General features: G+C 73.4%; 48 protein-coding genes, 8 tRNA genes and 2 pseudogenes (1 of these 58 only partly in view). 30 read left to right on the top strand and 28 right to left on the bottom strand.

Features of this window, described 5'->3' with window-relative positions; genetic code table 11:
* The 4 genes from H300_RS27295 to H300_RS0116325 all read left to right on the top strand — a co-directional run.
* Positions 1-175 carry the 3' portion of a DUF2000 family protein gene (locus tag H300_RS27295; RefSeq protein WP_051270106.1) on the top strand. Its footprint begins 140 nt before the window's first position, so only the last 175 of its 315 coding nucleotides appear in the window; the start codon falls outside the window, past its left edge; its stop codon occupies positions 173-175.
* 253 nt (positions 176-428) lie between these two features.
* Entirely contained in the window at positions 429-1,319 is an 891-nt protein-coding gene (locus tag H300_RS0116335) for a tryptophan 2,3-dioxygenase family protein (protein ID WP_028428284.1), read from the top strand.
* Entirely contained in the window at positions 1,312-2,538 is a 1,227-nt protein-coding gene (gene kynU, locus H300_RS0116330) for a kynureninase (RefSeq protein WP_028428283.1), read from the top strand. The genes H300_RS0116335 and kynU overlap by 8 nt, the downstream gene beginning before the upstream one ends.
* Positions 2,535-3,251, top strand: coding sequence for an alpha/beta hydrolase (locus H300_RS0116325; RefSeq protein ID WP_028428282.1), 717 nt, complete (start codon positions 2,535-2,537; stop codon positions 3,249-3,251). Before kynU ends, H300_RS0116325 begins: the two co-directional genes overlap by 4 nt.
* An 86-nt stretch (positions 3,252-3,337) precedes the next feature.
* Here H300_RS0116325 and H300_RS0116320 read toward each other — a convergent pair whose 3' ends face one another.
* A complete protein-coding gene (locus tag H300_RS0116320; RefSeq protein ID WP_028428281.1) occupies positions 3,338-3,901 on the bottom strand; it encodes a YbaK/EbsC family protein in 564 nt (187 codons plus the stop codon).
* A gap of 279 nt (positions 3,902-4,180) precedes the next feature.
* Between H300_RS0116320 and H300_RS27290 the strand changes: the two genes are divergently transcribed.
* The 5 genes and pseudogenes from H300_RS27290 to H300_RS32500 all read left to right on the top strand — a co-directional run.
* A complete protein-coding gene (locus H300_RS27290) occupies positions 4,181-4,417 on the top strand; it encodes a twin-arginine translocation signal domain-containing protein (RefSeq protein WP_037980684.1) in 237 nt (78 codons plus the stop codon).
* Entirely contained in the window at positions 4,417-5,163 is a 747-nt protein-coding gene (locus tag H300_RS0116310; protein ID WP_028428280.1) for a peptidoglycan-binding domain-containing protein, read from the top strand. Before H300_RS27290 ends, H300_RS0116310 begins: the two co-directional genes overlap by 1 nt.
* Before the next feature lie 164 nt (positions 5,164-5,327).
* A complete protein-coding gene (locus H300_RS0116305; protein WP_028428279.1) occupies positions 5,328-6,809 on the top strand; it encodes an ABC transporter permease in 1,482 nt (493 codons plus the stop codon).
* A gap of 115 nt (positions 6,810-6,924) precedes the next feature.
* Entirely contained in the window at positions 6,925-7,611 is a 687-nt protein-coding gene (locus H300_RS0116300) for an ABC transporter ATP-binding protein (RefSeq protein WP_028428278.1), read from the top strand.
* A gap of 239 nt (positions 7,612-7,850) precedes the next feature.
* Positions 7,851-8,009, top strand: a pseudogene (locus H300_RS32500) (DNA-binding response regulator); the annotation flags it as partial.
* Between the two features lie 148 nt (positions 8,010-8,157).
* Here the strand turns inward: H300_RS32500 and H300_RS0116295 are convergent.
* Positions 8,158-9,444 (bottom strand): adenylosuccinate synthase, encoded by a 1,287-nt coding sequence (locus tag H300_RS0116295; RefSeq protein WP_028428277.1) that lies wholly within the window; start codon positions 9,442-9,444, stop codon positions 8,158-8,160.
* A gap of 177 nt (positions 9,445-9,621) precedes the next feature.
* Here H300_RS0116295 and H300_RS0116290 point away from each other — a divergent pair, with 177 nt between their 5' ends.
* Positions 9,622-10,650: a hypothetical protein gene (locus H300_RS0116290; protein ID WP_051270105.1), complete on the top strand. Its 1,029-nt coding sequence runs from the start codon at positions 9,622-9,624 to the stop codon at positions 10,648-10,650.
* A 54-nt stretch (positions 10,651-10,704) separates the two neighbouring features.
* Here the strand turns inward: H300_RS0116290 and H300_RS27285 are convergent, their stop codons facing one another.
* A complete protein-coding gene (locus H300_RS27285) occupies positions 10,705-11,364 on the bottom strand; it encodes a GbsR/MarR family transcriptional regulator (protein ID WP_486583910.1) in 660 nt (219 codons plus the stop codon).
* 90 nt (positions 11,365-11,454) lie between these two features.
* Between H300_RS27285 and H300_RS0116280 the strand changes: the two genes are divergently transcribed.
* The 6 genes from H300_RS0116280 to H300_RS0116255 all read left to right on the top strand — a co-directional run bounded on the left by H300_RS0116280 (position 11,455) and on the right by H300_RS0116255 (position 18,214).
* Entirely contained in the window at positions 11,455-12,426 is a 972-nt protein-coding gene (locus tag H300_RS0116280) for an ABC transporter ATP-binding protein (protein ID WP_028428275.1), read from the top strand.
* Positions 12,423-14,120 carry an ABC-2 transporter permease gene (locus H300_RS0116275; protein ID WP_028428274.1) on the top strand — a complete coding sequence of 566 codons (1,698 nt, stop codon included), beginning with the start codon at positions 12,423-12,425 and terminating at the stop codon, positions 14,118-14,120. The genes H300_RS0116280 and H300_RS0116275 overlap by 4 nt, the downstream gene beginning before the upstream one ends.
* Before the next feature lie 298 nt (positions 14,121-14,418).
* Positions 14,419-14,979 (top strand): hypothetical protein, encoded by a 561-nt coding sequence (locus H300_RS0116270; protein WP_028428273.1) that lies wholly within the window; start codon positions 14,419-14,421, stop codon positions 14,977-14,979.
* A 17-nt stretch (positions 14,980-14,996) separates the two neighbouring features.
* A complete protein-coding gene (locus tag H300_RS27280) occupies positions 14,997-15,671 on the top strand; it encodes a class F sortase (protein ID WP_078516056.1) in 675 nt (224 codons plus the stop codon).
* A 200-nt stretch (positions 15,672-15,871) separates the two neighbouring features.
* The gene (locus tag H300_RS0116260; RefSeq protein WP_028428272.1) at positions 15,872-17,242 is read left to right on the top strand and encodes an aspartate aminotransferase family protein; all 1,371 of its coding nucleotides are present in this window, start codon (positions 15,872-15,874) and stop codon (positions 17,240-17,242) included.
* A gap of 186 nt (positions 17,243-17,428) precedes the next feature.
* The gene (locus H300_RS0116255; RefSeq protein ID WP_037980681.1) at positions 17,429-18,214 is read left to right on the top strand and encodes a GntR family transcriptional regulator; all 786 of its coding nucleotides are present in this window, start codon (positions 17,429-17,431) and stop codon (positions 18,212-18,214) included.
* Here the strand turns inward: H300_RS0116255 and H300_RS0116250 are convergent.
* From H300_RS0116250 to purD, 4 genes are all read right to left on the bottom strand, one after another.
* Entirely contained in the window at positions 18,181-19,107 is a 927-nt protein-coding gene (locus H300_RS0116250) for a phosphoribosylaminoimidazolesuccinocarboxamide synthase (RefSeq protein WP_028428270.1), read from the bottom strand. The two genes, H300_RS0116255 and H300_RS0116250, sit on opposite strands and share 34 nt — an antisense overlap.
* Before the next feature lie 69 nt (positions 19,108-19,176).
* Positions 19,177-20,682, bottom strand: a complete 1,506-nt coding sequence (locus tag H300_RS0116245; protein WP_028428269.1) for a N,N-dimethylformamidase beta subunit family domain-containing protein — start codon at positions 20,680-20,682, stop codon at positions 19,177-19,179.
* Positions 20,683-21,105: 423 nt separating this feature from the next.
* The gene (locus tag H300_RS0116240; RefSeq protein WP_037980711.1) at positions 21,106-22,656 is read right to left on the bottom strand and encodes a M48 family metalloprotease; all 1,551 of its coding nucleotides are present in this window, start codon (positions 22,654-22,656) and stop codon (positions 21,106-21,108) included.
* Positions 22,657-23,020: 364 nt separating this feature from the next.
* Positions 23,021-24,322 carry a phosphoribosylamine--glycine ligase gene (gene purD / locus H300_RS0116235; RefSeq protein ID WP_028428267.1) on the bottom strand — a complete coding sequence of 434 codons (1,302 nt, stop codon included), beginning with the start codon at positions 24,320-24,322 and terminating at the stop codon, positions 23,021-23,023.
* Positions 24,323-24,736: 414 nt separating this feature from the next.
* Here purD and H300_RS0116230 point away from each other — a divergent pair, with 414 nt between their 5' ends.
* Positions 24,737-25,465, top strand: a complete 729-nt coding sequence (locus H300_RS0116230; protein ID WP_028428266.1) for an SLATT domain-containing protein — start codon at positions 24,737-24,739, stop codon at positions 25,463-25,465.
* A 36-nt stretch (positions 25,466-25,501) separates the two neighbouring features.
* Here H300_RS0116230 and H300_RS0116225 read toward each other — a convergent pair whose 3' ends face one another.
* The 9 genes from H300_RS0116225 to H300_RS0116185 form a co-directional block, all read right to left on the bottom strand.
* A complete protein-coding gene (locus H300_RS0116225) occupies positions 25,502-26,152 on the bottom strand; it encodes a hypothetical protein (protein ID WP_028428265.1) in 651 nt (216 codons plus the stop codon).
* Positions 26,153-26,431: 279 nt separating this feature from the next.
* A tRNA-Gly gene (locus H300_RS0116220) sits at positions 26,432-26,504 on the bottom strand.
* A gap of 103 nt (positions 26,505-26,607) precedes the next feature.
* Entirely contained in the window at positions 26,608-27,237 is a 630-nt protein-coding gene (locus H300_RS0116215; protein WP_199779200.1) for a response regulator transcription factor, read from the bottom strand.
* Positions 27,230-28,480, bottom strand: a complete 1,251-nt coding sequence (locus H300_RS0116210; protein WP_486583909.1) for a sensor histidine kinase — start codon at positions 28,478-28,480, stop codon at positions 27,230-27,232. The genes H300_RS0116215 and H300_RS0116210 overlap by 8 nt, the downstream gene beginning before the upstream one ends.
* A 130-nt stretch (positions 28,481-28,610) precedes the next feature.
* The gene (locus H300_RS0116205; protein WP_028428262.1) at positions 28,611-29,426 is read right to left on the bottom strand and encodes an ABC transporter permease; all 816 of its coding nucleotides are present in this window, start codon (positions 29,424-29,426) and stop codon (positions 28,611-28,613) included.
* Positions 29,423-30,454, bottom strand: a complete 1,032-nt coding sequence (locus H300_RS27275; protein ID WP_078516055.1) for an ABC transporter ATP-binding protein — start codon at positions 30,452-30,454, stop codon at positions 29,423-29,425. The genes H300_RS0116205 and H300_RS27275 overlap by 4 nt, the downstream gene beginning before the upstream one ends.
* Before the next feature lie 144 nt (positions 30,455-30,598).
* A tRNA-Gly gene (locus tag H300_RS0116195) sits at positions 30,599-30,674 on the bottom strand.
* Between the two features lie 75 nt (positions 30,675-30,749).
* Positions 30,750-30,821 (bottom strand) — tRNA-Gly (locus H300_RS0116190).
* Between the two features lie 100 nt (positions 30,822-30,921).
* Positions 30,922-31,239: a histone-like nucleoid-structuring protein Lsr2 gene (locus H300_RS0116185; RefSeq protein ID WP_028428261.1), complete on the bottom strand. Its 318-nt coding sequence runs from the start codon at positions 31,237-31,239 to the stop codon at positions 30,922-30,924.
* Positions 31,240-31,649: 410 nt separating this feature from the next.
* Here H300_RS0116185 and purS point away from each other — a divergent pair, with 410 nt between their 5' ends.
* From purS to purL, 3 genes are all read left to right on the top strand, one after another.
* Entirely contained in the window at positions 31,650-31,907 is a 258-nt protein-coding gene (gene purS, locus H300_RS0116180; protein WP_028428260.1) for a phosphoribosylformylglycinamidine synthase subunit PurS, read from the top strand.
* Between the two features lie 130 nt (positions 31,908-32,037).
* The gene (purQ, locus tag H300_RS0116175; protein ID WP_028428259.1) at positions 32,038-32,715 is read left to right on the top strand and encodes a phosphoribosylformylglycinamidine synthase subunit PurQ; all 678 of its coding nucleotides are present in this window, start codon (positions 32,038-32,040) and stop codon (positions 32,713-32,715) included.
* Entirely contained in the window at positions 32,715-34,964 is a 2,250-nt protein-coding gene (gene purL, locus H300_RS27270) for a phosphoribosylformylglycinamidine synthase subunit PurL (protein ID WP_037980677.1), read from the top strand. The genes purQ and purL overlap by 1 nt, the downstream gene beginning before the upstream one ends.
* 132 nt (positions 34,965-35,096) lie before the next feature.
* Here purL and H300_RS27265 read toward each other — a convergent pair whose 3' ends face one another.
* A complete protein-coding gene (locus tag H300_RS27265; protein ID WP_078516054.1) occupies positions 35,097-35,681 on the bottom strand; it encodes a PH domain-containing protein in 585 nt (194 codons plus the stop codon).
* An 88-nt stretch (positions 35,682-35,769) separates the two neighbouring features.
* Between H300_RS27265 and H300_RS0116160 the strand changes: the two genes are divergently transcribed.
* The 3 genes from H300_RS0116160 to purM all read left to right on the top strand — a co-directional run bounded on the left by H300_RS0116160 (position 35,770) and on the right by purM (position 39,415).
* Positions 35,770-36,573 carry a maleylpyruvate isomerase family mycothiol-dependent enzyme gene (locus tag H300_RS0116160; protein WP_028428258.1) on the top strand — a complete coding sequence of 268 codons (804 nt, stop codon included), beginning with the start codon at positions 35,770-35,772 and terminating at the stop codon, positions 36,571-36,573.
* Between the two features lie 168 nt (positions 36,574-36,741).
* The gene (gene purF, locus H300_RS0116155; RefSeq protein WP_028428257.1) at positions 36,742-38,298 is read left to right on the top strand and encodes an amidophosphoribosyltransferase; all 1,557 of its coding nucleotides are present in this window, start codon (positions 36,742-36,744) and stop codon (positions 38,296-38,298) included.
* A gap of 22 nt (positions 38,299-38,320) precedes the next feature.
* Entirely contained in the window at positions 38,321-39,415 is a 1,095-nt protein-coding gene (gene purM / locus H300_RS0116150) for a phosphoribosylformylglycinamidine cyclo-ligase (RefSeq protein ID WP_051270103.1), read from the top strand.
* 232 nt (positions 39,416-39,647) lie between these two features.
* On the opposite strand, the gene H300_RS0116145 is transcribed toward purM, so the two are convergent.
* A complete protein-coding gene (locus tag H300_RS0116145) occupies positions 39,648-39,905 on the bottom strand; it encodes a DUF3073 domain-containing protein (RefSeq protein WP_028428255.1) in 258 nt (85 codons plus the stop codon).
* Positions 39,906-40,318: 413 nt separating this feature from the next.
* Positions 40,319-41,446, bottom strand: coding sequence for a Glu/Leu/Phe/Val dehydrogenase dimerization domain-containing protein (locus tag H300_RS0116140; protein ID WP_028428254.1), 1,128 nt, complete (start codon positions 41,444-41,446; stop codon positions 40,319-40,321).
* Positions 41,447-41,715: 269 nt separating this feature from the next.
* Between H300_RS0116140 and H300_RS0116135 the strand changes: the two genes are divergently transcribed.
* Entirely contained in the window at positions 41,716-42,561 is an 846-nt protein-coding gene (locus H300_RS0116135) for a DUF8083 family protein (protein WP_486583908.1), read from the top strand.
* Positions 42,562-43,281: 720 nt separating this feature from the next.
* The gene (bldC, locus tag H300_RS0116130; protein WP_003949541.1) at positions 43,282-43,488 is read left to right on the top strand and encodes a developmental transcriptional regulator BldC; all 207 of its coding nucleotides are present in this window, start codon (positions 43,282-43,284) and stop codon (positions 43,486-43,488) included.
* A gap of 578 nt (positions 43,489-44,066) precedes the next feature.
* Here the strand turns inward: bldC and H300_RS30340 are convergent.
* From H300_RS30340 to H300_RS0116090, 8 genes are all read right to left on the bottom strand, one after another.
* Entirely contained in the window at positions 44,067-44,402 is a 336-nt protein-coding gene (locus H300_RS30340) for a DUF6274 family protein (protein ID WP_106966855.1), read from the bottom strand.
* Positions 44,403-44,558: 156 nt separating this feature from the next.
* A tRNA-Asp gene (locus H300_RS0116120) sits at positions 44,559-44,633 on the bottom strand.
* 163 nt (positions 44,634-44,796) lie between these two features.
* The gene (gene hrpA / locus H300_RS0116115) at positions 44,797-49,245 is read right to left on the bottom strand and encodes an ATP-dependent RNA helicase HrpA (RefSeq protein ID WP_037980673.1); all 4,449 of its coding nucleotides are present in this window, start codon (positions 49,243-49,245) and stop codon (positions 44,797-44,799) included.
* A gap of 201 nt (positions 49,246-49,446) precedes the next feature.
* Positions 49,447-49,520 (bottom strand) — tRNA-Phe (locus tag H300_RS0116110).
* 20 nt (positions 49,521-49,540) lie between these two features.
* A tRNA-Asp gene (locus H300_RS0116105) sits at positions 49,541-49,615 on the bottom strand.
* Positions 49,616-49,650: 35 nt separating this feature from the next.
* Positions 49,651-49,723 (bottom strand) — tRNA-Glu (locus H300_RS0116100).
* A gap of 135 nt (positions 49,724-49,858) precedes the next feature.
* Positions 49,859-51,574, bottom strand: coding sequence for a metallophosphoesterase (locus tag H300_RS27255; protein ID WP_028428251.1), 1,716 nt, complete (start codon positions 51,572-51,574; stop codon positions 49,859-49,861).
* A 181-nt stretch (positions 51,575-51,755) separates the two neighbouring features.
* The gene (locus H300_RS0116090) at positions 51,756-52,106 is read right to left on the bottom strand and encodes a metallopeptidase family protein (protein WP_028428250.1); all 351 of its coding nucleotides are present in this window, start codon (positions 52,104-52,106) and stop codon (positions 51,756-51,758) included.
* 432 nt (positions 52,107-52,538) lie between these two features.
* On the opposite strand from H300_RS0116090, the gene H300_RS27250 reads away from it, so the two are divergent.
* The 5 genes from H300_RS27250 to H300_RS0116065 all read left to right on the top strand — a co-directional run bounded on the left by H300_RS27250 (position 52,539) and on the right by H300_RS0116065 (position 56,953).
* A complete protein-coding gene (locus H300_RS27250) occupies positions 52,539-53,036 on the top strand; it encodes a FluC/FEX family fluoride channel (protein ID WP_037980697.1) in 498 nt (165 codons plus the stop codon).
* Positions 53,033-53,407, top strand: coding sequence for a fluoride efflux transporter CrcB (gene crcB, locus H300_RS0116080; RefSeq protein WP_028428249.1), 375 nt, complete (start codon positions 53,033-53,035; stop codon positions 53,405-53,407). Before H300_RS27250 ends, crcB begins: the two co-directional genes overlap by 4 nt.
* Positions 53,408-53,603: 196 nt before the next feature.
* Positions 53,604-54,197, top strand: coding sequence for a hypothetical protein (locus tag H300_RS0116075; RefSeq protein WP_028428248.1), 594 nt, complete (start codon positions 53,604-53,606; stop codon positions 54,195-54,197).
* 449 nt (positions 54,198-54,646) lie between these two features.
* Positions 54,647-56,668: a DEAD/DEAH box helicase gene (locus H300_RS0116070; RefSeq protein ID WP_028428247.1), complete on the top strand. Its 2,022-nt coding sequence runs from the start codon at positions 54,647-54,649 to the stop codon at positions 56,666-56,668.
* A gap of 212 nt (positions 56,669-56,880) precedes the next feature.
* A tRNA-Lys gene (locus H300_RS0116065) sits at positions 56,881-56,953 on the top strand.
* A 35-nt stretch (positions 56,954-56,988) separates the two neighbouring features.
* Here H300_RS0116065 and H300_RS0116060 read toward each other — a convergent pair.
* Positions 56,989-57,423, bottom strand: a pseudogene (locus H300_RS0116060) (site-specific integrase); the annotation flags it as partial.
* Positions 57,424-57,516: the final 93 nt, after the last annotated feature.

Raw genomic sequence — 57,516 nt, 5'->3', positions numbered from 1 at the left:
CGGCCCGGTCGTGCCCGAGATGATCGGCAAGCCCTACCCGGCTGCCGACGGCACCGGGTACCTCGTGAGGTTCCGGCAACCGGCGCTGGTCTCCGAGGGCGGGAAGGAGGCGCTGACCCGCTCGTGCGGGCGCGCGGTGGACACGATCCTCAAGGGCGCCCGCATGCACCTCTGACCGGGAGGCAGCGCGGCATGGGAGCGCTCCGGGGCCCGCGGACGAAAGGGGCAGCGCGGGAGGGCCACCGGATCGGGAGGACGGTTCCGCCGATCCGCGGGTACCCGCGAGGAACGGCCGGGGCACCGGCCGTCCGGTCCTTGCCCGCCGCGATTCCGGCAGAGATGATCCGGGCGGGGCCGGACCCGCCCGGCGACGGGCGGTAGCGGTCCGAAGGCCCGGCGATCCCGGGCGAGCGCTCAAGGAGAACCGAATGTCGGAGACCCCGAACCTGGACTTCGCAGGTACCACGCCCTACGAGGACTACGTCCAGGCGGACGTCCTCACCCACCTCCAGCATCCGCTGTCGGACGATCCCGGCGAGATGGTGTTCCTGGTGACCACCCAGGTCATGGAGCTGTGGTTCACCGTCATCGTGCACGAGTGGCAGACCGCCGCGACCGCGCTGCGGCAGGACAACCTGCCGACCGTGTTCGCCGCCCTGAAACGGTCCACCTACGAACTCCAGTCGCTGAACGCCTCCTGGGAGCCGCTGGCGCATCTGACCCCCGCCCAGTTCAACTCCTACCGCTCGGCACTCGGTGAGGGCTCCGGATTCCAGTCCGCGATGTACCGGCGGATGGAGTTCCTCCTCGGCGACAAGTCGGCGTCCATGCTGGTCCCGCACCGCGGCGCCCCCCGGGTGCACGACGAGCTGGAGAAGGCGCTGCACGAGCCCAGCCTGTACGACGAGGTGCTGCGCCACCTGCACCGCAGGGGTGCCGCGATCCCCGAGGCCGTACTGGCCCGTGACGTCACCCGGCGGCACGAGCCCGACCCGGAGGTGGAGGCCGTCTGGGCCCGCATCTACGCCCAGGAGGTCCCCGCCGGCGCCCGGACGGCGGAGGGGAGCCCGGCGGCGGACAGCAGCGACAACGCTGACGCAGGGGACTACAGCCGCGACCCGCAACTGCTCCGCCTCGGCGAGGCCCTCACCGAGGTCGCCGAGCAGGTCTGGCGCTGGCGCAACGACCACCTGGTCGCCACCCGGCGAGCGATGGGCTCCAAGACCGGCACCGGGGGCTCACCCGGGGTGAGCTGGCTGGAGAAGCGGGCCGCCAAGAACGTCTTCCCCGAGCTGTGGACGGCGCGCAGCCATGTCTGAGCCGGTACGCGCCCCCGGTCCGTCGTCACGGCAGGCCCGCGCGCGGGATGCGGCCGACCCGCTGGCACCGCTCCGGGACGCCTTCGTGCTGGACGACGCGCCCGGGGGCGTCTACCTGGACGGCAACTCGCTCGGCGCGCTGCCGCGCGCCGTCCCCGACCGCCTGGCCGAGGTCGTGGGCCGCGAGTGGGGGCAGCTCCGCATCCGCTCCTGGACGGAGTCCGGCTGGTGGGAGGCGCCGGAGCGGATCGGCGACCTGATCGCCCCGCTGATCGGAGCTGCCCCCGGGCAGCTCGTCGTCGGCGATTCGACCTCCGTCAACGTGTTCAAGGCGCTCACCGGTGCCGTCCGGCTGGCCGACGTCGAGGGAGGGCCGGAGAAGGACGAGATCCTGGTCGACGCGGCCACCTTCCCCACCGACGGCTATATCGCGGAGTCCGTCGCCCGGATGACCGGCCGGACGCTCCGTCCGGTGGCGCCGGAGGGGATGGCGGAGTCGCTCGGCCCGCGGACGGCGGCCCTCCTCGTCAACCAGGTCGACTACCGCACCGGCACGCTGCACGACCTCCCCGCCCTCACCCGCGCGGCGCACGCCGTCGGCGCGTACGTGGTCGCGGACCTCTGCCACAGCGCCGGAGCGCTGCCGGTCGGGGTCGACCGGCACGGTGTGGACTTCGCCGTCGGCTGCGGCTACAAGTACCTGAACGGCGGCCCGGGAGCGCCCGCGTTCCTGTACCTGCGCCGCGCCCACCAGGCCGCGTTCGACTCCCCGCTGCCCGGTTGGAACGCCCACCGCGACCCCTTCGGGATGCGGGCCGGCTTCGAGTCCGCGGGCGACGTCCGCAGCGGCCGGGTCGGCACCCCCGACCTGCTGTCCATGCTGGCACTGGAGGCGGCTCTCGGCGTCTGGGAGGGCGTGGGCATTGAGCAGGTGCGGGCGAAGTCGCTGGCCCTGACCGACTTCTTCCTGGAGTGCGTCGCGGCCCGGGTCCCCGCGGGTCGGCTCGCCTGCCTCACGCCGACCGAGCACCACCGGCGGGGCAGCCAGATCTCGCTCTACTGCGAGGACGCCGAACCGGTGATGGCCGAGCTGATCGCGCGGGGCGTCGTCGGCGACCACCGCCGGCCGGGCGTCTTGCGCTTCGGGTTCACTCCGCTGTACACCTCGTTCACCGATGTCGAGCGCGCCGCGGAGGTGCTGGGGGAGGTCGTCGGGTGAGCGATGCCGAGTGGGCGCAGCTGAGCGCGCTGGAACCGGTGGAGCCGGTGAGCAGCGAGAGCTACGGCGACGACGCCGCACAGGTCGTCGACCGGTACGGCAAGGAGAACGGTCCTCGGGTCACGGTGCTGCACGGCGGGTTCTGGCGGCAGGCCTACGACCGCGGCCACCTGACGCCGTTCGCGGCGGCCTTGGGGCAGCAGGGCTTCTCCGTCGAGCTGGTGGAGTACCGGCGGGTCGGTGGCGGGGGCGGCTGGCCGCAGACGGCCGAGGACGTGGACGCGGCCCTGACCCGTCTCGGCGGGCCGCCCAAGGTGCTGCTGGGCCACTCGGCGGGCGGCCAGCTCGCCCTCTGGGCGGCGGCGCACCGAGAGCGGGCGGCGGACCGGGTGATCGCGGTCGCCCCGGTCGCCGACATGGTGCGCGCGCACGAGTCCGGTCTCGGCGATGGCGCGGTCTCCGACTTCCTGGGCGGTCCGGAGGGCCTGGCGGCGCATCTGCCGGAGGCCGATCCGATGCGGCTGCTGCCCCGGGTGGCCGTGGAGGTGGTGCACGGCACCGCCGACACCGACGTGCCGATCGAGCTCTCCCGCCGGTACGTGAACAACTGGGGCGCCCGCCTCCAGTTGATGTCGGGGACCGGGCACTACACGCCCTTCATCCCGACCAGGCCGGCTTTCAGCGTCCTGCTCAGCATGATCCGCCGTCCCTGACCGCCGGGCGCCAGCTGTCCGGGGCGGACACGCCGGCCGCGTGGCGGTGATGGGGCCCCCGCCCAGGAAGGGTGCCGGGACGGGGGTCAGGCGGCGAGGCCGCGGATCACCCGGGCGCCCGGGAGCGCGGCGAGTGCGCGGCCGGGCAGCAGGATCTTGCCGCGGCGCAGACCGCTGCCGACCACCAGCCACGGCGACTCGGCCGCGGCCTCGTCGACCAGGAGCGGCCAGCCGGCCGGCAGGCCGATCGGGGTGATGCCGCCGTACTCCATGCCGCTCTCCGCGACGACGGCGTCCATCGGAGCGAAGGAGGCCTTCCGGGCGCCCAGTTGCGTACGCACGGTGCGGTTGACGTCGAGCCGGGTGTGGGCAAGCGCCATGCACGCGGCGTATCCGGTCTCCTGACCGCGCTTGCCCGCCACCACGACGCAGTTGGCGGAGGCCTCCAGCGGCACGCCGTACGCGGCGCAGAAGGCGGCGGTGTCGGCCTTCTCCGGGTCGGTGTCGACCACGAGCACCGACTCCACCGGGTGCGCCGACGCCCAGGCGCCCAGGGCCGCGGCCACCGGTTCCGCCACCAGGTCGGGACGCTCCGCGGCCGGCCAGGCGTCCGTGAAGTCGCCGAACGGAATGCTTGCCGATGCGCTCATGGAATCAGGATAGGCACCGCCCGCGCGCTGCGGGGCTCCCTCCGGTCGTCCGCCTCAGGGTCCCGGCGGGCACGCGCATACCATATCAAGCGTGCACATGACAACAAACGGGCGATGAACCCCGGTGGTGAGTTCTGGTGCGCCATCTTCACACTTCCGTGGCCAACTCCCCTTTCCCGGTGGGCAGCCTGGCAGTGACCCGAGGGGGCGGGTCGGACCGGGCGCGTGCGTGGCCCTGTCCTCGGCTGCGCCTCCCCACAGCGTTGTCCTGGAGGAGAGTTGACCGACCGACCGTCACGCCGGCGCTTTCTCGGAACCGCCGCGGCCCTCGTCGGGGGCGCGGCGAGCATACCCGTCCTCTGCTCCGGCCCGGCCTTCGCCGGTCCGAAGGAACTCCCGGTGGTCACCCGACCCGACCATCCGGACGCCGAACACGCCTCCGCCGCCGGCCGTGCCTCCGGGGGCGAGCCGCTCAACGCCAGTGTGAGCTGCGGACTCGACGGGAGGACCGCCTGATGGTCGTCTTCGTCCCCCGCGCCCAGTGGGGCGCCCGGGCACCCGGCGCGACCAGCACCAACATCACCCCGCAGCACGGCGGGGTGGCCGTCCACCATGTCGGTGGAACGCGGGTCGCGGCATCGAGCCACAGCTCCTGCGCCGGGCAGGTGCGCGGCCACCAGAACCACCACATGGACACCAACGGCTGGGACGACATCGCCTACAGCCACCTCGTCTGCGTGCACGGCCACGTCTTCGAGGGACGCGGGGAGGGGCTGCGCACCGCCGCCAACGGGAGCACCTCCGGCAACCAGAACTGGTACGCCGTGTGCGGGCTGGTGGGGGGCAGCAGTAGCAACTACGACACCGTCACCAGCGGGCTCGTCGACGCCTTCCATCACGCCATCACCCGGCTCAGGCAGCAGGGCGGCGCCGCGAACGGCGTCAACGGCCACCGCAACCTGACCTCCACGGCCTGCCCCGGCAACCTCTACCCGCTCGTGCAGGACGGCACCCTGAACCCGGACGGCGGGAGCGGGCCGCCGCCGTGGCCCGGCGTCCACTTCTCCTACCCGCCGGTCTTCCACCACTCCGCCGTCGGCACCTGGCAGTCTCGGATGAACAGCGCGCACGGCGCCGGACTCACCGTCGACTCCGCCTACGGCCCCTCGTCGAAGGCGGCCTGCCAGGACCTCCAGGCGGCCGGGAGACTGACGGTCGACGGCATCGTCGGCCCGGACACCTGGAATGCCACCTTCTCCTGACGCCGCGTCCGATGCCGGAGGAGCGGTCCGCGCCGCGTGCGCGGACCGCTCCTCCGGCATCGGACGCGGGCTCGCGCGGGGCGGTCGGACGCGGGGTGTGCGTTCTCAGACGTCTCTCATCGATGCCTTATCCGTTCCTCACCCCCCACTCCTAGCGTGCGGGAATGTTCCTCATCTACCTCGGGCGCGAGTTGCGCCGCCGTCGGAAGGCGGCCCTCGTCGTCGCCTCCGGCCTCGCCCTGGGCATCGCCCTCGTCATCCTCGTCAGCTCGGTCTCCTCCGGTATGGAGCAGGCCCAGAGCAAGGTGCTCCGGTCGCTGTACGGACTCGGCACCGACATCACCGTCACCAAGGCGGCCGACCCGCGGGGCGAGGGGGGCGGCGGAGACCGGCCGCGTTTCGAGTTCGACGCCGGGGACGACGAGGGGGACTCCGCGCAGAGCCAGGACATCATCATGGTCCAGGGCTTCCAGACCCTCGACGCCGGGACCGTGGCGCAGGTCGGCGAGCAGGACGGTGTGGCCGACGCGGTCGGCGGCCTCAACCTCACGGTGATGAAGGTGGACGGGGAGTTCCGCCGCGGGGAGGTCGCTCCCGCCGAACCCGGCACCGGCGACGGCGCCGCCCGCGACGGGGCGGGCGGCGGGCAGGTGCGCGGCGGCGGTGCCGCCTTCGACGTGGACTCCTTCACCGTCTACGGCACCGACGTGTCGAGCACCGAACTCGGACCGCTGACCTCCTCCGTGCTCACCGACGGACGGGCGCTCACCGACGAGGACGCCGGGGCGGACAACGCCGTCCTCGACAGCGCGTACGCGCAGGAGGAGGAGCTGGAGGTCGGGTCGGACGTCACCGTCTCCGGCACCGACTTCGAGGTCGTCGGCATCGCCACCCCGGACAGCGGCGACGCGGCCGCCGACGTCTACGTGCCGCTGGGCCGGGCGCAGACGCTGGCCGACGTGGAGGAGGAGATCACCACCGTCTACGTCAAGGCGACCGACTCGCAGCAGATCGACGCCGTCAAGGCCGGCATCGAGGAGGAGGTGCCCGACGCCACCGTGACCACCTCCGCCGACCTCGCCGACACCGTCTCCGGCTCCCTGAGCACCGCGTCCGACCTGGCCTCGAACGTCGGCAAGTGGCTCTCCTACCTGGTGCTCGCCGCCGCCTTCCTGGTCGCAGGGCTCCTCACCTCGGCGGCCGTCAGCCGACGGGTCCGGGAGTTCGGCACGCTGAAGGCCCTGGGATGGCGGAGCAGCCGGGTGACCCGGCAGGTGGTCGGCGAGGCCCTGGTCAACGGTCTCATCGGGGGCGCCCTCGGGATCGCGCTCGGCCTCGCGGGCGCCTGGGCCGTCACCGCGTTCAGCCCCACCCTCACCGCCGAGCTGGGGGCGTCGGCCGGAGCCGCGGACGGCGGGCCCTTCGGCGGCCCGGGCGGCGGACGCGGAGGCGCTCCGGGCGGAGGCGGTCCGGGCGGTGGTGCGGACACCACCGTCCTGGACATCGCCCTCAGCGCGCCCGTCTCACCGACCACCATCGGCATGGCGGTCACCCTCGCCGTGGCGGGCGGGCTCGTCGCGGGCGGCTTCGGCGGCTGGCGCGCCTCCCGGCTGCGCCCGGCCGACGCCCTGCGCCGCGTCGAGTGACCCCCGCCCGGAGCAGTGGTCCGTCCCGGCTCGAACCCTGGCCTCCCCGGCCCGGCCCGAAACCGTAGCGCCGCCGCAACCGCCGTTCGCCACCACCCACTGGAGTTGACCCACCGTGTACCGACTGACCGGAGTGACCCGCCGCTACCGGCGCGGCAAGGAGACCGTCGACGCCCTGGCCGGCATCGACCTGACCATCGAGGACGGTGACCGGCTCGTCATCCAGGGCCCCACCGGCGGGGGCAAGTCCACTCTGCTCCAGATGCTGGGCGGGCTGGACCGGCCCACCTCGGGGAGCATCGAACTGGACGGCGTGGACCTCGCCCGCCTCGGCGAGGCCCGCCTGACCGCCATCCGCGCGCAGAGCATCGGGTTCGTCTTCCAGAGCTTCAACCTCATCCCGACCCTGACCGCGCGGGAGAACGTGGAGACGGCGCTGGTGCCGCTCGGCACGAAGGCCGCGGACCGCCGCGCGCAGGCCGCCGAGGCGTTGGAGTCGGTCGGCCTCGGCGAGCGCCTGGGCCACCTGCCCGGCGAGATGTCCGGCGGCCAGCAGCAGCGGGTCGCCATCGCCCGGGCGCTGGTGAAGCGCCCGAACGTGCTGCTCGCCGACGAGCCGACCGGCAACCTGGACGAGTCGATGCGCGACGAGATCATGGAACTGCTGGAGGGGCTCTGGCAGGAGCACCGTCCCACCTTCGTGATGGTCACCCACGACAGCGCGCTCGCCCGCCGTGCGCCCCGGGTCGCGACCATCCGCCGGGGCCGCGTGACCGTCACCGATCAGGTACCCGCCCCGTAGGACGCCCCCGTTCCCGGCCTCCGCCGGAGGGTCCTCGCCGCTCGGGCCCCGCCCGGGGCGGGGCCCGCCGCCCGGGCCCGCCCGTCCCGCGCGCTGCCGTCCGGGGGCGGACGGGGTCCCTCCTGCGGGGGAGGCCTCAGCATGCGACTCGGGGCGGACGCTCCCGGGGACGGCGCTCCGTACTGTTCCGGACATGCCGCAGACCCACCGGCAGCCGGACCCGCGGACCGAGATGCGCGTACGTCCACCAGGCGCTCCGCTCCGGAGCCTCCGGCTTCCTGCTCAAGGACGCCTCCGCCGGGCAACTGGCCACCGGGGTGAGGACGGTGGCCGAGGGGGAGTCGCTGCTGGCCCCAGCCGTGACCCGGAGCCTGATCGACGAGTTCACCCGGACAGCGGCGGACAGCGGCGGACAGCGGCGGACAGCGGCGGACAGCGGCGGACAGCGGCGGACAGCGGCGGACAGCGGCGGACAGCGGCGGACAGCGGCCGCCGCTGCGGGGCCCTCCCCCCCCCGGGGCGCCGGCCGGGACCTCGGGCGGCGCGTCAGTCGAGGAAGGAGTTGATCTGGATCGTCTCGTCCCGGCCGGGACCGACCCCGATGGCGGAGATCGGCGCTCCCGACATCTCCTCCAGTGCCTTCACGTACCGCTGGGCGTTCTTCGGCAGCTCGGCGAAGGTCTTCGCCTTCGTGATGTCCTCCGACCAGCCCGGAAGGTACTCGTACACCGGCTTGGCGTGGTGGAAGTCGCTCTGGCTGTAGGGAAGTTCGGTGACCCGCTTGCCTTCGACCTCGTAGGCGACGCAGACCGGGATCCGCTCCCAGCCGGTGAGCACGTCGAGCTTGGTGAGGAAGAAGTCGGTCAGGCCGTTGACGCGGGTGGCGTTCCGGGCGATCACCGCGTCGAACCAGCCGCAGCGTCGGTCGCGCCCGGTGGTGACGCCCCGCTCGCCGCCGATGCTGCGCAGCGCCTCGCCGTCCGCGTCGAACAGCTCGGTGGGGAACGGTCCTGCGCCGACCCTGGTGGTGTACGCCTTGAGGATGCCGATGACCCGGCTGATCTTCGTCGGGCCGACGCCCGCACCCGTGCAGGCGCCGCCCGCGGTCGGGTTGGAGGAGGTGACGAACGGATAGGTGCCGTGGTCGACGTCCAGCAGGGTGCCCTGGCCGCCCTCGAAGAGCACCACCCGGCCCTCGTCGATCGCGTCGTTGAGCACCAGCGTCGTGTCGCAGACGAAGCCGCGCAGCGGGTCCGCGAAGCCGAGCAGTTCCTCGACGACCTGGTCGGCGCTGACCGCCCTGCGGTTGTAGAGCTTGGCCAGCACCTGGTTCTTGAAGTCGAGCGCGGCCTCCACCTTCTGCCGCAGGATCGACTCGTCGAACAGGTCCTGCACCCGGATGCCGACCCGGTTGATCTTGTCGGCGTAGGTCGGCCCGATCCCGCGGCCGGTGGTCCCGATCTTCCGGCCGCCCAGGAACCGCTCCGTCACCTTGTCGATCTCGGTGTGGTACGGCGTGATCAGGTGGGCGTTGCCGCTGAGCAGCAACTTGGAGGTGTCCACGCCGCGCTCCTGGAGCCCGCTCAGCTCGGAGAGCAGCACGGCCGGGTCGACGACGACCCCGTTGCCGATGACCGGTGTGCAGCTTGGCGAGAGGATGCCGGAGGGCAGCAGGTGGAGCGCGTACTTCTGGTCGCCGACGACGACCGTGTGGCCGGCGTTGTTGCCGCCCTGGTAGCGCACCACGTAGTCGACCGAGCCGCCGAGCAGGTCGGTGGCCTTCCCCTTGCCCTCGTCACCCCACTGAGCACCGAGCAGCACAAGTGCGGGCACAGGCGTACACCCCTTCCGGGCGGGGCATGTCCCACGTGCGTGAGTGGCGGATCGGCCGCTTGCCGACGTGCTCGCCACAGCGAGAGCCGTGAACCGGTGCCCCGGATAGATGAAGCCCCTGGCGCAACAGCGCAGCAGGGGCTCTTGCACCGAGAGGTTACCTGAGGAAGGACGAAGGTGTCGGCCCCAGACCTGTTGTTCGTGGTCGTCGATCCCGCTGCCCGTCACATCGACGGTGAGTCCGTGCGGATCGCCAGGGACGTGCTCCGTGCGGGCGCGCCCGGACTGAAGCTCTGCCTGCCCCACCGGCGGGAGGAGGTGGCCCGGTTGCTCGCGCGGCGCGGACGCCGCCGGCCGGTGGTGGTCGGCGACGATCAGGCGCTGCTCTGCGCGGTCCAGGCCCTGCACGCGGAACGTGCCGGGCCCGGTGCGGAGCATCCGCCGCTGTCGCTGGCGGTGGTGCCGGTCGGCCCGCCCGGCACGGTGTCACTGGCCGCCGGCCTCGGCGTCCCGACGGACGCGGTGCACGCGGCCCGTGCGGTACTCGAAGGCGCCGAGCGCCGACTCGACCTGCTCGTCGAGGACACCGGGGCGGTGCTGTTCGGGCCGCTGCGCATTCCGGGCGCCCGCGGTGCCGGACGCCCGTCCGAGCCGCCCGGGATGCGCGGTGCCCTCGGCCGGTGCGCCTCGGCCATCCGCCCCTTCCGCCGCCCGCCCCGGTCGCTGCCGCGGCTGCGGGTCGAGGCGGACGGGGTGGTGCTGGCCGAGCCCGGACGGCCGGTGGCGGAGGTCTCCGTCTCCGTCTGGCGGGAGGAGCGCCTCCCGCGCGGGCCCGGCTCCGCCGGGGCGCCCGGCTCACGGGCCCGACAGGGGCGGGCCCGTGAGCCGGGCGCGCGGGCCCCCGCCGCGGGCAGCCCGGACGGACCCGGTGTGGAGGGCTTCGGCGCGGACGGTCCCGGGGCCGACGACGCCGGTGCGGGCGGCGGCGCTGACGGCTCCGGTGCGGAACGGCTCGGCAGCGGTCTGGCCGAGGTGGTGGTGCGCTCCGCCGCGGTCCGGTCCGGTGCGCCGTCGGTGACCGTGCGGGCCCGGGCGGTCACGGTGTCCGGGCCCGAGTACCGCGCCCGGACCTGGACGGTGGCGCCGTCGGCGCTGCGTCTGACGGTGCCGGGCCGTCCCGCGGGCGGTACCCCGCCGCGAGGCTGACCCCGGGCCCGGCGGCCCTTCGGGCAGCCCCGCCGGCCACCGGCGGGACAGCCCTCAGCCGCCGTCTTCGGTGCGGGAGCCGTCCGCCGCGCCGGCCTCGTCCCGGCTGCGCTCCCGGTGCCACCGGTCCATGATCGCGCTGAGTTCGGCGCGCATGAAGACGAAGAACTCCGCAGTCTCGGCGACCCGCTGGCCGGCCGGGGTGTTGGGGCCGAGGACTTCGCTGCCGTACCGGAAGGTGCTCAGCCAGCGGCCGAGCAGGGCGTCCCGGTTCGTCAGCGCCTCGTACCAGACGCCCGCGTGGACCCGGTAGCGCTCGCGGCGCGAGCCGGGCACCCGCTCCCGGCTGATCAGGTGCACCTGCGTCAGGTAGCGGACCGCGCCGGAGACCGCCGCCGGGCTGATCTGCAACCGCCGGGCGAGCGCCGCCGCGCTCAGCGCGCCCTCGTCGGTGGCGAGCAGGCAGGCGAAGACCCGGGAGGCCATCCGCTGCATCCCCGCGTCCGTCAGATCCGCGGCGAGCCGCTCCACGAAGGCCGACACCTCGGGGGAGTATGCGGTGGCGGAGTCCTCACCGGCGCCGGGTTCGGCGGCGCCCTCCCCGGCGACGGGGACCGCGAGGTGCCCGGCCGCCGGTCCGGTTCCGGCGGGCGGCGGAGCGGACCGCCCGGCGTGCTCATCGGGCTGATCGGAATGCGCTTCGTTCTTGGACACCACCTGATCATCCTCGCAGCTTCCTCGGAGCGGCGGTTTTGACGCTTTACTAACTTCACAAAGTTGTGAAGTGACTGTAGCTTCAGAGGCATGACCACGGTAACCACGGCCCTCGACGTCTCCGGACTCGTCAAGACCTTCGGCCGGACCCGCGCACTGGACGGCCTCGACATGAGCGTCGGCACGGGAGAGGTGCACGGCTTCCTGGGTCCGAACGGCGCGGGCAAGTCCACCGCCATCCGCGTCCTGCTCGGACTGATGCGTGCCGATTCCGGCAGCGTCCGCCTGCTCGGCGGCGACCCCTGGCACGACGCCGTCGCCCTCCACCGGCGCCTGGCGTACGTGCCCGGAGACGTGGAGCTGTGGCCCAACCTCACCGGCGGCGAGTCGATCGATCTGCTGGCCCGGCTGCGCGGCGGGATCGCTCCTCGGCGCCGTAACGAACTCGTCGAGCGCTTCGGGCTCGACCCGACGAAGAAGGGGCGCAGCTACTCCAAGGGCAACCGGCAGAAGGTCGCCATCGTGGCGGCCCTGGCCTCCGACGCCGAACTGCTGCTGCTCGACGAGCCCACCGCGGGCCTGGACCCGCTGATGGAGGTGGTCTTCCAGGACGTCATCACGCAGGCGAAGGCGGCCGGCAGGACGGTGCTGCTCTCCAGCCACATCCTGGCCCAGGTGGAGAAGCTCTGCGACCGGGTCAGCATCATCCGGCTCGGCCGCGTCGTGCAGGCCGGCACGCTGGGCGAGTTGCGCCACCTCACCCGCACCACCGTCGAGGCGGAGACCGAGCGGCCGGTCGACGGCCTGGCCAGGATGCCGGGGGTGCACGACGTCCGCACCGAAGCCGGACGGCTGCACTTCGCCGTGGACAGTGACCGGCTGGACGGCGCGATCCGCCGACTGAGCGAGTGCGGGATCCGCAGCCTGACCAGTCACCCGCCCACGCTGGAGGAACTGATGCTGCGGCACTACGGCGACGAGGTCCCCGAGGCGGCGGCCGCCGGAACGCCCGCTCCCGCGACCGGTGCCCCCGCCGACGGCGGCACCGGAGCGGGACGATGAGCGCCGCCCCCGCCCCAGGAGCCCCCGCGCCCGGCTCCTCGACCTCGGTCACGTCCGCCCCCGGCCCGGCCGTCGCGGGCCGGACCGGCCGATCCGGCACCCTCGCCGGCACCGGCACCCTGCTCCGCTTCCACCTGCGCCGGGACAGGGTCCGACTCCCGGTCTGGCTCCTGGCGCTGACGCTGAGCACCGTGCTCACGGCGACCAGCTACCGCGACCTCTACGCCGACGCGGCCGACCGCAGCTCGGTGGCGGAGACCATGAACAGCCCGGCCGGACTGGCCATGTCCGGGCCCGCCCGCTACCTCGACGACTACAACTTCGGCTCGATGCTCGGGCACCAGATGCTCGGGTTCGTGGCGCTGATGACCGCGCTGATGAGCGTGCTCGTCGTCACCCGGCACACCAGGGCCGAGGAGGAGACCGGTCGGGCCGAACTCGTCCGTTCCGCCGTCGTCGGCCGCCACGCGCCGCTGACGGCGGCACTCGGCGTCGCCGTCCTCGCCAACCTGGCACTCGCGCTGCTGCTCACCGCGAGTCTGGCCGGTCTCGGCCTGGCGGGCGTGGACTGGGCGGGCTCGCTGCTCTACGGAGCGGCGCACGCCGGGGTGGGACTGGTCTTCGCCGCGGTGGCCGCCGTCACCGTGCAGCTCACCGCCTGGTCCCGCGGTGCGTCCGGGCTCGCTTTCGCCGTCCTCGGCGTGGCCTACGTGCTGCGCGCGGCGGGCGACGTGGGCAGCGGTGCGGCGGCCTGGCTCTCCCCGATCGGCTGGGCCCAACGCACCTACGTCTACGTCGACAACCGCTGGTGGCCCCTGCTGCTCGCGGTGGCCCTGGCCGCCGCGGCGACCGGTCTCGCCTACTGGCTCAGTACCCGCCGCGACGTCGGTGCCGGTCTCCGGCCGGCCCGCCAGGGACGGCCGAGCGCCTCCGGAGCGCTGACCCGCCCGCTCGGCTTCGCGGTGCGGCTGCACCGCAGCACCTTCGCCGGCTTCGCGGCCGGACTCTTCGTGATGGGCCTGGCCTACGGCTCGATCCTCGCCGACGCGGAGGAGATGCTGGAGAACGTCACCGCCGTGCAGGAGGCGCTCGCCGAGGTCGGCGGTGCCTCGGTGGCCGAGTCCTTCGCCTCGATGGTGATGGTGGTGATCTCCGTGGTCGCCGCGGCGTACGTGGTGACGGCCGCGCTGCGTCCCCGGGCCGAGGAACTCGGGGGCCGCGCCGAACCGCTGCTCGCCACGGCGCTCTCCCGGAACCGCTGGGCCGGCAGCCATCTCGCAGTCGCCCTCGCCGGCGGCACCCTGCTGCTCCTGCTGGCCGGACTCGGGTTCGGCCTGGCCGGCGCCGCAGCGACGGGGGACGCCGGTCTGCTGCCCGCGCTGGTGGGCGCGGCCCTGGCCTACGCCCCCGCCCTGTGGGTCACGGCGGGCGTGGCGCTGCTGCTCTTCGGGTGGCTGCCGCGGGCCACCGCGCTGGCCTGGACGGTGCCGGTGTACGCGTTCCTCGTCGGCTACCTGGGGCAGATCCTGCGGTTCCCCGACTGGTTGCAGAATCTCTCGCCCTTCGGCCATGTGCCGCGGTTGCCCGCCGCGGAACTGGACTGGACGCCGCTGGTGGTGCTGACCGCGCTGGCGGCCGGACTGCTCGCCCTCGGCCTGGCCGGCTTCCGCAGCCGCGACCTCGACGCCAAGTGACCTGCCCGCCGTCCCGTCGCCGTCCCGGTCTGTGCGCCGCCGGACGGCAGCGGGTCGGGCGTCGGCAGCGGGTGGGATGACGGCTCGTCGGGTGACACCGCGTCGGGCGGGCGACGGCGGACCTGCGGCGGGGTGACGGGAGCTCAAACCGCCCTCGGTTGGGTCAACGCGGCACCCGGCGGGCGGTACAGCGGATGCGACTTGCCCGGGTCGCTGCTGGCATGGGGTCGAAGGCACGCGGACAACGCGGAAGATCCGCTTCCGCACGCGGGCCTTCTGACCGGAGGTCACGCTTCACATGAAGATGCGCATTCTCGCCACCGCCGCAGCGTCCACCGTCCTCGCATTCGGCATGGCCGGCCCCGCCTTCGCCGGGGGCGACACCGGCAGCGCCGGCGGGCTGGAGGTCCGCCCGGCGTCGGGCGGCCCCGGCACCGAGGTCGAGATCAAGGCGACCTGCAAGGACGGCGGGCACGGCACCGTCGCCTCGGACGCCTTCGAGAGCAGCCAGGCCCTCACCGACCCGGAGCACCACGGCGACGACCGGGCGGACCGCCGGCACCACGGCAAGGGCCACCACAAGGCATTCGCCACCGCCAAGGTCATGCACGAGGGACTCACCAACGGCAAGACGTACCACGTCACCGGCTACTGCCAGAACCACCAGCCGATGACCGGCACCTTCACCTACACCGGGGTGCACGGCGGGGCGCACGCCGGCCTCGGCGGCCTGGCGGCGGGCGAGGACGGCCTGCCCACCGCCACCACCACGGCCGCCGCGGCGGCGGGCGGACTGGCCCTCGCCGGGGCCGCGGGCTACGTCGTCTGGCGGCGCCGGGCGGGCGCGGACCAGGCGTGACGCGCCCCCGGATATCCATGAGCACCCGACAGGAACGGCTCGCGTCGCGCAGCCGAAGGGTCGAGGCGGTGGCCGCGGTTCTCACCGTGGCCGTGGCCACCGCACTGCTGGCGGCCGTACCGGCGAACGAGCCGGACGGCGACGGCGACGCCCGGGGCGGCAGCCCCACCAGGGTGGCCGCCGGAGTGTCCAGGCCGGAAGCGGTGGACACCCTGCCGCCGCTTCCGGAACCCGACGTGATGCCGCGCTCCGCGCCGCGCTTGCTGACCATCCCGCAGCTCGACTCCACGGTGGAGCTGTTCGCCGCCGACGCAGAGGAGGACGGCACCCCGCCCGTGCCGGACGAGGAGGACGCCGACCGGGCCGCCTGGTACGAGGGCGGACCGTCCCCGGGTGAGCAGGGGCCCGCGCTGATCGTGGGGCACCTGGACACCGACCGGGGTCCGGCGGCCTTCGCCGGGGTGGGCTCGCTCCGGCCGGGTGCGGAGATCCGGATCGAACGCGAGGACCGCAGCACCGTGGTCTTCACCGTGGACTCGGTCGAGCAGTACCGGAAGGACGACTTCCCCAACCAGCGGGTCTACGGCCCGACGAGGAGCCCGCAACTGCGGCTCATCACCTGCGGGGGAAGCTGGAGCAAGGAGGAGGGCTATGACGCGAATATCGTCGCGTTCGCAAGCATCGAAGAGTGACATAACCGGCCGGGAGCGGTGTTTCCGCCGCCGCTCCCGGCACCGTTCCGCGGGGTCGCACGCCCGGCGCGGCGTCCCGGTCGGGCCACGGTCCGGCCGGGACGCAGTCGCGTGCGGCCCGGGACGGCCCCCGGGGCGCATCCGGCGAGGGGATTAGGCTGAGCGATCCGAGCAATTGAGCGACGGCGGTGAGGCGGACGATGAGCAGCAGCAACCCCGGTGGAACCCGCAGGATGAGCAAGGCCGAGGTCAAGGACGCCGACCGGGCCCACGTCTTCCACTCCTGGTCGGCCCAGGGGCAGATCGATCCGCTGCCCGTCGAGCGCGCCGCCGGTTCCTGCTTCTGGGACTACGACGGCAACCGCTACCTGGACTTCTGCTCCCAGTTGGTGAACGCCAACATCGGGCACCAGCACCCCGCGGTGGTCGCCGCCATCCAGGAGCAGGCCGGGCGGATGTGCACCGTCGCGCCCGGCTTCGCCGTCGACGTGCGCTCCGAGGCTGCGCGGCTGATCGCCGAGCGGACCCCGGGAGACCTGAACAAGATCTTCTTCACCAACGGCGGTGCCGAGGCCGTGGAGAACGCGGTGCGGATGGCCCGGCTGCACACCGGACGGCCGAAACTGCTCAGCGCCTACCGCTCGTACCACGGCTCCACCGCCGCGGCCATCAACCTCACCGGCGACCCGCGCCGCTGGGCCTCGGACACCGGCTCGGCGGGAGTCGTGCACTTCTGGGGCCCCTACGCCTATCGCTCGCACTTCCACTCCGACAGCGAGGAGCAGGAGTGCGAGCGGGCACTGGCCCACCTGGAGGAGACGGTCGTCTTCGAGGGTGCGCAGACCGTGGCGGCGGTCATCCTGGAGACGGTGGTCGGCGGAGCCGGCATCCTGGTGCCGCCGCCCGGCTACCTCCGCGGCGTGCGGGAGATCTGCGACCGGTACGGCATCGTGCTCGTCCTCGATGAGGTGATGGCCGGCTTCGGCCGCACCGGCTCCTGGTTCGCCCTCGACCACTTCGACGTGGTCCCCGACCTGATCACCTTCGCCAAGGGCGTCAACTCCGGCTACGTCCCCCTGGGCGGGGTCGCCATTTCGGAACGAATCGCCGTCGACTTCGCCGACCGCCCCTACCCGGGCGGGCTGACGTACTCGGGCCACCCGCTGGCCTGCGCCTCCGCCGTCGCCACGCTCCGTGCGATGGCCGACGAGGGAATCGTGGCGAACGCCGCCCGGATCGGTGCGGAGGTGCTCGGCCCCGGGCTGCGGGAACTCGCCGAGCGGCATCCCTCGGTCGGCGACGTCCGCGGGCTGGGGGTCTTCTGGGCGCTGGAACTGGTCCGCGACCGCGGGACCCGCGAGCCGCTGGTGCCGTACAACGCCACCGGGGCGGACAACGCGCCGATGGCCGAGTTCACCGCCGCCTGCAAGCAGCGCGGTCTGTGGCCGTTCGTCAACATGAACCGCACTCATGTCGTGCCGCCCTGCACCATCAGCGAGAGCGAGGCGAAGGAGGGCCTCGCCGTGCTGGACGAGGCGCTCACCGTCGCGGACGCCTGGGTGGGCCGCTGAGGCAGGGCGACGTCCCACCGTCTGCCCCGGACGGTCACGCCCGCCTGCCGCCGCCCCTGCCGACGGCCGGGCGGCGACCGTCCGGTATCCGGTCGGTGCGGCGGGAGTGCGGGCCGCTCGCCGGGTCTCCCGGGTGGCCGGACAGCCCCTAAAGTGGCCGCAGCCCCCACCGAGGAGAACGCTCTCATGGCCGCAGCCATCACCCGCAGCACGCTGCGCCAGCAGATCGCCGGCGCACTGCGCGACGAAGTGCTGGCCGGGCGGCTTCCGGCCGGGCGGCAGTTCACCGTCAAGGAGATCGCCGAGCAGTACGGCGTCTCGGCCACCCCGGTCCGCGAGGCGCTGGTGGACCTCTCCGCGCAGGGCCTGCTCGACTCCGACCAGCACCGCGGCTACCGGGTGCACCGCTTCACGCTCGGCGACTTCACCACGATGGTGGAGGCGCGCACGCTGGTCGTCGAGGGGGTGTTCCGGGCCTCGGCGCACCGGCCGGAGCCGGGCCCGGCCGAACGGTTCGCCTCGATCCGGCGGCGGGCGGTGGCCTGCCGCCGGGCCGCCCTCCGCGGTGACCTGGACGTCCTGATCGGCTACGACCTGAGGTTCTGGCGCGAACTCGGCGACCTCGTGGGCAACCCGTACATCACCGACTTCCTGGAGCGGGTCCGGGTGCACTGCTGGGTGTTCGCGGTGCCCCATCTGCGGGCCCGCGGCAACCTGCACGGCCTCCTGTGGACCGGGCACCTGGAGCTGGTCGAGGCCGTCGAGCACGGCGACACGGCAGCGGCCGAGCGCACCGTCGCCGCGTACAACGACCACGCGCTGGCCCTCGTCCGCACGCTCGCAGGAACGGGCCCGGCCCCCGGCGGCGGTCCCGCGGCCCCCGGCGGCTCCGCGGGCCGCCCGGAGTCGCCGGGGCCGGCCCCGGACACGGCGTCGGCTCAGGCCCAGGGGACGCCGGTCAGCCGCTCGTAGGCCTCGACGTACTTGTCCCGGGTCCGCTCCACGACCTCGGCCGGCAGCGGCGGCGGCGGGGTCTCCGAAGCCCGGTCCCACCGCGCGTCCGGCCCGGTCAGCCAGTCCCGGACGAACTGCTTGTCGAACGAGGGCTGCGGCCTCCCGGGCTCCCACTCCTCGGCGGGCCAGAACCGGGAGGAGTCCGGGGTGAGCGCCTCGTCGGCGAGCACCAGGGTGTCCGGCTCCAGGCCCGGCGAGCCGCCCGCGGCCGACAGCCCGAACTCGAACTTGGTGTCTGCCAGGATGATCCCACGCTCCGTCGCGATGTCCCGGGCCCGGCCGTAGACGGCGAGGGTGAGCTGCCGCAGCGCGGCGGCGGTCTCGGCGCCGACCTCGCGGGCCACCTCCTCGTACGGCACGTTCTGGTCGTGCTCGCCGACGGCGGCCTTGGTCGCCGGGGTGAACAGGGCGCCCGGCAGCTCCGAACCGTCCACGAGCCCCTCGGGCAGGGCCAGGCCGCAGACGGTCCGTGACCGCTCGTACTCCACCAGGCCCGAGCCGGTCAGGTAGCCGCGCGCCACGCACTCCACCGGCAGCATCCGCAGCGAGCGGCAGACCGTCACCCGGCCCTCCCAGCCGGCGGGAGCGCCCTCCGGGACGTCGGTGGACAGCACGTGGTGCGGGACCAGGTCCGCGAGCTGCTCGAACCACCACAGGGAGAGCCGGGTCAGCACCCGGCCCTTGTCGGGGATCTCGGTGGGCAGTACCCAGTCGTACGCGGAGATCCGGTCGCTGGCCACCATGACCAGGTCGCCCGCCCCGTTCCGGTACAGGTCGCGCACCTTGCCGGTGTGCAGGTGCACCAGACCGGGCACCTGCGCCGGCTGGGGCTTCTCGACGAATCCGGACACGGTTCCTCCAACAGAGACGTTTCGGATACGGAATTCTCCCGTACCTCTCGGCCGCGGGCCCGCCGGGGGTCAGTCCCGCTTGCAGATGTGGTCCAGCAGGTTGGCGGTGGCCCGCTGGATTCTGGGTTCCACGTGTCCGGGGCGGTCAAGCGCCGGAGACCAGGCGAATGTTCCCGCGGCGAACACCAGCGCCCCGCTCGGTGCCCGGTAGAGGGAGGTCTCCTGGTGGCGGCGCGCACCGGCCCGGTCCCGGTAGGGGGAGTGGGCCAGCAGCACCCGGTCGGTGTGCTCGGGGAGCGAGGTCCGCGGGAAGTAGCGGTCCGCCTCCCCGGCTACCATGCCCGGGAGCTCCTCCCCCTCCTCGGCTCCGGTGGCGTGCCACAGCCAGTGGCAGGCGTTGCGCACCACCAGCGGATGCGGTACCGGCACCTGGCCCGCGTACTGTACGCCCAGCAGTTGCTGCTCCGGGCGGCCCTGCTCGCGCCAGCGGGTCGACCGGCCGGGACCGTGCCGCTTGCGGCAGGTCAGCAGCCGATCGGGCTCACCGGAGGGCAGCGAGGACAGCTCCACCTGCCAGTACATCGAGTTCGCAGACAGGAAGACGAGCGAGGTGCCCGCGTTCCTGGCGTCGGTCACGGTCCGGCGCATCGGCGCGGACCAGTACTCGTCGTGCCCGGGGAAGACCAGCCCGCGGTAGCGGGACGGATCCACCCGCCCCGCGTGCAGGTCGCTGGTGTCCGCGTACGCGAGGTCGTAGCCGTAGCGCTCGGCCCAGCGGATGAAGTCGTACGCGTGGCCGACGTGCAGCGGGAGCCCCGCGCCGGCGTACGGGCGATCGAAGGAGATGGTGACGGCGGCGTCCTGCTCCCCGAGAAGCCGGCCGTCCTCGTTCCACGCGTGGTAGAGGCTGGCCCCGGTGCGGCCGTCCTCGGGGAAGAGGTTGTACGCCTGCCAGGTGATGTCCGGCAGCACCAGGAGAAGGTCCGCGCTGGCCCGGTCGCGGACCGTGAAGGGGATGTGCGAGCGGTGCCCGTCCACCGTCGTCAGCACGGCCACATGGGCGCCGGTGCTCCAGTAGTCCGGCACCTGGAGCCGCCACGACAGCCACCAGTGGTGGCAGGAGACCGTCCGATCCGCGGTGAGCGGCTGCGGCTGGACGATGCCGGAGAGCCGGGGACTGGTGGTGATCTTGGCGGCACCCTCTCCGCCGTAGTGGCCGATCCGGTAGACGTCGACGCTGAACGGCTGCGGCGGGTTGACCGTCACCCGGAAGTCGATGGACTCGCCGGGAGCGACCGAGCTGGTGGAGGAGAAGCCCTTGATCTGGCAGTTCACGTCGTCGGCGGTGTGCGAGTGGGAGCGGCCGGACCGCGGGCCCGGTAAGCCGGGACCGGACGCGGAGGCCCGGCCGTCCTCGTCGAGTCTGCTGCGGTCGACGTACCACGGGACGACCTGACCGTTGTCGAAGTAGTGCTCGCTGCCGCGCAGCCACGGCAGCGGACCCTGTCCGAACGGGTCCGTCACCGCGTGCGCCAGCGCGCCCGACTCCCACCGCCTGATCTGCTCCGTGTCCACCTGGTGTTCCCCTCCCGCCGTGCGGCCTGCCCCGATGCCGCCGGTGTCTCCGGCGCGCCGGTCCGTGCCGCGTCGGCTTCTCGCCCGTACGTGTGCGGGCCGGTCGGTAGTACCCGGGGTGCCGGTCGTACCACCGCCCGTGCGCGGTTCGCCGCGGCCGCCCGGGGCCGACCGGGCAGCCGCGACGTGGTCCGCGCCGCCGACGCTGAGCCCAGCAGATCACATGCTGCAGCCGGGTCGTCACGGTTCGTCGTGAATGGCCGAGGGGACACCGGTGCCAAGGGCGCACGTCCGGGGCGCGCGACTCTGCCACGAACGCCCCCAGTACCGCGGCCCCCGGAGACGCGGGACGACGCAGCCCGGGGGCAGGGCCAGGGTGCTGGGGGCCCGGGACCCTGGCCGGGCTGCACCGGCCGGGCGGACTCAGACCAGGCGGACCGGCTTGTCGGCCCGGACGCCTGCCGTGGTGAGCCAGTCGCGTAGCGGACCGGAGTCGCCTTCCTCCGCGAGCGCCAGCACCGGTTGCGCCAGGTCCTTGCGGCGCTCGCCGGCGATCAGCAGCGACGGGCCGTCGAGCCAGTCGAGCCCCGGCGCGCCGCTGCCGCTCTCGACCGCGGCGCAGCAGACGGCGGCGGTGATGTGGTCGGCCAGCAGTTCCCGCGCGGTGCGCGGTCCGGCGGGCGGGAAGCCCATCGGCACCACCACGCCGGGGACGTCAGCTATGCCGCCGGGCTGCGCGCCCTGCCGACCGGTTGCGTGCTGCTCGGCGCGCACCGACTCGGCGCTGATCAGCGCGGCCAGCTCCGCGCGGTCGTCCTCCGCGGTGAGTCGTTCCATGACCCGGGCCAGGGTCGGTCGGCCGAGCCCCGGCGGGGGCGCGGACTCCGGGACACCGGCCCGCTCGGTGGAGTCCAGGGCGGCGAAGAGCCGGGCGGCCTCGATCCGCCAGACCCGGTCCACCACCTCCTCCGGGTAGGCCTGCCATTCCACCGGTGCCCAGTCGGGTCCGGCCTCGGCGGGGCCGCCGTGGAAGAGCCGGGCGGCCAGCAGTGACACCTCGGCGTCCACCGTGCCCGGCTCCTCCAGCAGGTCGCAGGCCGGGCGGTCGCCCAGCCGGGAGGTGAAGCCGTCGGCCAGGCGGTCGCGCCGGGAGAGCTCGGTGAGCGCGGACACCACCCCCGCGTCCAGTTGCGAGGGCCAGCGGCCGGAGCGCCAGGCCGGCACCGCGACCCGGGTCAGCAGCCGGTCCCAGCCCGCGTACGCCAGGCCGACCTGCTCCTGGGCGACCGTCCGCAGGCCGTGGTCGACGCTCTGGGCGCGGGCGGAGGCGGCGGTGGCGACCAGCCGCTCCATCTCGGCGGCGTGCGGGCCGACCGCCCGGAGCAGCAGGCGTGCGGGCCGGGCAGCCCGGCCGTCCGCGATCGCGGCGTCCAGCGCGCGGACGAACCGCCGGGACGCGGCGATGTCCGGGTGCGCCGAGGGGCCGGTGCCGGCCACCACCGGGGCGAGCACGGCACGGAGTTCGGCGACCCGCATCCACCACAGGAAGGGCGAGCCGACGACGAGCACCGGTGCCGGGCCGCCGCGGTCCTCCAGCCAGCTGTCGCAGTCCGGGGTGACCGCGACGCCGCCCGGCGCGGGCACTTCGAGGCGGTCGGCGAGATCGTGCACCAGCCGGTGCAGGTCGCGGGCGGAGGCCTCCGGGAGATCGACGGTGGGGGAGAGCGCCGGACGGGCGCGGACGATCAGGACGGTGACGGCGACCGCGGACACCAGCACCGCGGCGGAGCACAAGCCGAGCCCCCAGAGCAGGCCGTTCCAGCCGCTGCCGAGCCGGCCCGTGCCGCGGGCGCTGAGCAGCAGGGCGAGGACGGCGGCGGGCAGCAACGCGCCCGCGAACGCCGTGCTGCGGACCCGCTGCACGGCCAGCGCGTGGTCCCGGGCCGACCGTGTTCCGGCTGCCGGGTCTGCCATGTCGCTCACCCCTGCCGTATCGAAGTGCCTGGGTACTTCCCCACTGTCGCACCGGGCACCGACATCGCAATGTGCGGTGGGCCACTTGATCGAAAGGTGCTCGGGCCCGCTGCGCGGAACCCTAGTCGCCGACCGGTGGGGAATCGGCGGGAGCGGGCTTTCGTCACTCGATGGAATGGCTTTGGGTAGAGGTGTTGCACAACCGGCGCTGCCGGGGGTGTCCGACTATGGCCCGACTGCGGCGGGTTGGTCGGGCGCCCGGACGGTGGGCCGCCCGGCCTCTCCCCCGGGCGGCTCGGTGGGGGTCCCGCGGGCCACCCCGGCCGGGGCGGCCGGTCGGGGCCTGCACTCGGCGGTCGTCGGGTCAGGCCCCGCGGGCGGCGGTGCGCGCCTGCTCCGCGTCCTGGTCCGCGGCGGCCCTGGCCGCGATGTCCGAGCGATGGTGCGAGCCGTCGAGGGAGATCCGCCCGACGGCCCGGTAGGCGCGCTCCCGGGCCGTGGTCAGGCCGGAGCCGGTCGCGGTGACCGACAGCACCCGGCCCCCGGCGCTGACGACCCGGCCCTCGGTGTCCCGGCGGGTCCCCGCGTGCAGCACGTACGCCTTCGGGGCGTCCGCGGCCGCCACCTCGTCCAAGCCGGAGATCGGGTCGCCCGTCCGGGGGGACGCGGGGTAGTCCGCAGCCGCGACGACGACCGTGACGGCGTACCCCTCGCGCCAGCGCAGCGGGGGGAACTGGGCCAGTTCGCCGACGGCCGCCGCCCGCAGCAGCCCGGCCAGCGGTGTCCTCAGCCGGGCCAGCACCGCCTGGGTTTCCGGGTCGCCGAACCGGGCGTTGAACTCGATCACCCGCACCCCGCGCGAGGTCATCGCCAGTCCCGCGTAGAGCAGGCCGGAGAACGGGGTCCCGCGGTGGCGGAGCCGGTCCACGGTCGGCTGGAGGACGGTGGCCAGCACCTCGTCCACCAGCTCCGGGTCCGCCCAGGGCAGCGGCGAGTAGGCGCCCATGCCACCGGTGTTGGGCCCCTTGTCGCCGTCGTGGGCGCGCTTGAAGTCCTGCGCCGGCTGGAGCGGGACGACCGTCTCACCGTCGGTGACCGCGAACAGCGAGACCTCGGGGCCGTCGAGGAACTCCTCGACCACCACCCGGCCGCAGTCCAGCGCGTGCGCACGGGCGGCGGCCTGGTCGGGGGTGACGACGACGCCCTTGCCCGCGGCCAGACCGTCGTCCTTGACCACGTACGGGGGGCCGAAGGCGTCGAGCGCGGTGTCGACTTCCTCGGGGGTGGTGCAGAGATAGGCGCGGGCGGTGGGCACTCCCGCGTCGGCCATGACTTCCTTGGCGAAGGCCTTGGAGCCCTCCAGCCGGGCGGCCTGCGCCGAGGGCCCGAACACCGGGACACCGAGCTCGCGCACCGCGTCGGCCACCCCGGCGACGAGCGGCGCCTCCGGGCCGATCACGACCAGGTCGGCGGCGGTCAGCCCGAGCCGCTCGGTCAGCGAGGCGACCGCGTGGCCGTCCAGCGCGTCCACCGGGTGCAGGGACGCCACTTCGGCGATGCCGGCGTTGCCGGGCGCGCAGTGCACTTCGCGGACGTCGGGGTCGAGGGAGAAAGAGCGGCACAGGGCGTGTTCGCGGGCGCCGCCGCCGATGACGAGGACCTTCACGGGGGGCAGCCTAGAGGAGCCGCCGCCCCGCGCCGCCCGCGGGGAGCGCACAGCGGACCGCGGACGGGCGCCGGCAGCAGGTGGCCGGGCGCGGGGGCGGGGGTCGTCCGGCATGGGGCGGCCCCGCGCGGGCGGGTCCCGGCACGGGCGCGGGAGACCTCCGCGGCGGGAATCGGGCGTCAGCCGGGGCCGCACTCTTTCGAGTGAGGCCGTCGGGTCCCCGGTGCACGGTGGGATCGGGCCTCCGAGGGTGTTCCGGGCAGTTCGGTGGGCCGCGCGCTGCCGGAGGCGTCGATTCCGGTGGTTCCGGCGCGGCAGCCGGGCCCGGAGGGAGTTCCGTCGCACCCCTCGCATGGGGGTAGGAATGGGTATTTCGAGTGCGGTCCGTGAGCAGCCAGTGGTTGGGAGTGGCGGGTGAGTCAGCCGGAGAAGCAGCCCGAGGGCGGCAGGCGCGACGGTCGGGGGGACCTGCTCGGCCGTGCGTTCCCGACCGGCGACTGGGGGGAGCCGGCCGAGCGGCTGGACGAGCTGTACCAGTGGGTGGAGGAGGGGGCGCTGCAACTCGCCGCCTGGTATCTGGCCGACCGCACCTGGAAGCGGCGGACCGCCCGGGTGCTGCGGGCCGGAACCGCGCTCGGTGTGGCCGCGGGTGTGGCGGTACCGGTGCTGGAGCTCGCCGGAACGGTCCGCGACGCGGGCTACTTCGGCTACCTCGCCCTGCTCGGGGCGGCCCTCTGCCTCGCCTGCGACCGCTGGTTCGGGCTGACGTCCGGCTGGATGCGCTCGGTCGCCACCGCGCAGGCGGTGCAGCGGCGGCTGGAGGCGTTCCAGTACGAGTGGGCGGGGGAGTCCGTCCGCGAGGTGCTCGGACCGACGGAGGGCACTGCGGGGGAGGCCGCCGAGCGCTGCCTGGCGGTGCTGCGCAGGTTCAACGGGGACCTCACCGAACTGGTGCGGGCGGAGACCACCGACTGGATGGTGGAGTTCCGTTCCGCCTCGGTGCCGCTGCCCACCCGTTCGGCCGGTCCGGGCGAGCGGGTGCCGAGGCAGGAGCGGGAGCCCGCGGCGCAACCGCGCTTCCCGCTGCCGCCCGGCGCCCGCCCGAACATGCCCCGGCAGCGTCCGCCGGAGAACCCCCGCTGACCCCGCCCGCCGTTCCGCTGCGTGCACGCCGGGGGATCAGGAGAAGACGATCATCGACCCCTGAGCCAGGCTCCTGGTCGCGGCCGCGTGCAGGCCGAGCCAGACGTGCCGCTCCCTGGCGAAGGGGCCGTCCGGGGCGACCGCCGGAAGGGCCGGCTCCTCCAGCTCGGTCGGACCGGTCGGAGCCGGCGGTGCGGGCGGTGGGTTGGCCGGGTCGATGCCGATGAACGGCGCCACCGCCTCCAGCTCCCGCAGCAGCCCGTGGCCGGAGCCCAGCGGACCGCCGCCGTCGAGGAGTTCGTCGTTCGCCAGCGGTGCCGCGAAGTCCACCGGAACGTACGCGCCCGCGTGGTCGTAGTGCCACACCAGGTGCGACTGCTTGGCGGTCGTCTCGAACATCTCCAGCAACTGCTCGTAGTCGCTGCCGAGCGCGTCGACCGGGGTGACCTCCAGCGCGCAGAGCTGGAGCAGGTGCGCCCGGCGCAGGAAATGGAGCGCGTCGTAGTCGAATCCGGCCACCGGCGCCACGTCCCCGGAGAGCCCGGGCATGTAGCCGTACACCGGGACCGAGGGCAGGCCTGCCTCGTGGAGCGCCTTGTCGTAGGTGGCGATCTCCTGGGCGAACGGGTTGTCGGGGCTGTGACAGAGCACATCGACGAGGGGGACCAGCCACAGATCACAGGCCAAGGGGCTCTCCAGGGACGGCGACAACCGATGGGGGACTCAGCGTAGTGCGGACCACGGGGCGCCCGGCCCCGATCCCCGCGACCGGCACCGGCGGCGCTGCGGGGCCCGGCCGGCCGCCGCGGCGCGGCCACCGGACGCGCGCACCGCGCCCGCGCACGGACGGTCCGGCCGCCCGTGCCCTGTGGCCTTCCCCGTGCACGCCGGCCGGAACCCCCTGCGGACATGCCTCGGGCCCCGGTTTCGACACCGGGGCCCGAGGGAGCGCGGGGCGCTCGACCGAGCGGACGACGAGGTTCGAACTCGCGACCTCAACCTTGGCAAGGTTGCGCTCTACCAGCTGAGCTACGTCCGCCTGTGCTGCGCGACCCACTATAGCCAACCCGGCGCGGTGCCTCCGCCCTCCCGCCCGGGGGAGGCACCGCAGGACGCCCCCGGGCGCCTCCCCAGGAGTGCCCTCAGGAGAGCCAGCCGTGCTCGCGGGCCCGGCGGACCGCCGCGTGCCGGTTGGCCGCGCCGACCTTCGCCGCCGCGGCCGAGAGGTAGTTGCGCGCCGTGCCCGGGGCCAGCCCGGCCCGGCGGGCGATCTCGGCGACCGGGGCCCCGTCCGCCGCCAGTTCCAGCAGCTCCGTCTCCCGGGTGGTCAGCGGCGAGTTGCCGGAGCTGATCGCGTCCGCGGCCAGCTCGGGATCCACGTAGCGCTCGCCGGCGTGGACGGTGCGGATGATATCCGCGAGCCGCTGGGCGGACACCGTCTTCGGCAGGAACCCCCGCACCCCGGCGGCGAGCGCCCGCTTGAGGTGCCCGGGCCGGCCGTGCCCGGTGACGATCATGGTGGCGCAGCCGGGCAGCGCCGTGCGCAACGCGCCTGCCACCGCGACGCCGTCCGCACCCGGCATCTGGAGGTCGAGCACCGCCACGTCCGGGCGATGCGCGCGGGCCATCGCCGTCGCCTCCGGACCGGACGCCGCCTCGGCCACCACCTGCAGGTCGCCCTCCAGCGCGAGCAGCGCGGCGAGCGCGCCCCTGATGAGGTGTTCGTCGTCCGCGAGCAGCACTCGGATCACCTGCTGCGCCTCCTCAGCCATCGCCCTTATCCTCCTCCGCCGGGAGCCGGACCCGAAGCCGGAACCCGCCCTCACCCGTGGGCCCGCCCTCGACCGTGCCGCCGAGCGACAGCAGCCGCTCCCGCAGGCCGGCGAGCCCGTTGCCCCGCTCACCCGCGCCGGCCGGGCTGCCGCCGGCCCGCCGCGAGTCCACTCCGTCGTTCTCCATGGTCAGTACGGCGATTCCACCCTCCACCCGCAGCCGCACGGTGCAGGTCCGGGCGTCCGAGTGCCGCAGTACGTTCGTCGTGCCCTCCCGGACGACCCAGCCCAGGGCCGACTGGAGCGACGCCGCCAGCGGCCGGCCGGCCGTGGTGTCCGTCCGGCACCTGATCCCGGCCGCCTCCAGCACCCCGCGGGCGCCCGCGAGTTCGGTCTCCAGGTCGGCCTTGCGGTACCCGCGGACCACCGCCCGCACCTCGCGCTGCGACTCGCGGGCGATCCGCTGCACCTCCACCATCTGCTCCACCGCCGCGGCCGTGTCGCGGGCGGCCAGCTGCACGGCGAGCTCGCTCTTGAGCGCGACCACCGACAGGTTGCGGCCCAGCACGTCGTGCAGGTCGCGGCCGAAGCGCAGCCGCTCCTCGGCGACGGCGAGCCGGGCCCCGGTCTCCCGCGTCGCGTCCAGCTCGTACACGGCCTCCAGCAGCCAGACCGAGAAGCGCGAGGTGAACGCCATGAAGACGCAGGCGGCCGTCGTCCCGACGGCGTAGGCGACCACCACCTCCCGGGTGACACCGGCGGCGAGCACCGCCGCGGCCGTCCCCAGCCCGCACCCGGCCGCCAGGACGACGACCCGGCGCACCCGCCGCATGGCTCCGGTCAGCGGGACGAGGGTCACCGCCGGTGTGCTGGCCACCAGGTAGACCGCGGCCTCCTCGTCGCCGGGCAGCACGCCCGCCCGGACCAGCAGCAGACCGATCAGCATCAGCACCGCCCCGAGTACGGCCGCGGCCCACAGGCGCCGGTCGGGACGCTCCCGGCGGTCGGCCAACCACTCCAGCACCTGGTCACTGGTCCCCCAGACGAGGACGCCCTGGGCGACGACCAGCAGGACCAGCAGCACGCGCAACCGGCTGTCCAGCTCCGGGGCACCCGCGAGCAGTCCCAGCAGCGTGAGCGTCCACACCGCGGCGAGGAACCGGAAGGACCACCGAGTGTAGATCTCCACCTGGGCGGCGCTGCCGAGCCGCTCCCACCAGCCCGTCAGAAGTCGAGGCGACACCCGTGTTCTCCGTTCTTTCCGCGCGTACCGCCTGTCCGGCCCGCGCCCGCAGGTACCGCGGGCCGGCGCGGCGGCCCGCTCAGCGGGCCGGCGCGGCGGCCCGGGCCCGGTGGCGTCCCGGGCCCCGCGGTCAGCTCCGGGGCTCCCAGCGGAACCACCGTCGCACAGCGAGCACCGACAGGGCCGTCCAGGCCGGCGCGAGGGCCAGCGCGGTCAGCGGTTCGGCTCCGGAGGACTCGCCAAGCCAGCCGTAGCGGATCAGGTCCATGACCGGCGTGACGGGCAGCAGTTCGCAGACCGTGGCCACCGTGTCGGGGAGCACGTCGAGCGGGATCAGCAGCCCGGAGCCGAAGAAGGTGAGCATCATCAGCGGCATCGAGGTGATCTGGGCGCTCTCGGTGGTCCGGGTGATGGCCGTGGTCGCCGCGGCCAGTGCCGTGAGCGTGACGGTGCCCAGCAGCAGCCCGAGGAGCAGCAGGACCGGCTGCTGCGGCAGGTCGATGTCCAGGGCGAGCGTCCCCGCCAGGATCAGCAGGACGCACTGCGCCAGCGCCAGCGCGGCCGACGGCATGGCGGTGCCGGCGAGGATCTCCGCGTCGGACGCCTCCCCGGTGCGGAGCCGCTTGAGCACCAGCTCCTCCCGGCGGGTGACGAAGGCGGCGACCAGGTTGACGTAGATGACCAGGATCAGCACGATCCCGATGCCGCCCGTCATCACCAGCGAGTTGGCGCCCAGCGCGCTGTTCTCGGTGGCGCTGCCCGCACTGGTCCGCATGAGGAGCACGAAGCCCAGCGGCATCAGCAGCGAGGTGAACACGGCCGTGCGGTTGCGGATCAGCAGAATCATCTCGGCCCGGCCCAGAGCCCGCAGCCGGTCCCTCCTGCGGGTGCGGGAGCGCCCCCCGGCGTCGGTCTGCGAGGCGCGGACGCTGGTCTCGGTACTCATCGGTGTGCTCCCTCTCCGGTCGGCTGCGCAGTGCGGGCGGCGGTCGGCGCGGTCCCGTGGGCGTCGGGCGCGCCGTCCGGCAGGTCGTGGTCCTGCCGGGCGATGCCGAGGAACGCGTCCTCCAGCGACCCGGAACGGGCCTCCAGGCCGGGAAGCTCCAGGTCCTGCTCGCGGGCCCACAGCAGCAGTTCGATCATCGCCTCCTGGAGGTGCTCGGTGCGCACCTCCACGCGGTCGCCCCGGACCGCAGCCGGGACCGACAGCGGCAGGTGCGCCGCGGTGACGCCCGCCGGCAGCCGGAACCGGATCCGGGCCTCCTGCGAGGCGGTGACCTCGTCCGGCGTCCCCAGGGTGACGACGCGGCCGTCCCGCATGATCGCCACCCGGTCGGCGAGCTGCTCGGCCTCCTCCAGGTAGTGCGTGGTCAGCAGCACCGTGGTGCCCTCCGCCTGGAGCTCCCTGACGAGCCGCCAGGTGTCCTGCCGCCCCTCGGCGTCCATGCCGGTGGTCGGCTCGTCGAGGAACAGCACCTCCGGACGGCCGAGCAGGGCCAGCCCGAGGTCGAGCCGGCGGCGTTCACCTCCGGAGAGCTGCTTCACCCGGACCTTCTCGCGCTTGCCGAGGCCGACCATCTCCAGTGCCTCGCCGACCGGCCGGGCACCGGTGGTCATTCCCTCCCACATCTGCGCGGTCTCCGCGACGGTGAGGTCGGTGGGGAAGCCGCCCTCCTGGAGCATGATCCCGATCCGCGGACGGACCAGGTCGCGCTCCCGGAAGGGGTCGCTGCCGAAGATCTCGACTTTGCCGGCCGACGGTGCGGCCAGCCCTTCCAGAAGCTCGACGGTCGAGGTCTTGCCCGCGCCGTTGGTGCCCAGCAGGGCGAAGAGCTCGCCGCGGGCCACCTCCAGGTCGAGCCCGCGGACGGCCTCGAAGCCGTCCTCGCCGCGCCCCTTGCCGCCGCGTCCCTTGGCCGGTCCGTAGCGCCGGCGCAGTCCCGTCGTCCTGATCACGTGTTCGCCGTTGTCCATGACTCCAGCCTCACCCCGGCGAGGGTCGCCCGGCAGTGCGTGCTGTCACGCACCTGGATGACATTTGTCAGTCCGGCGCGAGGGGCAGCGGAAAGGGAGCGGAAACGCAGAGGACCCCGGCCGACCGGCCGGGGTCCTCTGCAATGGAGCGGACGACGAGGTTCGAACTCGCGACCTCAACCTTGGCAAGGTTGCGCTCTACCAGCTGAGCTACGTCCGCACGCATCCACCCGGCTTTCACCGAGTGGCGCATCGTGCACTCTACCCGATCCCGGAGGACCGAGCGGAGTTTCAGAGCGGGTGACAGGGATTGCACACTGCGCCTCCCTCTTGGAAAGAGGGCGCTCTACTACTGAGCTACACCCGCACGACCTGCGCTGCCGGGCCGTTCCGCGGCCCGCCCTCGCGGTGTGCCCTGACTCTAGCGGACCACCCCGGGGGAAAAGCAAGTCGGCTCCGCGGAGGCCTCAACTCGCCGCGCTGAAGGCCTCGTAGACCTTCTTCGGGATGCGGCCGCGGGCCGGCACCTCGTACCCGTTGGACTGCGCCCAGGCGCGGACCGTCTGCGGGTCGGGGGCGACCGAGGTGCGGTGGTACGCCCTGCCGGAGCCGGCGCGCTTGCGGCCGGCCTCGACGAAGGGGGCCAGCGCCGTGCGGAGTTTCTCGGCGTTCGCGGTGTTCAGGTCGATCTCGTAGGACTTCCCGTCCAGGCCGAAGGCGATCGTCTCGGACGCTTCCCCGCCATTGATGTCGTCGGAAAGTGTGACCACAACGCGCTGTGCCACGGATATCGGTCCTTTCGGGGAGGATCGCCGCCCGGATCCCTGGGGCGATCACCACGCTGACGTACGACGGCGGCCGACCCGCCCGCGGCAGGTGGTTTCGCCTTTTCTCTAGTTCACTGCGAACGGTCGGGCATTGCCGTATTGCCGTACCGCAATGTGTGGGCAGTGAATTTCTACCCGCATGTCCCGCCGCAATCGCCGACCCTACGTTTTCTTCGGCGTTTCGGGCAGGGGTCCAGGGTGCCGAGATCTGAATGTGATGAGGCGTACAGGCCACCCGAAGAGATATCTACCCGCGTAGATTCTGGCGGCGGGTACGCTGGCACCGCAGCCGAATCACCGGGTGGGCGCCCCGCGCTCCGCCGGTGCACACGGCAATGGGCAGCCAAGCACCAACACCGGGAGTACCAGTGGCTCGCGTCGTAGTCGACGTCATGCTCAAGCCGGAGATCCTCGACCCCCAGGGCCAGGCCGTGCAGCGCGCGCTGCCCCGGCTCGGTTTCGAGGGCATCGCGGACGTCCGCCAGGGCAAGCGTTTCGAACTCGAAGTGGCGGGGCCCGTCGATGACGCAGCCCTCGCCCGGATTCGGGAATTGGCGGAAACCTTCCTCGCCAACACGGTGATCGAGGACTTCACGGTCCGTGTCGAAGAGGCGGCCGCCGCGTGACGGTCCCAGTCGAATCCCCCGCTCCGGCACCCCGCGTGTTCCCGGGGCGTGCTCCGCGCTCCCTGCCGCCGGGCACGCCGGATGCCGGACCCGACCGCCGCGACGGCGGACCAGTGGACGGAGGTACCCGATGACCACGCGCATCGGAGTCGTCACCTTTCCCGGCTCGCTCGACGACCGGGACGCCCAGCGGGCCGTGCGGCTGGCCGGCGGCGAGCCGGTGTCGCTGTGGCACCGCGACCCCGACCTCAAGCAGGTCGACGCGCTCGTCCTGCCCGGCGGCTTCAGCTACGGCGACTACCTGCGCTGCGGCGCCATCGCCCGTTTCTCGCCGGTGATGGAGACGGTCATCGAGCAGGCCAGGGCGGGCATGCCGGTGCTCGGCATCTGCAACGGCTTCCAGGTGCTCTGCGAGTCCCACCTGCTGCCCGGCGCCCTGGCCCGCAACGACCACCTGCACTTCGTCTGCCGGGACCAGCGGCTCCGGGTCGAGAACGCCGGCACCGCGTGGACCCGCGACTACGCCGAGGGCCAGGAGATCACCGTCCCGCTGAAGAACGGCGAGGGCGGCTACGTCGCCGACGAGCGCACCCTGGACGCCCTGGAGGCCGAGGGGCGGGTCGTCTTCCGGTACCTGGACGGGAACCCGAACGGCTCCCGCCGTGACATCGCCGGCATCACCAACGAGGCCGGCAACGTCGTCGGCCTGATGCCGCACCCCGAACACGCCGTCGAGACCCTCACCGGCCCCACCACCGACGGGCTGGGATTCTTCACCTCGGCGCTCAAGAAGCTGGTGGACGCCTGATGACCCTCGACACCACCGAGCACGCGGCCAAGAACCCCGACACCGAGCAGCCCTGGGCCGAACTCGGGCTGAAGGCGGACGAGTACGCGCGCATCCGGGAGATCCTCGGCCGCCGGCCCACCGGCGCCGAACTCGCGATGTACTCCGTGATGTGGTCCGAGCACTGCTCGTACAAGTCCAGCAAGGTGCACCTCAAGCAGTTCAGCGAGAAGGCCCCCGCCTCCGACGCGATGCTGGTCGGGATCGGCGAGAACGCCGGCGTCGTGGACATCGGCCAGGGCTACGCCGTCACCTTCAAGGTCGAGTCGCACAACCACCCCTCGTACGTCGAGCCCTACCAGGGCGCCGCCACCGGGATCGGCGGCATCGTGCGGGACATCCTCGCGATGGGCGCCCGCCCGGTCGCCGTGATGGACCCGCTGCGCTTCGGCGCGGCCGATCACCCCGACACCCGCCGGGTGCTGCCCGGCGTGGTCGCCGGCATCGGCGGCTACGGCAACTGCCTGGGCCTGCCCAACATCGGCGGCGAGGTCGTCTTCGACGCGTGCTACCAGGGCAACCCGCTGGTCAACGCCCTCTGCGTCGGAGTGATGAAGCACGAGGACATCCACCTCGCCAAGGCCTCCGGCGTCGGCAACAAGGTCGTCCTCTACGGCGCGCGCACCGGCGGCGACGGCATCGGCGGCGTCTCGGTGCTCGCCTCGGAGACCTTCGACGACCAGGGCCCGGCCAAGCGGCCGGCCGTCCAGGTGGGCGACCCCTTCCAGGAGAAGCTGCTCATCGAGTGCACCCTGGAGATCTTCCGCGAGGACCTGGTGGCGGGCATCCAGGACCTCGGCGGCGCCGGACTCTCCTGCGCCACCAGCGAGCTGGCCAGCGCCGGGTCCGGCGGCATGCGGGTCGAACTCGACACGGTCCCGCTGCGCGACGCGACGCTCTCGCCGGAGGAGATCCTCATGAGCGAGTCGCAGGAGCGGATGTGCGCCGTGGTCGAGCCCGGCAACATCGACCGCTTCCTGGAGATCTGCGAGAGGTGGGACGTCATCGCCACCGTCATCGGTGAGGTCACCGAGGGCGAGCAGCTGGAGATCTTCTGGCACGGCGAGCAGATCGTCGACGTCCCCCCGCGGTCCGTCGCGCACGAGGGCCCGACCTACCACCGCCCCTACGCCCGCCCCGCGTGGCAGGACGCCCTCCAGGCGGACGACGCGGCGAAGCTGCCCCGGCCGCGGACCGGTGAGGAACTGCGTGCCGATGTGCTCGCCCTGGTCGGTTCGCCGAACCAGGCCTCCAAGGCGTGGATCACCGACCAGTACGACCGCTACGTGCTCGGCAACACCGTCCTGGCCCAGCCCGAGGACGGCGGAATGATCCGCATCGACGACGCGACCAACCTCGGGGTCGCCGTCGCCACCGACGGCAACGGCCGCTACACGAAGCTCGACCCGTACACCGGGGCGCAGCTCGCGCTCGCCGAGTCCTACCGCAACGTCGCCGCCACCGGAGCCAAGCCCCTCGCCGTCACCGACTGCCTCAACTTCGGTTCCCCGGAGGACCCGGACGCCATGTGGCAGTTCGCCGAGGCCACCCGCGGTCTGGCCGACGCCTGCGCCGAGCTCGGCACCCCGGTCACCGGCGGCAACGTCTCGCTCTACAACCAGACGGGCGACACCGCCATCCATCCGACGCCGGTGGTCGGCGTGCTCGGCGTCATCGACGACGTCACCCGCCGCACACCGGTCGGCTTCGCCGAGGAGGGGCAGTTGCTCTACCTGCTCGGGGAGACGCATGAGGAGCTCGGCGGCTCGGCCTGGTCCCAGGTCGTCCACCGGCACCTGGGCGGCATGCCGCCGCAGGTGGACCTCGCCCGCGAGAAGCTGCTCGCCGAGATCCTGATCGCCGCCTCCAGGGACGGCATGATCGACGCGGCGCACGACCTCAGCGACGGTGGCCTGATCCAGGCCGTCACCGAGTCCTGCCTGCGCGGCGGACACGGCGCCCGGCTGGTCGTCCCGGACGGCGCGGACCCGTTCGTGCTGCTGTTCTCCGAGTCGGCGGGCCGCGCGGTCGTGGCGGTGCCGCGCAGCGAGGAGCTCCGGTTCAACGACATGTGCGGCGCACGCGGCCTGCCGCTCACCCGGATCGGTGTCGTCGACGGCACCGACATCGAGGTGCAGGGCCAGTTCACCGTGCCGCTGGCGGAACTCCGCCGGGTCCACGAGGCGACCATCCCCGCCCTGCTGGCCTGACCTGATCCCAAACGCGCCCCCGGCGCCGCCGGACCGGCGCCCGGGGCGCGTCCGGGAGCGGAACGCCGAACGGCCCGCCGCCGGCACCCTCCGGTGCTGGCGGCGGGCCGTTCGGCGTGCGGGTGCCGCGGCTCAGCGCATCGGCGGCATCATGCCGCCCGGCCCGCCCGCGCCCGGCCCGGGCTGCCCGTACTCCGGGGGCACCGGGCCGCCCGTCCGGTGCCGCTGCTGCTCCTCGTCCACCTGCCGGTAGATCAGCGCCTTCAGCCCCTCCGGGTCCGGCACGTGCTTGAGCGTCATCATGCCCTGCTCGGACGCGGACTGGATGTTGAGCGTGCCGTAGCGCATCATCCGCTCCCACAGCGACGCCTTGAAGGACACGTCGTTGATCCGGATCAGCGGGATGCTGCGCCCGGCCTTGGTCAGGAAGCCGGTGCGCTTGTACATCCGGCGGGTGGTGAGGATGTACATCGTGCTGCGCCACTTCAGCAGCGGAAGCAGCCAGAACCACAGCGAGGCGAGCGCCGCCGCGCCCACCACCACGTACAGGCCGGTGTCGCTCCACTCCTCCCCGGAGGGCAGCACCCAGATGAGCGCTCCGGCCACGATCCAGATCAGGCAGAGCACCAGGAACTCACCGACCATCTCGGTCCAGTGCTGGCGGGTGACCTGCACCAGCTCTTCGTCGTCGGCGAGATGGCGATCCGCGATAGGCATGTGCCGCATCCTGGCACACCCCGTGCCCGGCGCCTACGGGACAGCCGCACGGCGGGTGTGCCCGGTGCGCGCCCGATACGCTCCTGCCATGCCTTCCGCACGACGCACACCGCGCGCCTACGATCCCCTCCGGGTGCGGAACGCGCTCGCCGCGCAGGTCGAGACGGTGCGCACCGCCGCCCACGGCTGCACTCCCGACCAGCTCACGGCGGACTCCGGCCTGCCGGGCTGGGACGTGCACCACCTGCTGGTGCACCTCGCCGGACAGATCGACGCCGTTCCGCGGCTGCTCGCCGAACCCGCGCCCGCCGCCCGCAGGCCCGGCACCGACCTCTCCCGGTGGGCGGTGTCCACCGCGGGCATCGCTGACCTGCTGGACGCCAGGACGCGGCGCGAGGCCGTGGAGGTGAAGGACCCCGCCGCCGCGGTGGACGCCGCGGCCGAGGAGCTGGAGCCGGTGCTGGAGATGGCGGTCAGGGAGGACGTACTGCTGCCGCATCGCTTCGGCGCGATGCGCGCCCTGGACTTCGCCGTGACCCGCCTGGTGGAACTGGTGGTGCACACCGACGACCTGGCGCGTGCGACCGGCAGCCCGTTGTCGCTGGACCGCTATGCGCTGGCCTCGACCGTCCGGGTACTGGCGGACGCGCTGGCCGCGCGGGCGCCGGGCGGTGCCGTCGAGGTCCGCGTCCCGCCGTTCGCGGTGGTCCAGTGCGTCGAGGGGCCGCGCCACACCCGGGGCACCCCGCCGAACGTCGTCGAGACCGATCCGCTGACCTGGGTCCGCCTGGCCACCGGCCGGCTGGGCTGGGAGCATGCGGTCGCCGCGGGGGCGGTGTCCGCCGGCGGCCCGCGGGCGAACCTCACCGCCCAGCTCCCGGTCCTGGGCTGAGGACCGCACCGGGGCCGGTGCGGGGCGCCCGGCAACGGGGCGCGACTGGCCGACCATACAGTCCCGCGGTGACCTCGCTCTCGTAGCAAATCAGGGATTCGCAGGTCAACGTGTTCCGACCCGCACCCCGGTTCGGCAGCGGGCGCCCCGCGGTCTAGACTCGGCAGCGTGCCACGTGGTGACGGACGACTCAGCCACGACCTGCTCCCCGGAGAGAAGGGCCCCCAGGACGCTTGCGGCGTCTTCGGAGTCTGGGCACCGGGTGAAGAGGTCGCCAAACTCGCCTATTTCGGTCTGTACGCGTTGCAGCACCGGGGACAGGAGTCCGCGGGAATCGCGGTGAGCAATGGCTCGCAGATCCTCGTTTTCAAGGACATGGGCCTGGTCTCGCAGGTCTTCGACGAAACAGCCCTCAGCTCGCTGCGGGGCCACATCGCGGTGGGCCACGCGCGGTACTCCACGACGGGTGCCTCGGTGTGGGAGAACGCCCAGCCGACCTTCCGGGCCACCGGCCACGGCTCCATCGCGCTCGGCCACAACGGCAACCTGGTCAACACCGCAGAGCTCGCGGAACTGGTCGCCGGGCTGGCAGCCACCGACCGGCGGCGGGCCACCCAGGTGGCCGCGACCAACGACACCGACCTGGTCACCGCGCTGCTCGCGGGGCAGACCGACGAGGACGGCAAGCCGCTGACCGTCGAGGAGGCGGCCCCGCTGGTGCTGCCCAAGGTCAAGGGCGCCTTCTCGTTCACCTTCATGGACGAGCACACCCTCTACGCGGCCCGTGACCCGCAGGGCATCCGCCCGCTGGTGCTCGGGCGGCTGGAACGCGGCTGGGTGGTGGCGAGCGAGTCCTCTGCCCTGGACATCGTCGGCGCCTCCTTCATCCGGGAGATCGAGCCGGGCGAGATGATCGCGGTGGACGAGGGCGGGCTGCGCTCCAGCCGGTTCGCGGAGCCCGCGCCGAAGGGCTGCGTCTTCGAGTACGTCTACCTGGCCCGCCCGGACGCCGACATCGCCGGTCGCAACGTGTACCTCTCCCGGGTGGAGATGGGCCGCAGGCTCGCCGCCGAGGCACCCGCCGAGGCAGACCTGGTGATAGCGACCCCGGAGTCCGGCACCCCGGCCGCGGTCGGCTACGCCGAGGCCAGCGGAATCCCGTTCGGCGTCGGCCTGGTGAAGAACTCCTACGTGGGCCGGACGTTCATCCAGCCCACGCAGACCATCCGCCAGCTCGGCATCCGGCTCAAGCTCAATCCCCTGCGCGAGGTCATCCGGGGCAAGCGGCTGGTGGTGGTGGACGACTCGATCGTCCGCGGCAACACCCAGCGCGCCCTGGTGCGGATGCTGCGCGAGGCCGGGGCGGCCGAGGTGCACGTGCGGATCTCCTCCCCGCCGATCAAGTGGCCGTGTTTCTTCGGGATCGACTTCGCCACCCGGGCGGAGTTGATCGCCAACGGCCTCAGCGTCGAGGAGATCGGCACCTCGCTGGGCGCGGACTCGCTGTCGTTCATCTCCACCGACGGGATGATCGAGGCGACCACGATCGCCAAGCCGAACCTCTGCCGCGCCTGCTTCGACGGCGAGTACCCGATGGACCTGCCGGACCCGGAGCTGCAGGGCAGGCCGCAGCCGGAGACCGAGCCGGGTGCCGCCTCGGACGTCGACGGCGTCCGGGCCCTGCTCACCGGACCGGGCGGCGCGGACGCGCTGCGGCGTCCGTGAACCGACCTTGCAACGGAGAGACATGACTGAGCACACCGGGCAGGCCGAGGAGTCGGCCGCCGGCGGGGTGTCCTACAAGGCCGCCGGTGTCGACATCGAGGCCGGCGACCGCGCGGTCGACCTGATGAAGGAGTGGGTGCGCAAGGCACAGCGCCCGGAGTCGCTCGGCGGCCTCGGCGGTTTCGCCGGGCTGTTCGACGCCTCCGCGCTGAAGCGCTACGAGCGCCCGCTGCTCGCCTCCGCGACGGACGGCGTCGGCACCAAGGTCGCCGTCGCCCAGCGGATGGACGTCCACGACACCATCGGGCACGACCTGGTGGCCATGGTGGTCGACGACCTCGTGGTCTGCGGGGCGGAGCCGCTGTTCATGACCGACTACATCTGCGTCGGCAAGGTGGTGCCGGAACGGGTGTCCGCACTGGTCAAGGGCATCGCCGAGGGCTGCGTCCTGGCCGGCTGCGCCCTTGTCGGCGGCGAGACCGCCGAGCACCCCGGGCTGCTCGGCCCCGACGAGTACGACGTCGCGGGAGCCGGGACGGGCGTGGTCGAGGCGGACCGCGTCCTGGGCGCCGACCGCATCCGTGCGGGGGACGTCGTCCTCGGTATGGCCTCCTCCGGACTTCACTCGAACGGGTACTCCCTGGTCCGCCACGTGCTGCTGGAACGCGCCGGCTGGGCGCTGGACCGGCAGGTGCCGGAGTTCGGGCGCACGCTGGGCGAGGAGCTGCTGGAACCGACGCGGATCTACTCGCTGGACTGCCTGGCCCTCACCCGGACGGCCGAGGTGCACGCCTTCTCGCACGTCACCGGGGGCGGGCTCGCCAGCAACCTGGCCCGGGTCGTGCCGGACGGGCTGCACGCCCGGGTGGACCGCTCCACCTGGACCCCGGGGGCGGTCTTCGACACCGTCGGCCGGGTCGGCGGTGTGGCCCGCGCGGAGCTGGAGCGGACACTGAACATGGGCGTCGGCATGGTCGCGGTGGTGCCGCCGGAATCGGTGGACGTGGCGCTGGCGACCCTCGCCGACCGCGGCGTGGACGCCTGGGTCGCGGGCGAGGTGACCGAGCGCGGCGACCGGCCCGAGGCCGTCTCCCTCACCGGGGACCACGCGGCCTGAACCCGCACCGCCGCCGTGCCCCGCTCAACCCCGGGCCGCGGCGGTGGTCACCGCCGACCGGGGCACGGGCCGCGAATGGCGCGGGCCCGGAAGCGGACCGCGGCGACCCGGACGGAGCCCCTGCTGCCGGTCAGGGCCCGGACAGCACAGGAACCGGTCCGGCCGAGGGCCGGACCGGTTCCTGAGTGCTGCTGGACAGAGCACCGGGGGTGCGAGGACGCTGAGGTACGCGTCAAGCACGCCTTCGATTCTGAGAGGTCGAGTCCGACGAATGCTCGTCGTCCTCGTCCTCCTCGTTGTACCGCTCCGCGTACTGTGCGTACGGGTTGTCGTCCAGCTCATCGTCCTCGACCCGCTCGCCCTTAGGCGGCGGGTTCGATGTCGATGCGCCCAGCTCCTCGGCCAGACGCGAAAGGTCCGTCCCGCCGCTGTTGTACTTCAGCTGGCGGGCGACCTTCGTCTGCTTGGCCTTGGCCCGGCCGCGCCCCATGGCTCGACCCCCTCAACGACGGGGCTCGACGGCCCCAGAGTCTTGACACGCGTTCATGATTCAGAGCGGACCCTCACACGAGGGACCGGCTCTCAGGGCCTCAACGGTACCTGCTTCCGCCGCCGTACGGTACGCCGCCCGGTCGCCCCGGGGGGTGCCCGACGCGCCCCTTGACCGATTCTTCCCTGGTCACGCCCGATGTTACCTCAGTCGCAACGCGTGTCCCGCCCCGGGGTGGTGTGGGATGTCTCGCTTTCGGTCCAGCGCCCCGCTGCGGGCCCCGGACGGAGCCGGGCGGCCCGCGGGCCGCCCGGCTCCGTCCGGGGCCCGCAGCGGGGCGGTACACGGCCTCCCGGGGGTCCCTGGGTCGGAGCGCGGCGCCGCCAGGCGACGCCGCGCTCCGACCCGGCGGCTCAGGAGGCCGCGGGCGCCGTGTGCATCCGGTGCTCGGCGATCCGGTCCGCCGCCACTGCGGGCGGCACGCCGTCGTGGTCGGCGCGCCGGAAGATCTCCAGTGCGGTGTCGTGGATCTTCTCCGCCTTTGCCTTCGCACGGACGAAGTCGAAGCCGTGGAGCTCGTCGGCGACCTGGATCACGCCGCCGGCGTTCACCAGGTAGTCCGGCGCGTAGAGCACACCGCGCCCGGCGAGGTCCTTCTCCACCCCCGGATGGGCCAGCTGGTTGTTGGCCGCTCCGCACACCACCCGGGCGGTCAGGTGCGGCACCGTCTCGTCGCTCAGCGCGCCGCCCAGGGCGCAGGGGGCGTAGATGTCGAGACCCTCGATACGGATCAGCGCGTCGGTGTCCGCGGCGACCCCGACCTCGGGGTGCTCGGACCGTACGCGGGCCACCGACTCGGCGCGGACGTCGGTGACGACCACCTCGGCACCCTCCTCGCGGAGGTGGCGCACCAGGTGGTGGCCGACCTTGCCGACCCCGGCCACCCCGACCTTCCGGCCGCCCAGAGCGGGGTCGCCCCAGAGGTGGCGGGCCGCGGCCCGCATGCCCTGGTACACGCCCAGCGCGGTGAGCACCGAGGAGTCGCCCGCGCCGCCGTGCTCGGGGGAGCGCCCCGTCGTCCAGCGGCACTCCCGTGCGACCACGTCCATGTCCTGCACGTACGTGCCGACGTCGCAGGCCGTCACGTAGCGGCCGCCGAGCGACGCGACGAAGCGGCCGTAGGCGCGCAACAACGCCTCGCTCTTGTCGCGCGTCGGATCGCCGATGATCACGGCCTTGCCGCCGCCGTGCGCCAGGCCGGCCAGCGCGTTCTTGTAGGACATGCCCCGGGCGAGGTTCATCGCGTCCAGGGCGGCGGCCTCCTCGGGGAACTCCTCGTCGGCGTAGGCGTGGAACCGGGTGCCGCCGAGTGCGGGGCCGAGCGCGGTGGAGTGGACGGCGATGACGGCCTTGAGGCCGCTGGCGCGGTCCTGGCACAGCACCACCTGCTCGTGGCCGCCCTGCTCCGAGCGGAACAGGGTGCGCAGGGGATTGTCGGTAGGCGGTCCGTCGACGCTGACGGCGGGACGTACGTCAGTCACTGTGGTGACTCCTGTAGTCGCGTGGGACACCCTCCGGCGGGGTGGGGAGGGCCTGTGTGCAGCAGCGTACGACCTGTCGGCGCGGCGGATCGTGGCGGTGCCACTATCGGGGTAGATCGGGTGGACCGGGGGGAGACCGTGCAGGAACGGCGCCGGCCCGCGGTGCGGACGGCCTTCCCGCCGCCCCGCGGGTCGGGTCCCGCCCGCCATCGACGGACGAGTGGACCGGTCCTGAACAGTCCGGTCAGTGACGAAGGGAGGGGCGCTCCGTGGCACCTGTGCCGGCCCCGACGGTGCCCTACACGGCATATCTGCGGGTCTACGAGCCGCTGGCGGCGTTCCCCGAGCCCGAGCGGAGCCACTGGGCCCGGTACGCCGCGCGGGAGGACCGGCCCGGCGCGCAGGACGAGCTGCGCCGCTCGCTGACCGCGCTGCTGTCGGTGCCGCCGGTGCTGGTGCCGGAACGCGAGAGCGCCGACGCCTTCGTCGCCGAGGTCGAGGGTGTGACGTGCGTCTGCCCGTGGCGGACCAGGCTGCGGGGCTGGCTGGCGCTCGACGAGGCCGGTGACGAGCTGCCGCCGCCGGTGAAGGACGCGGCGGTGCCGCCGGTGCTTCGGGAGCGGGCCGTCGCCGACTTCGACCGCTGGCGGGCGGCGGACCCGCAGAATTCCGAGTCCCGGCCGTGGATCAGGACGGCGCTGTGGCACGTCCCGATCCGATGGTTTCTGATTTTCAGGGATGAAGAGCGGAATTACGGGAAGGTGCCGCAAGGCCTTGAGCTGAGTTACCGCACACCCATGGCCCAGGCCCGGCGCCGGCTCGCCCGTGCGCTGAAGTTGTTCCGCGCCGAGCTCGGCGAGGGGCCGCTGGTCGAGGGCCTGGTAGATGTGGGGCGCTGGCTGGAGGAGTTCCACCCCCGCTCGCTGGTGGAGCTGGACTACGGAGGGCTGGTGCACACCATCCCCGGGGAGCAGCTCGCGGCCGATCACTCGGCCGCGGAGGCCGCCGAGGGGCTGGCGGCCTTGCGGGATGGGGACGCCGAGCGTGCGGGCGAGCTCTTCGACGTGCTCACCGAACGCTGGCGAGCGGTGCGCGAGCGGCAGTTCGCGAGCTGACGCGGCGCCGGACGGTTCCGGGCCGCCTGTCGGCGGCGCTGGAAGCGGTGCCGGTGCGGCTCGGCGGCCGTCTGCCGCGGGGCGGTGCGCGGGGCCCGGCCGGGGGCGCGCGGCTTCCGCTGCGGTGGGCGGAGGAGCGGCGCGGACGGGGCCGGGGAGCGGCCCGGATGTGTCCGTGCTTGATCGTTACACAACTGGGCCTGCTCAAGTGATGACCAACCGTGCTAAAACGGGCTGGCGGCGTCGACGCGTCGGCACCTGGGGGCAGAACGGGATCAAGAGCGTGATTCGGGCGATCGACTCAAGCGTGACGGATGGCACTTACTCGTGCTCTTGCTCTCAAGGCCGTCCCTCGTGTCAAAATAGGACAAGGAGTCCGGGAGGGCCTCCTTGTCCGTCCCGCCAAGGACGGACACTTCGGTAATGCGTGTCTTGTTCGCTCCGGTGTGGGCTGCTCACGGTTTGTCACTGATCGTCACGGTCGCTTGACTGTCCGTTATGACATGTTCCATCGTCATCCGTCGAGCTTGAACACCTGAGAGGGCAATTCCATCGGTTTGGCCGACGCGGCTGGACGGATGGTGTAGTTGTAGTGCCGAGGACAAGCCGTTCGTCCTATAACCGACTCGGCCCGCGTCTGCCATTTCGGGCAACGCGGGTCAAGGTGCAGAATTTAGAGGAAAGAACCGTGATGGTTCGGTTCTCCCGAGGAGGCCGCTCATGACCGCTCGCACCCCTGATGCCGAGCCGCTGCTGACCCCGGCTGAGGTTGCCACGATGTTCCGCGTGGACCCGAAGACGGTGACGCGCTGGGCAAAAGCAGGCAAGCTCACGTCCATCCGCACGCTCGGTGGGCACCGCCGCTATCGCGAGGCGGAGGTGCGCGCTCTACTCGCGGGCATCCCGCAGCAGCGCAGCGAGGCCTGAACAACTTCACATCGGACGGTCCGGACACCCATTCGGGCACGTCACAGCACCAGCTCACCGCAAGAGGCGCCCCGGCTGCTGTCCCCTTAGGGCCAGGTCGTTGATCGCGTCGGACTCCGCCGGGTCCGGCGCGATTTTGCGTGTCCGCAGGCAAACGGCCCGTCAGATGCTGCGCGGGGCAGCCCGTCCGCGCCTCCGCTCCCCGGTGGCCGACTCCGCTCGTGCCGGGTGGCTTCACCGGTCGTTGGGCGGCTCCGGGGTGCTCTCGGTGCCCGTGTCCCGGGCCGGTGAGGCGGGGGACTGCGAAGCCTCGGGGGTCCGACGGGGTGGCGGCGCCCGCCCGGGAACCGGTGTCCGCAACCGCTGGTGAAGGAAGTGCAATTGCACATATTAAATTGACCGGGTGTAGGAACGAGGTTAATTTCCCCCCTTCCGAGGGGAGTTGGGTGACTCCCGTCACAGCGGCCGGTGCTTGCCCCCCTGCCCCGTCCTGCGGTATTGCAGTCCGCTGCCGGCGCGCACCTGCCGCCGTCCGTTCCAACCCTCGCATCTCCACAGCGCCGGGAACGGTGCTTCCGTCACAGCGGCGCGGGAGCCCCGTCCCGGGCGCCGGCTTCCCCGGGCTCTCCTGTGGCGCCCGCCCCGCGCTCTCCCGGCGCGTCCGGGGTCACGTCCCGCTCCGCGCCGCGCGGCGCGCAGGCGCGCGGTCCTGCCGAGGGTGTGGCGGCGGGGCCCGGCTGCTCTCCGAGCGCCGCGGACGGTGTCGATGGCGCCTCCATGGCCAGGCGCCGCAGCCGGTGGCACACCGCGCACCAGCGGGAGGCGTGCGGAAGGCCGGTGGCCGCCGAGAGGTGGGCGCGCAGCAGCGCCCCGGTCGCGTGCCGCGGGGACTTCGATGCCGGCACGAGCGTCACCCCCTCCTCCTGCACGAATACTCGCCGAGGGTAGTGCCGTCAAGGCGTACGGTGCCCGCACCGCTCCGGTCGCCGCCCGCACGGGCACGGGCCTGCGGACGGAACACACGCAGGAGGGGCCCGCATCGCGAACGATGCGGGCCCCTCCTGGTACTGCGGTCCTGACGGGATTTGAACCCGCGGCCTCCACCTTGACAGGGTGGCGAGCACTCCAAACTGCTCCACAGGACCTGGCTTTCGCTCCCGGTGCGACCGGGTGCGAGACCAGACTCTACAGCAGCTCAGGGGCGCAGTGCCAATCCGCCCGCGCCCCGGCCGGCCGGGGCGCGCCCCTCCGGCGGCTGCCCGGGCCCGTCTGCGGCCGTCTGCGCCTGCCCGGGGCCCGCGCCCCCGCTCAACGGGCCTGCGGGACGGCGGCGTCGACGGCCTTGACGATCCGCTTGTCCGAGACCGGGTGGGCCGTTCCGAGCGCGTGCGCGAAATAGCTGACCCGCAACTCCTCGATCATCCAGCGGATGTCCCGGGCCTGCTGCGGCACCGGGCGGCCCTTCGGGAACTGCTCCAGCAGCCACGCGTACTCGTCCTGCATCTCCTTGACCTTCGCCATCCGCGCCGCGTCCCGCTGGGCGTTGCCGGCGAGCTGCTGGAGCCGACGGTCGGCCGCGATCAGATAGCGCAGCAGATCCGGCAGCTTCCGCACCCCGTGCAGGGTCACGAACCCGGGGCAGACCAACGCGCCGAGCTGAGCCCGCACATCGGCCACCGACTCGCCCAGTACCGCACTGCTGCTGATCGGCGGCGACTTCATCCGGTGCTCGCAGGCCTGCCAGGCCGCCAGCACCTCCCGCACCTGGCCCACCGTCCGCACGGTGGCGTCGACCACGTCCGCGCGCACCGCGTCGAACAGCTTGCGGAAACCCTCCTCGTCCCACGCCGGACCGCCGCGGGCCGCCACCAGCCGGTCCACCGTCCCGCTCACGCAGTCCTCGAACAGCGCCTGCACACTGCCGTGCGGCGTGCTGGACAGCGCCAGCTTCTGCTGGTTCGTCAGCGTGGACCGGGCGAACTTCGCCGGATCCGAGGGCAGGTTGAGCAGGATCAGCCGCCGGGTGCCCTGCCGCATCGCCCGCTGCTGCTCCACCTCGGTGTCGAAGAGCTGCACCGACACCGACGTGCCCTCGTCCACCAGGGCCGGGAAGGCGCGGACCGGCTGCCCGCCCCGGCGGGTCTCGAACGTCCGGTCCAGGGTGCCCAGCGTCCACGAGGTCAGCCCCGTCCGGCGCATCGCGGCCGGGGCGTCGGCCGTCTCCCCGGACGCGGTGCCGGGCGCCGTACCCGCCGTCCTTGCCGACGGCGCCGTACCGGCCGCGTCGGCGGCTGCCCGGCCCCTCCGGCCGTCCCTGACGTCCCCGCGGCCCCCGGCCGCTCCGTCGCGCTTCCGGCCGGCCCGCTCGGCGGCGTCCTCGAAGGCGCGGGAGAGCGCTGCCCTGGTCTTCGGCCGCAGCCGCTCCACCAGGGCCTCCAGGTCCTTGTCCTCCGCGCCGCCCGGCACACCGGAGACGGTGCGGCCGCGCTCGTCCACCACCCGGAAGGTGACCCTGAGGTGGCCCGGGACCCTGTCCCAGCCGAAGTCGGCCGGCTGCATCAGCGTGCCGGTCATCCGCTGGAGGTCGCGGGCCAGCGCCGAGGTCAGCGGCTCCTCCGGCGGGGCCTCGGCGCGCCGGTCGCCCTCGGCTTCCAGAAAGCGCTCCGCGAAGTTCGGTGCCGGGACGCAGTTCCGCCTGATCGGCTTCGGCAGCGACCTGATCAGCTCGGTCACCACCTCCTGGCGCAGCCCCGGGATCTGCCAGTCGAAACCCGCCTGCGTCACCTGGTTCAGCACCGCGAGCGGCAGATGGACGGTCACCCCGTCGGCGTCCGCTCCGGGCTCGAACTGGTAGCTCACCCGGAAGCGCAGCGGCCCCTGCTGCCAACTGTCCGGATAGTCGGACTTGGTGACCTGCCCGGCCCGCTCGTTGATGAGCATCGACTTCTCGAAGTTCAGCAGGTCCGGTTCGTCCCGGCGACGCCGCTTCCACCACGCGTCGAAGTGCGCACCCGAGACGACGTCCTCGGGCAGCCGCTGGTCGTAGAAGTCGTACAGGGTCTCGTCGTCCACCAGGATGTCGCGGCGCCGCGCCCGGTGCTCCAGCTCCGCCACCTCGCCGAGCAGCTTCCGGTTCTCCTGGAAGAACTGGTGGTGCGTCCGCCAGTCGCCCTCGACCAGCGCGTGGCGGATGAACAGATCGCGCGAGGTCTCCGGGTCGATCCGCCCGTAGTTCACCTTCCGCTGCGCCACGATCGGCACCCCGTACAGGGTCACCTTCTCGTAGGCCATCACGGCCGCCTGCTTCTGCTCCCAGTGCGGCTCACTGTGGGTGCGCTTCACCACGTGCGCGGCCAGCGGCTCGATCCACTCCGGATCGATGCGGGCGTTGACCCGGGCCCACAGCCGCGAGGTCTCCACCAGCTCCGCCGACATGATCCAGCGCGGCGGCTTCTTGAACAGGCCCGACCCGGGGAACACCGCGAACTTCGCGTTGCGGGCACCCAGGTACTCGTTCTTCCCGGCACCGCGTCCGCCCTCCGGTGCGCTGCTGCCCCCGCTGCCCCGGCCGGCGGCCTCCTCGGTCGCCTTCAGGCCGACGTGCGACAGCAGCCCGGCCAGCAGCGAGCGGTGCACCAGGTCCGGCGCCGCGTCCTCGTCGCGCTCCTCCGCGATCCGGATGTCCATCGTCCGGGCCACCTGGCGGAGCTGCGCGTAGATGTCCTGCCACTCGCGTATCCGCAGGTGGTTCAGGAACTCCGACCGGCACATCCGCCGGAACGCCGAGGAGGACAGCTCCCGCTGCCGCTCGCGCGTGTATCGCCAGAGATCGAGGAAGGCGAGGAAGTCGCTGGTCTCGTCCCGGAACCTGGCGTGCTGCTGGTCGGCCTGCTGCTGCTTCTCGGACGGGCGCTCGCGCGGGTCCTGGATCGACAGCGCCGCCGCGATCACCATCACCTCGCGTGCGCAGCCGTTCCGGTCCGCCTCCAGCACCATCCTCGCCAGCCGGGGGTCGACCGGCAGCTGGGCCAGCTTGCGGCCGATCGCCGTCAGACCGGGAGCGCCGCCGCGCCCGCGCTTCGCCCCCCGTCGGGCGGACCGCCCGGGCCCGGACGTCGCCTCCGGCGCCTGCCCTGCCGCGCCCTGCGCGCGCTCCGGGGCCTCCCCCCTCGACCCCTCCCGCGAGGTGCCGGGCGTCTGCTCCCCCTCCACGGTGAGCGCGCCGAGCTCCTCCAGCAGCTGCACGCCGGCCTTGACGCTGCGGTGGTCCGGGGGATCGATGAACGGGAACCGCTCGACGGCGCCCAGGCCGGCCGCCGTCATCTGGAGGATCACCGAGGCCAGGTTGGTGCGCAGGATCTCCGCATCGGTGAACTCCGGCCTGGAGAGGAAGTCCTCCTCCGAGTACAGCCGGATGCAGATGCCGTCGGAGGTCCGCCCGCAGCGGCCCTTGCGCTGGTTGGCGCTGGCCTGTGAGATCTGTTCGATCGGCAGCCGCTGCACCTTGGTGCGGTGGCTGTAGCGGGAGATCCGCGCCGTCCCGGGGTCGACCACGTACTTGATGCCCGGCACCGTCAGCGAGGTCTCGGCCACGTTGGTGGCGAGCACGATCCGGCGCCCGCCGTGCTGCTGGAAGACCCGGTGCTGCTCCGCGTGCGACAGCCGGGCGTAGAGCGGCAGCACTTCGGTCCCAGGGAGCCGCCTCTTCTCCAGCGCCTCCGCGGTGTCCCTGATCTCCCGCTCGCCGGAGAGGAAGACCAGTACGTCGCCGGGGCCCTCGTCCCGGAGTTCGTCCACGGCGTCGCAGATCGCGGCGACCTGGTCCCGCTCGCCGTCCTCGCCGCCCTTGCCCGGCCCCCTGCCGCCGCCGTCCCCCTCGTCCAGCAGCGGCCGGTACCGCACCTCGACCGGGTACGTCCGGCCGCTGACCTCGATCACCGGCGCCCGCGGCCCCTCGTCCTCCGCCGCGGTGCCCTCGGCGGGCGCGGCTGCCGTGGGCACCGCGGGGGTTGCGGGGGTGCCGGTGTACCGGCCGAAGTGACGGGCGAACCGGTCCGGGTCGATCGTCGCGGAGGTGATGACCACCTTCAGGTCCGGCCGGCGCGGGAGGAGCTGGGCGAGGTAGCCCAGCAGGAAGTCGATGTTGAGGCTGCGTTCGTGCGCCTCGTCGATGATGATCGTGTCGTACTGGCGCAGCTCGCGGTCGGTCTGGATCTCGGCCAGCAGAATGCCGTCCGTCATCAGCTTCACCAGCGTCCGCTCGCCCACCTGGTCGGTGAAGCGGACCTTCCAGCCCACCGCCTCGCCCAGCGGCGTCCGCAGCTCCTCCGCAACCCGCTCGGCCACCGTGCGGGCCGCGATCCGCCGCGGCTGGGTGTGCCCGATCAGGCCCTTCACCCCCCGGCCCAGCTCCAGGCAGATCTTCGGAATCTGCGTCGTCTTGCCGGACCCGGTCTCCCCGGCGACGATCACGACCTGATGGTCCCGGATCGCCTCCAGGATCGTGTCCTTCCGCCGGCTGACCGGCAACTGCTCCGGATACGTGATGACGGGGACCGCCGCCCGCCGAGCCGCCACCCGCTGCTCGGCCTGTTCGATCTGGCCCGCGATCTCCTCCAGGGCCTGCTGCTTCGCCTCGGGTCGGCGGACACGGCGCAGGCCCTCCAGACGGCGGCCCAACCGCCGCTCGTCGCGGGGCATCAGTTCGGGGAGCCGCTCCAGCAGGGCAGGCAGGGTGAGGACAGGTGCAGTGGACATAGGGGCCACAGGATCTCACCAGAGGCCCCCGCAACGCGACTGCATTCCGTCCCGTCCCGCTCGCGGCGCCTTCCGCCCGCACCCGCCGGGGGCCGACACGGGCGCGGAGCGGGGGCCGTCGGGGTGGCCGCCGACGGTCCTCTCACGGGAGAAGCCCCTGCCGGACTGCTCCGGCAGGGGCTTCTCCCTGATGACGCGCGGTGGCTGGGGCCGGGATCGAACCGGCGACCTATCGCTTTTCAGGCGATCGCTCGTACCAACTGAGCTACCCAGCCACGCAACCCGGGGGTTGCAGCGGTCCTGACGGGATTTGAACCCGCGGCCTCCACCTTGACAGGGTGGCGAGCACTCCAAGCTGCTCCACAGGACCAGGTGTGTGCGCATGATTCTCGCACAGGTGTTGCGTGCCCCCAACGGGATTCGAACCCGTGCTACCGCCTTGAAAGGGCGGCGTCCTGGGCCACTAGACGATGAGGGCTGATGGCCCACCTGAACGCTGTGTGCAGCGCGTCGGGGACGTGAGAAGCATATGGGATACCAGGACCGTTCGCCAAAACAGGGGACGGCGCGGGGCGCCGGGCGGGGCAGGTCGGCGGACGGGCGCCGGCGCCGTTCAGTCGTCGCCGGCGGAGCCTTCGCCGGCGGGCGGGCCGGCCGCGGGACCGTCCGGGGCGTCGGAATCGTCCGGGTTCCGCGACGGGTCCGCGGAAGGGCTGCTGCCCGGGTCCGCGGATTCGCCCGGTTCCGCCGAGGGGGTCGGTCCCGGGTCCTCGTCGCCCGGTTCCGTCAGCAGGTGCCGGCTGACCTCGGCACTGGTCAGCCCCAGTCCGCCCAGTGTGATCTCGTCCCAGGCCTGGAGCTCCCGGGTGGCGTCGTCGATGTAGAGCACCGAGGCCTGCACCTTGTCCGGTTCCTCGCCCTCCACGGCCCGCAGGCCGCTGCCCCCGGTCGAGCCCTCGACCATCAACCGTGTGCCCTCCGGCAGGTCGTACTGCTTGCGGTTGTGGGTGTGCCCGGCGAGGACGAGCGGGACCGTGCCGTCGGTCTCCCTGGCCATCGTCGGGTTGTGCGCGGCGGCGATGTCCACCGGAGTGCCGGCGGTGCGCTGGGCGCGCAGCGCGGCGGCGAGCGCCCGGCCCTCCTCGCGTTCGGCGGGATCTCCGGCGGCCTCGACCGAGCGGTCCGGTGTGAACTGCGGATCGCCCCAGCCGGCGATCCGCAGACCGCCGACGTCCACCGGGACGCCCTCGTCCAGCACGTGCACGTTCTCCTTGCCCTCCAGGTACTCCTGGGTGGTCATCGAATCGTGGTTGCCGCGCACCCAGACGAAGGGGGCGCCGAGGTCCTCCACCGGGTCGAGGAAGCCGTTCTCCGCGCCGGTGCCGTGGTCCATGGTGTCCCCGGTGTCGATGATCACGTCGATCTCGTACTGCTCCACCAGCGACCTGGTGATGGCCCAGGCCGCCGGGTTGAGATGGATGTCGGAGACGTGCAGCACCCGGGTCGTCGTCGGGTCGGGCTGGAAGGTGGGCAGGGTGGACGTGGCCTCGTACAGCTTCGTGACGTTGGTCACCAGCCGGGCCAGCTCTGCCTGGTAGGTGTTGAAGTCGCTGACGATGCTGCGCGCGTCGCCGACCAGGCTCGGCGCACCGGCCAGCAGTCCGGAGAACTTCGGTTCGAGCACCGCCTTGGGGTTCCAGGTGGCGAGCGCGGCGCCCCCGGAGGCCACCAGCAGCGTCAACGCGAGGCCGCCCGCCGCGAGGGCCCGGCGCGGTCGGCGGTACACGCCGAGTCCCAGCGCGGTCGCCCCGGCCACGACGGCGGCGCAGGACCGGAGCGCCAGGTCCTTGGTGCCCTCCTCGACATCGTGGGTGACCTTGTCCTGGATGCCGCTGATCCGCTCCGGGCGGTCGATCAGCGAGCCGACCCGGTCCGGGTCGAGCCGGGTGACGTCGACGTCCAGACGCAGCGGGGCCCGGTGGCTCTCCAGTTCCAGCGCGCCCAGCGGCGCGATGTTGATCTTCGTTCCGCCGCTGAGGGACGGTCGCAGAGTCATCGTGGTGTCCATCGGACCCACCGGCTTGTGCACGTTGCCCACGACCAGCAGGCCGAGCCACGCCCCGAGCAGCGTGATCGCGAACAACCCCAGCACCCGGGCGACCGGGTGCGGGGCCGCCCGCAGCGAGCGGCCGGGTTCGAACCGGCTCCTCCCGCCGGTCCGCTGCCGGAAGGCGCCCGCGGCGCCTCGGGCGGAGCCCCCCGCACCGTGGATCGCGCGGGAGAGGCGGGCGGCGGCGGTACGGACCGGACTGACGGGGGAACGGGCCATGCGGAGCCATATGCCCCGGTCGGCACCGACTATGCCGAAACGGTCCGCTTGGGCCCCGGCCCCGTCCGGGCTCCTTGGGCCCCGGCCCCCTCCGGGCAGGCCCCGGTGCGCGGGGTACGGCCGCGCGGCACGGCGTCCCGGCGCGTGCCGGGGCGGTGGGCGGTGGCCCCGGCCGGGAGGGTCAGCCCCAGCCGAGTTGGTGGAGCCGCTCGTCGTCGATGCCGAAGTGGTGGGCGATCTCGTGCACCACGGTCACCGAGACCTCGTGCACCACGTCCTCCGCGCTCTCGCAGAAGCGCAGCGTGGGGCCCATGTAGATGGAGATACGGTCCGGCAGCACACCGCCGTACCACTCGCCGCGCTCGGTCAACGGCGTCCCTTCGTACAGGCCCAGCAACTCCGGCTCCGCAGGGTCGGGTTCGTCCTCGACGAAGACCGCCACATTGTCCATCAGCCGGGTCAGCTCCGGCGGCACCTGGTCCAGGGCCTCGCTGACCAGTTCTTCGAACGCGTCTCGAGTCATTTCCAGCACCCGGCCATTGTCCGGGACGTTCGCCCGCAGCCGCGACGACGGCGGTGGTGCACCCCCGTGCCGCGGGCCCGCGGCACGTCGTTCCGGCTCGCGCCCGTGCGGCGCCGGCACGAGCACGGGCCGACCCTCGCGCGGCGGGGGCAGGAGCGCGAGAATGGGGCCGATGTGCAGCGAAGCGGTTTCCGCCCCCGAGCCGGCGGCATGAGCGGGTCGCCCCCGGAGAGGGGAGGGCGACAGGGGCCCCCGGCCGCGGGCGGGCAGCGTCCTCCGGGTTCGAAACCGCAGCCGGAACCGCAGCAGGCCGAGGGCTCCGGGGCTGGCCGTGCCGCACCCGGTGCCGCCGCCCGCGCCCGGGAGCCCGCGTCCGACGATGCCGCCGCCCGCGCCTCGGAGCCTGCGCCCGAGGGCGCCGGGGCCGGTGCCTCGGAGCCGGTGGATCCGGACGTCGACCTCCGCGTGCCCGCCCAGCGGGCCGAGACCCTCGGCGGCCGGATGTGGCAGGTACTGGGCGTGGTCGCGGTCGGCAGCGCGCTCGGGGCGCTGGGCCGGTACGGGGTCGAGCAGTGGTGGTCCGACGGCCCGGGTGGTTTCCCGGCCGCGCACTTCGTGGTCAACGTGACCGGATGCGCACTGATCGGGGTGCTGATGGTGCTGCTCGTCGAGAGCCCCGCCACCTCGCACCCGCTGCTGCGCCCCTTCCTCGGCACCGGTCTGCTCGGCGGTTTCACCAGCTACTCCGCCTACGCGCTGGACATCGCCGGGCTGCTGGACGACGGAGCCATCGTCCTCGCCCCGGCCTACCTGGCCGGCACCGTGCTGAGCGCGCTGGCGGCCGTCTGGGCCGCGGTGCGCACCACCCGCGCGCTGCTGGCGCGGCGATCCTCCGGGCCGCAGGACGCCCGCGGCTCCCGGGAGGGGGCACGGCCGTGAACTGGCTCCTGGTGGCGCTGGGCGGCGCCGTCGGCGGTCCGTTGCGGTACCTGATCGACCGGGCGGTGCAGTCGCGCCACGACTCCGTGTTCCCGTGGGGCACCTTCGTCGTCAACCTCACCGGGAGTCTGCTGCTGGGTGTGCTGACCGGGCTCGCCTTCGGGGGCGCGGCGGGTGAGGCGGCCGGTGCGCTGCTCGGCACCGGCCTGTGCGGTGCGCTCACCACGTACTCGACGTTCTCCTACGAGACCCTGAGGCTCGCCGAACGGGGGGCCCTCGTACCGGCGGTCGTCAACGTCCTGGGCACCCTCCTCGCGGGCCTGGGTGCCCTGTACCTCGGTCTGCTGGTCACCCGGGGGCTGTCGGCCTGACGTCCCTCGGACCTTCGGACCGACGGACGTCAGGCCGTTGGGCGCCGGGCCGCTGCGGGCGCCCGCACCGGCTGCTCCTGCGGATACCGGGCCCTTCCCGGTGCCGGTCCGGTTCGGGATCGGGCGTGTCCTCGGGACCGGCTGCGGAGTTGGTCACGGTGCCCACCCCTTCCCCGTTTCCCGGAGGTACCTGCCCGTGCGCTGTCGCCGCGCCCTGTCCCGCACGACCGTCGCCGCGGTGGTGTTGACCGCGTTGAGCGGCTGCATGACCGTCGGCGCGCCCGAGGAGGACCACGACCGCGCGCCCGTCGGCCACTCCTCGAAGCCCAGCCCCGAGGGCTCCGGAAGCGTCGACGCGTGGGGACGGCACACTCCCCCCGAGCGCGCCGCCGAGGACGGCAAGGGGGCCGCGGGCGACGGGGAGCGGCGAGGTGCGAAGGCGAAGGGCGACGCCGGGTCGTCGGCGCGGGACGGCACCGACCGGGGGAGGGGCTCGGACACCGCGGAGGAGCCCGTGGTGTCGCCGACCCGCTCGAAGGACGACGGCCGCCCCGGGGCTCCGGGCCCCGGCCGGCCCACGAAGTCCGACCGGCCCGGGGGCGGGTCGTCGGAGGAACCACCGGCACCGCCGTCCGACACTCCGGACCCCGACCCCGGGGACAGCCCGAGCGACACCCCGCCCGACCCGACGGGCGGCGGGGACGGCGGAGGCGACGGCGGCGGAGGCGGGGGCAACGACGGGGGCGGTGACACCGGGAGCGGCTCCGGCGAACCCGGCGCCGGGGCCTGATCACCCGCTCCTCGCGGCTCTCCACGCGGCTCTCCACGCCGCCCTTCACCTGTCGGCCGCTGTCGGCCCCGCTCCCCGCTCGCACCGGGGCACGTCGGGAATCGGCACATCCGTGCGGTCGGGCGGGAACACACACACGGGGGCGCGCATTGAAGGAGGAGAAGGTGCGCTCGCTACCGGCGGTGCACCTCGCCGTTCGCGGCTCGCCCGCCCTCACCGGCGGCGCAGCCAGCGTGACGTCGCGCACTCCGCTTGGGGCGAGTTTGCCGAGCCTGCCGCGGGGTGCGTATGCTGGTAGATCGTTTGATCCCATTTGCCCGGCGCCCCAACCGAAGCGCGCCGTGTGGCGCGTTCCTTTGCTTAGCCGTGGGCTGACCGCACTGAGGCGGTCGTGTGCGAATCACGGAAGTTTGTGGCGCGTGCCGAACTCCGGAAGGTTCGCATTTCGCATGTCTGTTGTCACCCCTGAAACCGTTGCGCCCGAGGTCGAGCAGCTCGACAAGCAGCTCGCCGAGGACACCACGGAGCAGGCCACCGGCCCCACGTTCACCGAACTGGGCCTCCCCGACGCCGTGGTGCGCAAGCTTGCGCAGAACGGCGTCACCACCCCCTTCCCCATCCAGGCCGCGACCATTCCGGACGCGCTGGCGGGCAAGGACATCCTCGGCCGCGGCCGTACCGGCTCCGGCAAGACGCTGAGCTTCGGCCTCCCGGCCCTTGCCCGGCTCTCCGGGGGCCGCACCGCCAAGCGCCGCCCGCGCGCGGTCATCCTCACCCCGACCCGTGAGCTGGCCATGCAGGTCTCGGACGCCCTCCAGCCGTACGGCGACGTGCTCGGCCTGAAGCTGAAGGTCGTCTGCGGCGGCACCTCGATGGGCAGCCAGATGAGCGCCCTGGAGCGGGGCGTCGACGTCCTGGTCGCCACTCCGGGCCGGCTGCGCGACCTGATCAACCGCGGCGCCTGCTCGCTCGACGACGTACAGGTCGCCGTGCTCGACGAGGCGGACCAGATGGCCGACCTGGGTTTCCTCCCCGAGGTCACCGAGCTGCTCGACCTGGTGCCCGAGGGCGGCCAGCGGATGCTGTTCTCCGCGACGCTGGAGAACGAGATCGACAGCCTGGTCAAGCGCTACCTGGTCGACCCGGTCAGCCACGAGGTGGACGCCGCCCAGGGCGCCGTCACGACCATGACCCACCACGTGCTCATCGTGAAGCCGCGGGACAAGGCCCCGGTCACGGCCGCGATCGCCGCTCGCAAGGGCGGCCGCACCATCGTCTTCGTCCGCACGCAGTTGGGCGCGGACCGGGTCGCGGAGCAGCTCCGCGAGTCCGGCGTCACCTCCGACGCGCTGCACGGCGGCATGACCCAGGGCGCACGCACCAGCACCCTGAACGACTTCAAGGACGGGCGCGTCAACGTCCTCGTCGCCACCGACGTGGCAGCCCGCGGTATCCACGTCGACAACATCGACCTGGTCCTGAACGTGGACCCGGCCGGCGACCACAAGGACTACCTGCACCGCTCGGGACGCACCGCGCGCGCCGGCCGGTCCGGCAGCGTGGTGTCGCTGGCGCTGCCGCACCAGCGGCGCCAGATCTTCCGCCTGATGGAGGACGCCGGCGTCGACGCCAGCCGCCACCTCATCGGCCGCGGCGAGGCATTCGACGAGGAGGTCGTCCGGATCACCGGCGTTCGCTCCCTCACCGAGGTGCAGGCCGAGGCCACCGGCAACGCGGCCAAGCAGGCGGCCCGCGAGGTCACCGAGCTCACCGGCCAGTTGGAGAAGGCCCAGCGCCGCGCCTCCGAACTGCGTGACGAGGCCGACCAGTTGGTCGCCCGTGCCGCGCGTGAGCGGGGCGACGATCCGCAGGAGGCCATCGCCCAGGCCGCCGAGGCGCTGGCCGCCGAGGCCGCCGAGGAGGCCCGCCAGGAGGCGAAGGCTGCCGAGGCCCGTGCCGAGCAGGAGCGCAGGGCTGCCGCGTCCCGCGAGGAGCGGAAGCAGAACGGCTCCTTCGACCGTCGGGACGACCGCCGCGGCGGCGACCGTCCGTACAACCGCGACCGCCGGGAGGACGACCGTGGCGGACGCGGCGGCTTCCGTCGCGACGACCGTCCGGGCCGCTCCTTCGACCGCCAGGACCGCGGCGGCAGCCGCAGCCAGGACCGCCCCGCGGGTCGTGGCAGCCGGGACGACCGCCGCGGCGGCGACCGTCCGTACAACCGCGACCGCCGGGAGGACGACCGTGGTGGACGCGGCGGCTTCCGTCGCGACGACCGTCCGGGCCGCTCCTTCGACCGCCAGGACCGCGGCACCGGCGGCGGTTTCCGCCGCGAGCACGACCGTCCGTCCGGCCGCGACGACCGTCGCCCGCAGGGCCGTCGGGACGAGTTCAGCGGCACCGCCGCACCGGCCGGTGGCCGCTCCTCCGACCGCCGCGCCGACAAGCCCCGCTGGAAGCGCAACGGCTGAGTGGTGACTGCGGCCCGCGGGCCGGACGACCGCCGACGCGGCCGCCCGCCCCGCAGGCCCCCGGGCCCCGGCGGACCACGCGTCCGCCGGGGCCCGGTCCGTTCCCACCCGTGTCCACCCGGTGGCCCGGCCGGGCCACCGGTGTGGCCCCGCGGCCCCTGGCGACCCATGCCTTCGAGCGACGGGCAGCAGGGCGGTTATGCTTCTGGGGCGGGCCGTTAGCTCAATTGGCAGAGCAGTGGACTTTTAATCCATTGGTTGTGGGTTCGAGTCCCACACGGCCTACCGCTTCGGGTGGGGGGGAAAGCCCCTCTGACCTGCTAGGCAGCGTCCGGGTCCGCTTCGGTGGGCTCGGACGCTGCTTCGTTTTCGCCCTCGTGCGTGAGCGATGCGTGAGCGGACGGCCTTGGATCACTCGGCACCTGTGCGGACTTGCGAACCCTGGGGATCAGGCCGGTGGCCTTTTCGGCGATCTCCCGGTCCCACTCGGGCAGCAGGCTGGTGTACGTATCCGAGGTCAGGGCGATCGTCGAATGTCGAAGCGTCTCCTTGACCGTGTGGATGTCCCCGCCACCACCGTGGGTGAGAGTGGCAGCGACGTGGCGTAGGTCACGCAAGGTCGTTGGCGGGAGGTCGGTCGCGGAAAGAATGCGGCGGAATGTGACGGAGACCGTCTCGGGGTGCAGCCAGGCGCCGTTCTCCTGGGTGAACACCTTTCCGGTGTCGGTCCAGCTGGTGGCCCACTGTTTCCGCTCCAGGGTCATTGCACGAACAGGATCGGTCCGGTTCGTCGGTCTCGTGTGTGACGTGACGTCATGTACCGGTGTGTGGCGGGGTGTCCCTGGAAA

The sequence above is a fragment of the Streptomyces sp. TAA040 genome (assembly GCF_000424845.1).
This window is presented reverse-complemented; position numbering and strand designations above follow the sequence as displayed.

Excerpts from the sequence above, each read along its gene's own strand:
- H300_RS0116335 (WP_028428284.1), top strand. The coding sequence starts at position 429 with ATGTCGGAGACCCCGAACCTGGACTTCGCAGGTACCACGCCCTACGAG.
- kynU (WP_028428283.1), top strand. The coding sequence starts at position 1,312 with ATGTCTGAGCCGGTACGCGCCCCCGGTCCGTCGTCACGGCAGGCCCGC.
- H300_RS0116320 (WP_028428281.1), bottom strand. The coding sequence starts at position 3,901 with ATGAGCGCATCGGCAAGCATTCCGTTCGGCGACTTCACGGACGCCTGG.
- H300_RS0116310 (WP_028428280.1), top strand. The coding sequence starts at position 4,417 with ATGGTCGTCTTCGTCCCCCGCGCCCAGTGGGGCGCCCGGGCACCCGGC.
- H300_RS0116305 (WP_028428279.1), top strand. The coding sequence starts at position 5,328 with ATGTTCCTCATCTACCTCGGGCGCGAGTTGCGCCGCCGTCGGAAGGCG.
- H300_RS0116280 (WP_028428275.1), top strand. The coding sequence starts at position 11,455 with ATGACCACGGTAACCACGGCCCTCGACGTCTCCGGACTCGTCAAGACC.
- H300_RS0116275 (WP_028428274.1), top strand. The coding sequence starts at position 12,423 with ATGAGCGCCGCCCCCGCCCCAGGAGCCCCCGCGCCCGGCTCCTCGACC.
- H300_RS0116270 (WP_028428273.1), top strand. The coding sequence starts at position 14,419 with ATGAAGATGCGCATTCTCGCCACCGCCGCAGCGTCCACCGTCCTCGCA.
- H300_RS27280 (WP_078516056.1), top strand. The coding sequence starts at position 14,997 with ATGAGCACCCGACAGGAACGGCTCGCGTCGCGCAGCCGAAGGGTCGAG.
- H300_RS0116260 (WP_028428272.1), top strand. The coding sequence starts at position 15,872 with ATGAGCAGCAGCAACCCCGGTGGAACCCGCAGGATGAGCAAGGCCGAG.
- H300_RS0116255 (WP_037980681.1), top strand. The coding sequence starts at position 17,429 with ATGGCCGCAGCCATCACCCGCAGCACGCTGCGCCAGCAGATCGCCGGC.
- H300_RS0116240 (WP_037980711.1), bottom strand. The coding sequence starts at position 22,656 with ATGGCAGACCCGGCAGCCGGAACACGGTCGGCCCGGGACCACGCGCTG.
- H300_RS0116215 (WP_199779200.1), bottom strand. The coding sequence starts at position 27,237 with ATGGCTGAGGAGGCGCAGCAGGTGATCCGAGTGCTGCTCGCGGACGAC.
- H300_RS0116205 (WP_028428262.1), bottom strand. The coding sequence starts at position 29,426 with ATGAGTACCGAGACCAGCGTCCGCGCCTCGCAGACCGACGCCGGGGGG.
- H300_RS27275 (WP_078516055.1), bottom strand. The coding sequence starts at position 30,454 with ATGGACAACGGCGAACACGTGATCAGGACGACGGGACTGCGCCGGCGC.
- purQ (WP_028428259.1), top strand. The coding sequence starts at position 32,038 with ATGACCACGCGCATCGGAGTCGTCACCTTTCCCGGCTCGCTCGACGAC.
- purL (WP_037980677.1), top strand. The coding sequence starts at position 32,715 with ATGACCCTCGACACCACCGAGCACGCGGCCAAGAACCCCGACACCGAG.
- H300_RS27265 (WP_078516054.1), bottom strand. The coding sequence starts at position 35,681 with ATGCCTATCGCGGATCGCCATCTCGCCGACGACGAAGAGCTGGTGCAG.
- H300_RS0116160 (WP_028428258.1), top strand. The coding sequence starts at position 35,770 with ATGCCTTCCGCACGACGCACACCGCGCGCCTACGATCCCCTCCGGGTG.
- purM (WP_051270103.1), top strand. The coding sequence starts at position 38,321 with ATGACTGAGCACACCGGGCAGGCCGAGGAGTCGGCCGCCGGCGGGGTG.
- H300_RS0116145 (WP_028428255.1), bottom strand. The coding sequence starts at position 39,905 with ATGGGGCGCGGCCGGGCCAAGGCCAAGCAGACGAAGGTCGCCCGCCAG.
- bldC (WP_003949541.1), top strand. The coding sequence starts at position 43,282 with ATGACCGCTCGCACCCCTGATGCCGAGCCGCTGCTGACCCCGGCTGAG.
- hrpA (WP_037980673.1), bottom strand. The coding sequence starts at position 49,245 with ATGTCCACTGCACCTGTCCTCACCCTGCCTGCCCTGCTGGAGCGGCTC.
- H300_RS27255 (WP_028428251.1), bottom strand. The coding sequence starts at position 51,574 with ATGGCCCGTTCCCCCGTCAGTCCGGTCCGTACCGCCGCCGCCCGCCTC.
- H300_RS0116070 (WP_028428247.1), top strand. The coding sequence starts at position 54,647 with ATGTCTGTTGTCACCCCTGAAACCGTTGCGCCCGAGGTCGAGCAGCTC.